Origin of the sequence: Pseudoalteromonas sp. SG43-5 (assembly GCF_014164345.1) — a bacterium.
GTDB lineage: Bacteria > Pseudomonadota > Gammaproteobacteria > Enterobacterales > Alteromonadaceae > Pseudoalteromonas > Pseudoalteromonas distincta.
In genome coordinates this window covers 1-57,671 of sequence record NZ_JACJFA010000015.1, presented here as the reverse complement: position 1 = coordinate 57,671, position 57,671 = coordinate 1, and the positions used below count along the sequence as shown (strand labels likewise).

Annotated in this window: 46 protein-coding genes, 1 other RNA gene and 1 pseudogene (1 of these 48 running past the window's edge); 19 read left to right on the top strand and 29 right to left on the bottom strand. The window is 40.2% G+C overall.

Going from position 1 to position 57,671, the window contains the following annotated elements; translation table 11 throughout:
- Window positions 1–702, bottom strand: partial view of an exonuclease domain-containing protein gene (locus H5161_RS14925; protein WP_182769575.1) — the 5' portion only. The gene continues 1,500 nt to the left of window position 1, outside the view; 702 of the gene's 2,202 nt are visible here — the first part of the coding sequence; it begins with the start codon at window positions 700–702; the stop codon falls past the left edge of the window.
- A gap of 89 nt (window positions 703–791) precedes the next feature.
- Here H5161_RS14925 and H5161_RS14920 point away from each other — a divergent pair, with 89 nt between their 5' ends.
- Window positions 792–1,286, top strand: a complete 495-nt coding sequence (locus H5161_RS14920) for a dual specificity protein phosphatase family protein (protein ID WP_182694312.1) — start codon at window positions 792–794, stop codon at window positions 1,284–1,286.
- Window positions 1,287–1,388: 102 nt separating this feature from the next.
- Here H5161_RS14920 and H5161_RS14915 read toward each other — a convergent pair whose 3' ends face one another.
- Entirely contained in the window at window positions 1,389–2,132 is a 744-nt protein-coding gene (locus tag H5161_RS14915) for a competence protein CoiA (RefSeq protein WP_182769574.1), read from the bottom strand.
- Window positions 2,133–2,194: 62 nt separating this feature from the next.
- Window positions 2,195–2,650: a hypothetical protein gene (locus tag H5161_RS14910; RefSeq protein ID WP_182696031.1), complete on the bottom strand. Its 456-nt coding sequence runs from the start codon at window positions 2,648–2,650 to the stop codon at window positions 2,195–2,197.
- A 372-nt stretch (window positions 2,651–3,022) separates the two neighbouring features.
- On the opposite strand from H5161_RS14910, the gene H5161_RS14905 reads away from it, so the two are divergent.
- The 5 genes and pseudogenes from H5161_RS14905 (at window position 3,023) to H5161_RS20250 (ending at window position 8,100) form a co-directional block, all read left to right on the top strand.
- Complete coding sequence (locus H5161_RS14905; protein ID WP_182769573.1) at window positions 3,023–4,447, top strand: sugar porter family MFS transporter; 1,425 nt, start codon at window positions 3,023–3,025, stop codon at window positions 4,445–4,447.
- A 379-nt stretch (window positions 4,448–4,826) separates the two neighbouring features.
- Window positions 4,827–6,086 (top strand): OmpP1/FadL family transporter, encoded by a 1,260-nt coding sequence (locus tag H5161_RS14900; protein WP_182769572.1) that lies wholly within the window; start codon window positions 4,827–4,829, stop codon window positions 6,084–6,086.
- Between the two features lie 2 nt (window positions 6,087–6,088).
- Entirely contained in the window at window positions 6,089–6,502 is a 414-nt protein-coding gene (locus H5161_RS14895; RefSeq protein WP_021032090.1) for a YeeE/YedE family protein, read from the top strand.
- Window positions 6,503–6,505: 3 nt separating this feature from the next.
- Complete coding sequence (locus H5161_RS14890) at window positions 6,506–6,907, top strand: DUF6691 family protein (protein WP_002958285.1); 402 nt, start codon at window positions 6,506–6,508, stop codon at window positions 6,905–6,907.
- Window positions 6,908–7,004: 97 nt separating this feature from the next.
- A pseudogene (locus tag H5161_RS20250) lies at window positions 7,005–8,100 on the top strand (mechanosensitive ion channel family protein).
- 34 nt (window positions 8,101–8,134) lie between these two features.
- On the opposite strand, the gene H5161_RS14880 reads toward H5161_RS20250, so the two are convergent.
- Entirely contained in the window at window positions 8,135–10,270 is a 2,136-nt protein-coding gene (locus tag H5161_RS14880) for a TonB-dependent siderophore receptor (RefSeq protein WP_182769571.1), read from the bottom strand.
- Between the two features lie 223 nt (window positions 10,271–10,493).
- Here H5161_RS14880 and zigA point away from each other — a divergent pair, with 223 nt between their 5' ends.
- On the top strand, window positions 10,494–11,693 hold the full coding sequence (gene zigA / locus H5161_RS14875; protein WP_182682318.1) for a zinc metallochaperone GTPase ZigA: 1,200 nt from the start codon (window positions 10,494–10,496) through the stop codon (window positions 11,691–11,693).
- Window positions 11,693–12,382 carry a DUF1826 domain-containing protein gene (locus H5161_RS14870; protein ID WP_024594779.1) on the top strand — a complete coding sequence of 230 codons (690 nt, stop codon included), beginning with the start codon at window positions 11,693–11,695 and terminating at the stop codon, window positions 12,380–12,382. Before zigA ends, H5161_RS14870 begins: the two co-directional genes overlap by 1 nt.
- A 26-nt stretch (window positions 12,383–12,408) precedes the next feature.
- Here the strand turns inward: H5161_RS14870 and H5161_RS14865 are convergent, their stop codons facing one another.
- From H5161_RS14865 to H5161_RS14855, 3 genes are all read right to left on the bottom strand, one after another.
- Window positions 12,409–15,168 carry a response regulator gene (locus H5161_RS14865; RefSeq protein WP_182769570.1) on the bottom strand — a complete coding sequence of 920 codons (2,760 nt, stop codon included), beginning with the start codon at window positions 15,166–15,168 and terminating at the stop codon, window positions 12,409–12,411.
- Between the two features lie 733 nt (window positions 15,169–15,901).
- Window positions 15,902–15,998, bottom strand: an RNA gene (ffs, locus tag H5161_RS14860) — signal recognition particle sRNA small type.
- Between the two features lie 139 nt (window positions 15,999–16,137).
- Window positions 16,138–17,013: a DUF3014 domain-containing protein gene (locus H5161_RS14855; protein ID WP_182724546.1), complete on the bottom strand. Its 876-nt coding sequence runs from the start codon at window positions 17,011–17,013 to the stop codon at window positions 16,138–16,140.
- Window positions 17,014–17,252: 239 nt separating this feature from the next.
- On the opposite strand from H5161_RS14855, the gene H5161_RS14850 reads away from it, so the two are divergent.
- Window positions 17,253–18,398 carry a patatin-like phospholipase family protein gene (locus tag H5161_RS14850; protein ID WP_002958292.1) on the top strand — a complete coding sequence of 382 codons (1,146 nt, stop codon included), beginning with the start codon at window positions 17,253–17,255 and terminating at the stop codon, window positions 18,396–18,398.
- 15 nt (window positions 18,399–18,413) lie between these two features.
- Here H5161_RS14850 and H5161_RS14845 read toward each other — a convergent pair whose 3' ends face one another.
- The gene (locus H5161_RS14845) at window positions 18,414–20,387 is read right to left on the bottom strand and encodes a monovalent cation:proton antiporter-2 (CPA2) family protein (protein WP_182769569.1); all 1,974 of its coding nucleotides are present in this window, start codon (window positions 20,385–20,387) and stop codon (window positions 18,414–18,416) included.
- Window positions 20,388–20,520: 133 nt separating this feature from the next.
- On the opposite strand from H5161_RS14845, the gene H5161_RS14840 reads away from it, so the two are divergent.
- Entirely contained in the window at window positions 20,521–21,417 is an 897-nt protein-coding gene (locus tag H5161_RS14840; protein ID WP_182696038.1) for a GGDEF domain-containing protein, read from the top strand.
- A 30-nt stretch (window positions 21,418–21,447) separates the two neighbouring features.
- Here H5161_RS14840 and H5161_RS14835 read toward each other — a convergent pair whose 3' ends face one another.
- The 6 genes from H5161_RS14835 to lpxB all read right to left on the bottom strand — a co-directional run bounded on the left by H5161_RS14835 (window position 21,448) and on the right by lpxB (window position 29,405).
- Complete coding sequence (locus H5161_RS14835; protein WP_024596259.1) at window positions 21,448–21,801, bottom strand: hypothetical protein; 354 nt, start codon at window positions 21,799–21,801, stop codon at window positions 21,448–21,450.
- Complete coding sequence (gene tilS, locus H5161_RS14830; RefSeq protein WP_182769568.1) at window positions 21,802–23,106, bottom strand: tRNA lysidine(34) synthetase TilS; 1,305 nt, start codon at window positions 23,104–23,106, stop codon at window positions 21,802–21,804.
- 82 nt (window positions 23,107–23,188) lie between these two features.
- Window positions 23,189–24,145 carry an acetyl-CoA carboxylase carboxyl transferase subunit alpha gene (accA, locus tag H5161_RS14825; protein ID WP_002958297.1) on the bottom strand — a complete coding sequence of 319 codons (957 nt, stop codon included), beginning with the start codon at window positions 24,143–24,145 and terminating at the stop codon, window positions 23,189–23,191.
- 16 nt (window positions 24,146–24,161) lie between these two features.
- The gene (dnaE, locus tag H5161_RS14820; protein WP_002958298.1) at window positions 24,162–27,653 is read right to left on the bottom strand and encodes a DNA polymerase III subunit alpha; all 3,492 of its coding nucleotides are present in this window, start codon (window positions 27,651–27,653) and stop codon (window positions 24,162–24,164) included.
- A 2-nt stretch (window positions 27,654–27,655) separates the two neighbouring features.
- The gene (gene rnhB / locus H5161_RS14815; protein ID WP_165723758.1) at window positions 27,656–28,258 is read right to left on the bottom strand and encodes a ribonuclease HII; all 603 of its coding nucleotides are present in this window, start codon (window positions 28,256–28,258) and stop codon (window positions 27,656–27,658) included.
- A complete protein-coding gene (lpxB, locus tag H5161_RS14810) occupies window positions 28,248–29,405 on the bottom strand; it encodes a lipid-A-disaccharide synthase (protein ID WP_033039707.1) in 1,158 nt (385 codons plus the stop codon). Before lpxB ends, rnhB begins: the two co-directional genes overlap by 11 nt.
- 301 nt (window positions 29,406–29,706) lie before the next feature.
- On the opposite strand from lpxB, the gene H5161_RS14805 reads away from it, so the two are divergent.
- From H5161_RS14805 to cydC, 5 genes are read left to right on the top strand one after another with little or no spacing between them, the layout of a single operon-like run.
- Window positions 29,707–31,290, top strand: coding sequence for a cytochrome ubiquinol oxidase subunit I (locus H5161_RS14805; protein WP_182696042.1), 1,584 nt, complete (start codon window positions 29,707–29,709; stop codon window positions 31,288–31,290).
- Window positions 31,287–32,426: a cytochrome d ubiquinol oxidase subunit II gene (gene cydB, locus H5161_RS14800; protein ID WP_002958302.1), complete on the top strand. Its 1,140-nt coding sequence runs from the start codon at window positions 31,287–31,289 to the stop codon at window positions 32,424–32,426. The genes H5161_RS14805 and cydB overlap by 4 nt, the downstream gene beginning before the upstream one ends.
- A 12-nt stretch (window positions 32,427–32,438) precedes the next feature.
- The gene (gene cydX, locus H5161_RS14795; RefSeq protein WP_002958303.1) at window positions 32,439–32,603 is read left to right on the top strand and encodes a cytochrome bd-I oxidase subunit CydX; all 165 of its coding nucleotides are present in this window, start codon (window positions 32,439–32,441) and stop codon (window positions 32,601–32,603) included.
- Window positions 32,593–34,386: a thiol reductant ABC exporter subunit CydD gene (gene cydD / locus H5161_RS14790; protein ID WP_182769599.1), complete on the top strand. Its 1,794-nt coding sequence runs from the start codon at window positions 32,593–32,595 to the stop codon at window positions 34,384–34,386. The genes cydX and cydD overlap by 11 nt, the downstream gene beginning before the upstream one ends.
- Window positions 34,379–36,124 (top strand): thiol reductant ABC exporter subunit CydC, encoded by a 1,746-nt coding sequence (gene cydC, locus H5161_RS14785; RefSeq protein WP_182769567.1) that lies wholly within the window; start codon window positions 34,379–34,381, stop codon window positions 36,122–36,124. The genes cydD and cydC overlap by 8 nt, the downstream gene beginning before the upstream one ends.
- Here cydC and H5161_RS14780 read toward each other — a convergent pair.
- The 14 genes from H5161_RS14780 to rpsB all read right to left on the bottom strand — a co-directional run bounded on the left by H5161_RS14780 (window position 36,107) and on the right by rpsB (window position 49,660).
- Window positions 36,107–36,499: a septal ring lytic transglycosylase RlpA family protein gene (locus H5161_RS14780; protein WP_024596251.1), complete on the bottom strand. Its 393-nt coding sequence runs from the start codon at window positions 36,497–36,499 to the stop codon at window positions 36,107–36,109. The two genes, cydC and H5161_RS14780, sit on opposite strands and share 18 nt — an antisense overlap.
- A 148-nt stretch (window positions 36,500–36,647) precedes the next feature.
- Entirely contained in the window at window positions 36,648–37,418 is a 771-nt protein-coding gene (gene lpxA, locus H5161_RS14775; protein ID WP_165742989.1) for an acyl-ACP--UDP-N-acetylglucosamine O-acyltransferase, read from the bottom strand.
- A gap of 2 nt (window positions 37,419–37,420) precedes the next feature.
- Window positions 37,421–37,873: a 3-hydroxyacyl-ACP dehydratase FabZ gene (fabZ, locus tag H5161_RS14770; protein ID WP_002958310.1), complete on the bottom strand. Its 453-nt coding sequence runs from the start codon at window positions 37,871–37,873 to the stop codon at window positions 37,421–37,423.
- Between the two features lie 26 nt (window positions 37,874–37,899).
- The gene (lpxD, locus tag H5161_RS14765) at window positions 37,900–38,922 is read right to left on the bottom strand and encodes a UDP-3-O-(3-hydroxymyristoyl)glucosamine N-acyltransferase (RefSeq protein WP_182769566.1); all 1,023 of its coding nucleotides are present in this window, start codon (window positions 38,920–38,922) and stop codon (window positions 37,900–37,902) included.
- Between the two features lie 7 nt (window positions 38,923–38,929).
- Window positions 38,930–39,448 (bottom strand): OmpH family outer membrane protein, encoded by a 519-nt coding sequence (locus H5161_RS14760; RefSeq protein ID WP_002958312.1) that lies wholly within the window; start codon window positions 39,446–39,448, stop codon window positions 38,930–38,932.
- An 11-nt stretch (window positions 39,449–39,459) separates the two neighbouring features.
- Window positions 39,460–41,931 carry an outer membrane protein assembly factor BamA gene (gene bamA, locus H5161_RS14755; RefSeq protein ID WP_024596248.1) on the bottom strand — a complete coding sequence of 824 codons (2,472 nt, stop codon included), beginning with the start codon at window positions 41,929–41,931 and terminating at the stop codon, window positions 39,460–39,462.
- A gap of 100 nt (window positions 41,932–42,031) precedes the next feature.
- Window positions 42,032–43,384 (bottom strand): sigma E protease regulator RseP, encoded by a 1,353-nt coding sequence (gene rseP / locus H5161_RS14750; protein ID WP_002958314.1) that lies wholly within the window; start codon window positions 43,382–43,384, stop codon window positions 42,032–42,034.
- A 1-nt stretch (window position 43,385) separates the two neighbouring features.
- Window positions 43,386–44,591, bottom strand: coding sequence for a 1-deoxy-D-xylulose-5-phosphate reductoisomerase (ispC, locus tag H5161_RS14745; RefSeq protein ID WP_154903577.1), 1,206 nt, complete (start codon window positions 44,589–44,591; stop codon window positions 43,386–43,388).
- Window positions 44,588–45,454 (bottom strand): phosphatidate cytidylyltransferase, encoded by an 867-nt coding sequence (locus H5161_RS14740; protein ID WP_024596496.1) that lies wholly within the window; start codon window positions 45,452–45,454, stop codon window positions 44,588–44,590. Before H5161_RS14740 ends, ispC begins: the two co-directional genes overlap by 4 nt.
- A gap of 19 nt (window positions 45,455–45,473) precedes the next feature.
- Window positions 45,474–46,253, bottom strand: a complete 780-nt coding sequence (locus H5161_RS14735) for an isoprenyl transferase (protein WP_024596497.1) — start codon at window positions 46,251–46,253, stop codon at window positions 45,474–45,476.
- A 243-nt stretch (window positions 46,254–46,496) separates the two neighbouring features.
- The gene (gene frr, locus H5161_RS14730) at window positions 46,497–47,018 is read right to left on the bottom strand and encodes a ribosome recycling factor (RefSeq protein WP_206013162.1); all 522 of its coding nucleotides are present in this window, start codon (window positions 47,016–47,018) and stop codon (window positions 46,497–46,499) included.
- A 49-nt stretch (window positions 47,019–47,067) separates the two neighbouring features.
- Complete coding sequence (gene pyrH / locus H5161_RS14725) at window positions 47,068–47,817, bottom strand: UMP kinase (protein ID WP_024596498.1); 750 nt, start codon at window positions 47,815–47,817, stop codon at window positions 47,068–47,070.
- Window positions 47,818–47,975: 158 nt separating this feature from the next.
- Window positions 47,976–48,827, bottom strand: coding sequence for a translation elongation factor Ts (gene tsf / locus H5161_RS14720; protein WP_002958320.1), 852 nt, complete (start codon window positions 48,825–48,827; stop codon window positions 47,976–47,978).
- A gap of 104 nt (window positions 48,828–48,931) precedes the next feature.
- The gene (rpsB, locus tag H5161_RS14715; protein WP_024596499.1) at window positions 48,932–49,660 is read right to left on the bottom strand and encodes a 30S ribosomal protein S2; all 729 of its coding nucleotides are present in this window, start codon (window positions 49,658–49,660) and stop codon (window positions 48,932–48,934) included.
- 271 nt (window positions 49,661–49,931) lie between these two features.
- Between rpsB and map the strand changes: the two genes are divergently transcribed.
- The 3 genes from map to dapD are packed head-to-tail and all read left to right on the top strand — an operon-like array spanning window position 49,932 to window position 54,196.
- A complete protein-coding gene (gene map, locus H5161_RS14710) occupies window positions 49,932–50,717 on the top strand; it encodes a type I methionyl aminopeptidase (RefSeq protein ID WP_002958322.1) in 786 nt (261 codons plus the stop codon).
- A 23-nt stretch (window positions 50,718–50,740) separates the two neighbouring features.
- Complete coding sequence (gene glnD / locus H5161_RS14705; RefSeq protein ID WP_002958323.1) at window positions 50,741–53,359, top strand: [protein-PII] uridylyltransferase; 2,619 nt, start codon at window positions 50,741–50,743, stop codon at window positions 53,357–53,359.
- A gap of 9 nt (window positions 53,360–53,368) precedes the next feature.
- Entirely contained in the window at window positions 53,369–54,196 is an 828-nt protein-coding gene (gene dapD / locus H5161_RS14700) for a 2,3,4,5-tetrahydropyridine-2,6-dicarboxylate N-succinyltransferase (protein ID WP_002958324.1), read from the top strand.
- A gap of 110 nt (window positions 54,197–54,306) precedes the next feature.
- Here the strand turns inward: dapD and H5161_RS14695 are convergent, their stop codons facing one another.
- On the bottom strand, window positions 54,307–55,305 hold the full coding sequence (locus H5161_RS14695; protein WP_024596500.1) for a DUF2971 domain-containing protein: 999 nt from the start codon (window positions 55,303–55,305) through the stop codon (window positions 54,307–54,309).
- Between the two features lie 161 nt (window positions 55,306–55,466).
- On the opposite strand from H5161_RS14695, the gene H5161_RS14690 reads away from it, so the two are divergent.
- Window positions 55,467–57,497, top strand: a complete 2,031-nt coding sequence (locus H5161_RS14690; protein ID WP_024606267.1) for a BCCT family transporter — start codon at window positions 55,467–55,469, stop codon at window positions 57,495–57,497.
- Window positions 57,498–57,671 lie beyond the last annotated feature (174 nt).

The window sequence follows — 57,671 nt, the reverse complement described above, 5'->3', positions numbered from 1 at the left end:
TAACCGGTAACGGTTTAATAAATAGTTTGATTGCGCTTCGTCAAGTGTTTCAAAACGTGACAAACTCTCGCTGTGTCCTTCGCGCGTAGCGGTTAAGCCTAAATCTCGCATTACAAAACGGTTTTGATGATTCACATCACCACTGCTTAGTTTGCCTGCAAATAAAAACTCAAAATACTCGTAGTAATCACTGCGGTTATTAATTACATACTGGCTATAAAGTGGCGCAAGCTCTTGTGGGCGTGCTTTAAAAAACTCACGCGCAATATCCACCAGCGCGCCTTTAGCGGCACTCTTTTTAAAACTTATTTGCTCACTGTAATTACTTAGCAACTCAACCAAAGAAGGCTTAGTTAAGTGCGCTAAAAGCTGCGAATAATGCTGCTCGTTTGGCTCAAATAAAATACCGGCTTTTTTTAGCGTATAAATAGCCTGATGCGGCGAGGTTATTTCTTCATAATTAAGCGATTGCGCCTGCACTAAATAAGGCTTTCGCGAGTACACACGCGCCAACATGCATTGGCTTTGCTCATCTAGCTGGTTAATTTTACTAATAAATTCGCTGTGTTTGGGCTCAAGTAAATGCATACATTTACTAGTTACAAACTCAATAAGCTCTCTAAAATGCGCTAAATAGTATTTTGCTGGTAATTCTTTTTTCATAATATCGCCATAACTGTATATAAAAACAGTATCTAGCATTTGTGCTTATTATTCAATCTTAAACTTGTAACTAAAACACGCTATAGTGAGCGTATTAAAGCAAATTTATTAAAAATAAAGGACTTACCATGAGCGCGCACCCATACAATGTTTTATCACTTAATAACGGCGCAAATATTATTTTTACGCCCTGCCCTGGCACAAAAACGCAAAACCTAGCGGATTCAATCACCACATTAAAGGCGGCTGGCACTCACATGCTGCTTTCACTTATGCCGCAAAAAGAACTTGAAAAAAACAACGTACAAACAATTAATAGTGAGTGCAGTAAGCACGATATAACCTGGTTTCATTTACCAATAAATGACGACGAAGCACCCAAACAGCCTTTTACATCAAGCTGGAACACCCACAAAACCGACATATTACAGGCCATACAACACAAACAAACCATTGCCATACATTGTAAAGGCGGCACTGGCCGCACAGGGTTGGTCGCTGCGCTTATTTTAAATTCGGCAGGTTACACAAAAGAAGAAGTATACAGCCTAGTACAAGGCATTCGCCCTAAAGCACTCACTATAGAATTGCAAAAAGAGTACTTTGAGAATTTTGAGGTGTAAGACAGAAATTGGGGAGGATTTAGCACTATAAATAGTGCCAATAATTCTATTTATAGCCTGTAATGAATTAGCACTGATAAGATTGATCACTTGTTATGCAACTCATTTAAACTTTGCCAAGAAATCATTTTTAATACATGCCTTAATACAGAAACTACTATAATTGTTAAAACGCATTAATTGCCAGATGACACCTTGTCCAAAGTCCAAATAAACTGGTTTTGTTGCTTTAAACCAAACATATCTAGGCCTTTTCCACTCAAAGAGGAAGTGTCCTACATGCGTGGATTTAATTATTCCATCTATTTTATCTGAGCTATGTATTTCTACTAACTCATTCGGACCTCGATACTCAGAAATAAAAGAATAAACGAAATGAGTTTTATGATTACTTGAATGAATAGATATATCTTCCATTGATTCATGCAGAGGATCAGGAAGCATCGCACTTAATTTTATGTTTTTCGCTAGATTACGACTATTTATTACCCAAATCATATCTCCGTAGAAATCCTCTCTTGATTTCAACTCAGCTTCAGACATTGGGGAGTTTTGAAATTCAATTACAATATTCTGCTCATTAACAACATCTGCAATATGCTTTTCACCACTTTTATCAAAGTATACTATTTCTTGATTATGATCTTCCCAATGATTTTTCCAATCTCGATGCCATTGGGATTCATTATCCCACCAAGGATCACAACTACATTTTACCTTGTGCGCCCAATGCCATCTAATTTTTGAACCACACTTTGCTACGGTTGGGCTACCACAATATATACAAACTCCTTTCATCTTAGGCAGAGGAGCTTGCTTAAATCCGTCAACTAATGAAAATTTCATAAGTACATAACACTCGGTTGTATAATGCCTCAATCAGCCGCTGCTGGATTGGCTTGTTATATTTATTTAACCAATTCAGGAGCGGGTAAAGTTTTTGTAATACTTTTATTTAGCGAATGATTGTCAAATGCTATAGAAACCATTGAAAGTTTCGCCACCAATTTTTCCCCCTTAAATAGAGCTAAATCCGTTCCTAATTCTGCACCATCAAGATCGGAGAGTGGAAAAGTTTTGTCAATTTTTTTCCAGCCAGATAATCCTTTAAGTAGGATTACTTCACTGTCTATTTTGATTTCATATTGCCGAAAGCTGAGTACCATCCACCAAGCAAAAATAGATGTTGTAACCAAAGCGAGAATTAACGCCAAAAGTTGTTCATTTGGCGATAACGAAGTATTGCTCTCGCTAAGGAATAAAATAGCGCCAGCATATATTGCAAAGAATCCGATACAGTTAAATGATAGTAAAAAAATTGATTTAAAAATGATTTGAAAAACTGAGCTACGAATTACAGACATGGTATCTCTATAAATATGACAATTTAATCGACGACATTTGTCGTTTTATAAATCGACAAATGTCCCTATTTTATAATCTATTAACCTTAACCACCAAATAATCACTTGTAAACAATTACCTAACTTCAGAACAGGCTACGCAATTGCAAAAACACACCCAAATGGGTGAGAACAGTAATATTGGTCCAACAAATACTCCCCATACAAAACATATTATTTTTTTGAAAATCAATCGGTGTTATTCAAAAAAGGCGGTTACTTAATTTTAAAGCCTTTAAAAATGGCTCAATTTACACCCGCACAAGCGTATTCAGCCATAGCGCTTTACGATATCATGCTCTTTTAAATTTAAATTAACTTTCAGGGCATATAATGACAACGCACACACCGCCTTCCCACTCAGCCAACACAGTTGAACACACCTCTCTTTTTTACGTAATATTTATATCGGCTGTGGCTGCTATTGGTGGCTTTTTATTTGGTTTTGACTCGGGCGTTATTAACGGCACAGTGTCGGCACTCGGTAATGCATTTAATTCTAGCAGTGTAGCTACGGGCTTTAATGTAGCGTCTGTGTTATTAGGGTGCGCCCTAGGTGCGCTTGCTGCGGGGCCGCTGGCTGATAAGTTTGGTCGCCGTGCAATTATGATCATCACCGCGATTATTTTTGCCATTAGTGCATTTGGGTCGGGCATTAGCGAAAGCTCTGCGGAGTTTATTTTTTACCGTTTATTTGGTGGTTTAGGTATTGGTGCGGCATCGGTATTAGCGCCAGCTTACATTGCAGAAGTTGCGCCACCAGCACTACGTGGTCGTTTGGCTACATTACAACAACTCGCTATTGTATTGGGTTTATTTGCTGCTTTTTTAAGTAACTACTTAATTGCTGATGCAGCAGGCAGCGCGCAAAATATTTTAATGCTTGATATAGCCGCTTGGCGCTGGATGTTTTGGGCTGAGCTTGTGCCTGCTGTGTTGTTTTTAGTGGGTGTTTTGTTTATTCCGGAGTCGCCTCGTTATTTAGTGGCGCAAGGTAAAGTAGACGATGCTAAAGCAGTATTTAGTAAAATATCGAACGACAATGCAGATAAACAAATAAGCGATGTAAAACGCTCATTGCATAGCGACACAAAGCCAAGTATTCGCGATTTATTTATTGATAACAGTAAAAAAGTACACCCAATTGTTTGGGTGGGTGTTGCGCTGAGTGTATTTCAGCAATTTGTGGGTATTAACGTGGTGTTTTATTACGGCTCTGAGCTTTGGCAGGCCGCTGGGTTTGACGAGTCGCAATCGCTATTTATAAATGTACTCGCAGGTACTACTAATATTGTATCAACCTTTATTGCCATTGCCCTAGTTGACAAAATTGGCCGTAAACCACTGCTCTTAGTAGGCAGTATTGGTATGTTTATTAGCTTAAGCGCGCTTACTTATATATTTGGTAGTGCAGGCCTTGATGAAGCAGGCAAACTTGCCCTTAGCGATAACATGGGTACGTTTGCACTGATTATGGCTAACTTATTTGTGGTATTTTTTGGCTTAAGTTGGGGCCCTGTTGTATGGGTATTATTAGGCGAAATGTTTAATAATCGTATTCGTGGTGCAGCCCTTGCTGTTGCAGCTAGCGCACAATGGATTGCTAACTTTGCCATTACCATGACCTTCCCTATTATGCTGGCTAACATTGGCCTTGCCGGTGCTTATGGCTTTTATGCGTTATCGGCACTTATAAGCATATTTTTTGTTGTTAAATACATAAAAGAAACACGCGGTAAAACGCTCGAATCTATGTGATTTTTAAAAGCGGTGATATTAATCGCCGCTTTGCTTTTACATACAATGGCGTTATTTAAGAGTGATTGTTTGGATGAGCTAAACGTTAATTAATAAATATATTTTAAACTGCTGTTAATACGTAAACGCTCCTTTTACCAGCAAGCTTTTACTACCAAAGTTTATAGCTACCGATTGCATACTTAAATATCACTATAGCTCAATACGTTAGCGAACCTTTTAACTTAAGTTAAGGCTGAATAGCAATCTACGCTCATTTATTTTAACTTTATAGCCATTGCCGTATTACCTTTTATTATAACTAATCTATTTAAATTCCTTTTTAGAATATCAAAAATTAGCTATTGTCCGCCCATTCCAACTTTATGTATTTACTAAAATGAAAAAACAGTTAGTTTCAGGCTTAGCTTTAACGTGTGCGTTAGGTTCGTTCAGTGCATTTGCTACTAATGGTTATTTTACTCACGGCTATGGCATGACCCACAAAGGCATGGCTGGCGCAGGTGTAGCGCTGTCAGAAGAGTTAATGTCTGGCGCTAATAATCCAGCAACCTTTTTACCTAACGGAACAGAGCTATCACTGGGCTTAGAGCTTTTTTCACCTGAACGAAAATATACTGCATCAAAAGTAGATACTTTTTACCCTGGCGCATTTTATCTTGAAGCAAAAACACAAAAAAGCGACAACACCGTATTTGCAATTCCAGAGTTTGCTATTGGCCATCAATTAAATGAAAAAGTAAATATTGGCTTATTAGTTTATGGCAACGGCGGTATGAATACCGAGTACGGCGCAGAATCCTCTCCTGAGGGGACTTTTTACGCTGGTACGGCAGGCGTTGATTTAAAACAACTCTTTATTAGCCCAACAGTAAGCTATGAGTTGAATGAACAAACACGCCTTGGTGTATCCCCTATTTACGTGGTGCAACAGTTTGAAGCGCAAGGGCTTGGAAACTTTGCTCCTTTTTCGCAATCACCCCAAGCGCTTACAAATAATGGCACCGATACAAGCACAGGCTTAGGCATTCAACTAGGTATTAGCCAAGATATAAATTCGTCATTAAGCTGGGGGGCAAGTTACCGCTCATCTGTGTCTATGCAAGAGTTTGATAGCTATAAAGGTTTGTTTGCAGAGCAAGGCGGATTTGATCTACCAAGTTCGTTTCAACTTGGCGCAGCCTACAAGCTTACCCCAAGTAATCAGGTTGTATTTGATTGGCAAAAAATAAATTACAGCGAAGTAAAAAGTATTGCAAATCCAATCAGTAACTTGGTGTCAGCACCTTTAGGGGCTAACGCCGGCGCTGGGTTTGGCTGGAACGATATGACTATTTATAAGCTTGGCTATCAGTGGCAACGTACATCGCAACAAAAAATTCGTTTTGGGGTATCTTATACCGAGCAACCTATTCCTTCATCAAACGTTTTGCTTAATATTTTAGCCCCGGGCGTTCAAGAGTGGCATTTTACTACTGGCTTTAGCCATTCTTTTACCAACAAGGTACAATTAAACGCTATGGCTTTTTATTCGCCAGCAAAAAAAGTAACGGGTGCTAACTACTTAGCGCCTAATCAACAATTATCAATCGAAATGAAACAAACCGGTTTAGGCGTTTCTATTGTTTGGGAAATTTAAAAATGATAACAGAATTCACCCCAGTATCGGCTGCAATAGGCGGGGCATTAATAGGTATAGCGTGTACGTTATTACTGGTTTTATACGGAAAAATTGCGGGCATATCAGGCATTGTTAAGTCTGTATTCGCTAAAGCAAATTCAGACTCTCGTTGGCAGTTATACTTTATTTTAGGGTTGTTGTTGGCAGGAGTGGCTGTAAGGGTATTTGCGCCTTCTTTATTAGAAGGCGAATTGCAATTACCGCCTTGGCTTATTGTTGTTGCAGGGCTTTTAGTTGGCGCTGGTACAACGTTAGCTAATGGGTGCACAAGTGGCCATGGTGTGTGCGGCATGTCGCGCTTTTCTACTCGCTCTTGGGTTGCAACATGCACATTTATGCTTGTCGCCTTCATTACAGCAAACCTTGTAGGATAAATAATGAAAGCAATTATGATGGTTGTTATAGGCTTTATATTTGGCTTAGGACTTATTATTAGCGGGATGACAAACCCTGCTAAAGTGATTAACTTTCTCACGTATGGAAACCAATGGGACGCAAGCTTAATTATAGTGATGGCTGTTGCCATGCTAATAATGATGCTTACATGGTTATGGGTTGCAAAAAAAGAGAAGCCACTTCTTTCAGGAACGTTTAATTTAAGTGATTTAAAAAAAATTGATGCGCGCTTAATTATCGGCTCGGTACTTTTTGGTTTAGGCTGGGGTTTAAGTGGTATATGCCCAGGCCCGGGTTTGGTTCAATTGGTGTCTCTTAAAATGGAGTTTTTATTATTTTTTGCAGCCGTGCTAGGCGGTATGTGGTTAGCCAAAAAAGTATAATATTTGCTGCCGACTAAACTCGGCAGCTACTTTTACCCAAACAAAGGTACATAACTTGCTGCAATATATATAAAACTATATTGAACAGGTTTAAGTTATGCTAAATAAAGCGCTGGAATTTTCTAACAGCACACCTTGGTTAGGCGCAGCGTCCTCCCTTTTACTTATAGCTATACTACTGTTTTTAGTTCGTTTTTTTGTGATGTACTGGCTAAAAAAATGGACTTCAAAAACCAAATTTATATTCGATACTTTACTAATAGAGTCAATATCTAAGCCGCTAACACTGTGCACAATTATTGTGCTACTCACCATTTTAGAGCACGACACCTTCATTATTAGTACTTCTATTTCTCAACAAATTCCTTTTAATAGCATTAATATTGTACTAGCTCTACTGGCACTTATTATGTTTTTAGACCGCTTTATTATTGGCACTATTAATTACTATGGCAAACAATCTGCCGTTGTTTTTTAATTCAAAAAGCATAATTAAAGGCGTGATACGCGTTACATTATCATCCGTAGGAATACTAGTATTAATGGGCACGTTAGGTATTTCTATTACACCCATTATTGCCTCGTTAGGTATTACATCACTGGCTGTTGCCCTTGCTTTACAACCTACCCTCGAAAACTTTTTTTCTGGCGTGCAGCTAGTGATAGATAAACCCATAAGAGTGGGCGATTTTATTGAGCTTGAATCAAAAGAACAAGGCTTTGTAGATCACATAGGCTGGCGATCTACATGGGTTAAAATGCTACCTAATAATATGATTATTATACCTAATAGCCAATTATCTAAATCGCGTATTATTAATTACTTTTATCCTGAAAGAGAGCTAAGCGTCCCTGTAGATATAAGCGTGCATTACGATTCAGATTTAGAATTTGTTGAGCAAGTAACACTTGAAGTGGCTCGTGAAATACTTATTTCACACGAATGGGGCGTTGATGATTACAATACCTTTGTGGTTTTTCATACCTTTGACAGATCAAGTATTAACTTTACGGTTATGCTGCGCGCAAAAGAATACTTTAATCGCTTTTGGGTTAAATCTGCTTTTATAAAAGCCCTGCATAAACGCTATAAAAAAGAAGGCATTGTAATTCCCTTCCCTATTACGGCTATTAACACTACACAAGAATCCGCTAAATTTAATAGTGATAAAAAGGTGCAAGGCGATACTTAAAACAAAGCGCGAGAGACACTCGCGCTAATAAGTATTAAAACTTGTAGGTTATTTGCCCAACAATTTCACGCGGGCTACCCGGAAAGTGACCGTTACGCTGGCTAAATCCGCTTACAGCATATTCCTTATCAAACAGGTTGTTAATATTTACACTTAGTAATACGTCATCAAAGCGACTCGTCCAGCTCATATCAAATACGGTAAACGGTTTTACTTTTTGACCACTGGTACTCAGTTGCTCACTTACGTAATTTGCACCAAATGCAATTGATGAGTCAATTGAATCAATAGCGTAGCGAGTCCATAAACCTGCCTGGTGGCGTGGTGCATTAGCAAAGCGCGAACCATCTCCAAATGTATTTGAAAGCGTATCACCCGTTACGCCGTCTACCACTTGCGTATCGTTGTATGCGTAGTTAGCCGTTACGGTCCAGTGCGCTGATAAATCGCCGACTAAAGTTGTTTCAAATCCTCGGCTTTCTACTTCACCTATATTTAAAAGTGCAGCAATGCCATCCCCCGCTCCCGTATCGTCAGGGTTGCTCATTACCACGTTTTCTTTATTAATTTGGTAAATTGCAAAGGTGCTCATTATTTTGCCGTCGAGCCATTGGTTTTTCATACCCAGCTCGGTTTGCTTACCGGTTTCTGGTTCTAAATTACCTTCGTCTTCTACATCTTCTTGGTCCGCTGATGATGTAGGGTTAAAGCTCTCTGAGTAGTTAATATATACCGATGTGTTTTCTACTGGCTGATAAGTAACAGCAACGCGCGGCGTTATGTCGTTATCTGAGTAACTAAAACCAGTTTCTTGATTAAACTCTTTAAAATGGTCATAGCGCAAACCTGCAATTATTGTCCACTGCTCGCCTATGCTAATTACGTCTTGCGCGTATACACCAAATCGGTCGGTATCTACGCCATCGCGGTTCATGTCGGTAAGGTTATAAGTACTTGGATCGGTTTCACCGTAGTTTAAATTAAAAATATTTAAATTAGCGACGCCATCGGCCTCATATCGAGCACGAAAGTAGTCATATTCGGTATCAACGGTGTGGTAATCACCACCAAATAAAAACTGATGGGTTAATTGTCCTTGTCCAAAGTTATAAACAAAGTCGGTGGTTACACTTGCCTCTTTATTGGCACGAAATTGCTTACGGTATTCACGCTTAATCGTTTCATCGTCAATATTGGCAACGCCATCACCGTTTACATCTACCCAGCTTTGCGACTCATGGTAGGCTTGGTCTCGCTCGTTATCCATGTAACGAAACGTAGTACTTAACGAAAAATCATCATTAAAATAATGGCTAAGTTCTGCTTGAAGCACCAAAGCTTCCATATTTTGATAATCAAACGACTCATTGGCGTTATAACTTGGGTCAACTAAAAAGTTGCCGTTGTCATCTACCGGTACGCCACGTAAGCGGTTTCCGCCTAGGTCTTGTTTAATGTAGTCAACACTTGTGGTTAGGGTTGTTGAATCTGTTAAATCAAATAACAATCCACCTGTCAGCTCGGTATTTTTTGAGTCTGCATTGTTACGAAAGCTGTCTTGCTCTTCATAGTAACCACCCAATCTATAAGCCATTGTATCGCTTAAACCACCTGTCATATCAAGTGATGCACCACGGGTGTTGTAGTTACCTAAAGTAAGCTTTAGTTCGCGTTTTTGTGTGTAGCTTGGCTTTTTGGTTACGTAATTAATCATCCCACCAGGTTCGCCACCGCCATACAAAGCAGAGGCAGGCCCTTTTAATACTTCAACACGTTCAACATTAAATAACTGCGGTACACCAAAGCCCGAATATGGGTCGCCACGCACACCATCATAAAATACATTGGCGTCATCTCTAAAACCACGAAAAGTTACACCTGAGTAGCTGTATTCACTCACACCCGCAATTGAGCGGTATAAATCGGTAATGTCGCGCGCTGCTTGGTCAATAATAAGTTGCTCGGTTAATACCTGCGCAGATTGCGGAAGCTTAATAAGATCTAAATTAGTTTTGGTACCAATTTTACTTTCGGTTTCTAGGTAAAATTGCTGGGCACGGCCAGTTACTTCTATTTTTTCAATATCGTTATTTTGCTCGGCAAATGCCACATTAGAAAAAGCAGAAAAAGACGCAGCAATACTGAGCGCCAAATATTTTTGGTTAAACATATTGATCCAAAGAAGAGGTTTATAAAACACTGCGAATGATAACGACTATCATTAACATGTGCAATGTAAATAATTTCATATTCATCCTTATTTTTCGAATGAAGAGTTTTTGAGTAACACACTAAATTTGCAGCTCAGCATTAAAAAAATTAATTAGCATTACTGGAATACAAAATTGATATAATATAACATACCTTTAATTGTAATTTAGTAAGATTATTAAATGATAAATAAACTGCCCGTCACAGTGTTATCAGGTTTTTTGGGGGCTGGTAAAACCACTGTACTTAGCCATATTCTTAATAACAGGCAAGGTAAAAAAGTGGCTGTTATAGTTAACGATATGAGCGATATAAATATCGATGCAGCCACTATTAAAAACGATGTATCGCTCAATCACAGTAACGAAAAGCTCGTTGAAATGAGCAACGGTTGTATTTGCTGCACCCTACGAGAAGACTTACTTGTTGAAGTGGGCAAACTTGCCAAAGATGGGCGTTTTGATTACCTCGTTATTGAATCAACCGGTATTTCTGAGCCATTACCTGTAGCCGAAACCTTCACATTTGCCGATGAAAATGGCGTATCACTGGGTGATATTGCCACCCTTGATACTATGGTAACGGTGGTTGATGCCGTTAACTTTTTAAACGACTACGAACAAGCAAATGATTTACAAGATACTGGCGAATCGTTAGGAGAAGACGACGAGCGAAGCGTAGCCGACCTACTTGTTGACCAAGTTGAATTTGCCGATGTAATCTTAATTAGTAAAACTGATTTAATTACAAACGATGAATTAAATAAACTCACTGCCATTTTAAATACGCTTAATACTCAAGCTAACATTATTCCTATTTCAAACGGCCATATTAATATTAACGAAGTGCTAAACACGGGTTTATTTAATTTTGAACGTGCCCAACAAGCACCGGGGTGGCTTAAGGAAATGCGTGGTGAACATATTCCCGAGACTGAAGAGTATGGTATTAGCAGCTTTAATTACACTGCGCGCCGCCCATTTGACCCAGAAAAGTTTTATAACTTTCTTCATAGCACCGAACAATTTGGCAAACTTATTCGATCAAAAGGGTATTTTTGGTTAGCAACACGCCCTTTATTTTGCGCGCAGTGGAGCCAAGCAGGCGGTATAGCTCATTACGGATTTGCTGGTATGTTTTTTAAAGCCATCCCCCAAAAAGACTGGCCTACAGAGCCTGAATTGCTTGCTGACATAAATAATAAATGGGTAGAACCCTTTGGTGATATGCGCCAAGAGCTTGTGTTTATTGGTCAATCATTAAATAAACAAGCGATGATTAAAGCGCTTGATGACTGCCTACTACCAGAAGATGCGGTACTTAAGGGTAAGGACTTTTGGAGAACCTATAACGACCCGTTTCCTATTTGGGAGGAAGAGTAATGAATGCCCTAGCCCCAATAACTGCGCAAATAAAGCCTGCGGAACCGCTGTACCGAAAAGCAGCTAAAGAGTGTGACGCCGATGTATTGCCACAAATTTATAACCAAGACACTAACATTGTTATTTGGCAAAGAGACCTTGAGCAAACATTAACAAATGCAGTTAATACTCTTATTAGCGCAAATGCTTTAAAGCCACTAGAACTTGCGGTATCGCCCGATGATGCGTTTGATCAATTAATAAAAACGCTTAAGCCAGAAGATAATAACCGCGATGAAGTTAAAGCGCTGTGTGAAGATATCGCACTGTTGGTTGAAATGTTTTGCTGCCTGTTTGATTTAAAACGCGCCGGTTTAAGGCTAAAAATATTAGATAAACCCATGTGCCCGCGTTTTCATGTAGACAAAATTCCGTGCCGGCTAGTTACTACCTATCAAGGTGTTGCTACGCAGTGGTTAAATCACAGCGATGTAAACCGCTCAAAGCTAGGTACTGGTAATTTAGGTAAACCCGATGAAGAGTCTGGCTTATTTAAAAGCCTAAATAATATTAATCAACTCAAGCAAGGTGATGTTGCCCTGCTTAAAGGCGAGTACTGGGATGAAAACGAAGGTGCAGGGCTTGTACATCGCTCACCAGCGGTGGCTGCAAACGAGCAACGCTTATTACTTACGCTCGATTTTATCTAAAATTTGTTGTGGTGATAAACGCTAAGCTAGTGCGCGTTTATCACCCTAGCGATTACTTCGTACAAACCTTGTGTATTTACAGGTTTAGATACAAAATCGTCCATGCCCACACTTAAACAGCGCTGTTTATCGTCTTCGTAGGCATTAGCGGTAATTGCAATAATGGGCACATGTGCCTTAGTGTTTGCTTCGTTAGCACGTATTGTTTGTGTACATTCGTAACCATCCATATTTGGCATTTGGCAATCCATTAAAATTAAGTCAAAGGTGTTACCCTTAAGCACTTTTAACGCTTCAATTCCATCGTTAGCCATTGTAAGTTGTATATGAGTTGGCTCTAACATTTTTGCAATTACTTGGCGGTTTATGGGGTTGTCTTCTACCAATAGTAATTTTTTGCTACCAAGATCAGGTACTGATTGCGACTGTACTGCGGCTATGGGCTCTATAAACTCAGCTTTAGGCGCATTAATGTAAAACTTAAGCATGCTGCCTTTACCGGGCTGACTATTTAAAGATATTCCACCCTGCATTTTTTTAATTAACCCTTGGCTAATGGCCAAACCAAGCCCGGTACCACCGTATTTACGTGCAACACCTACATCAGCTTGTGTAAACTCGCTAAACAATAACGATTGCTGATCTTTTGCTATGCCTATACCGCTATCAGACACACTTACAAATAACTGCTGGCCACTGTAATCAAACGATAAACGTACAAACCCGCGCTCAGTAAACTTATACGCGTTAGATAATAAATTAATAATAACTTGGTTTAAGCGTAAATCATCTACGTTAATACAATCTGGCAAGGTGTTGCTGCACTGAACTATAAACTGCACGTCGTCAGAGCTTACAATGGGTGAAAACAACGATTTAATATTTTCGATAAACGGCGCTAAATTTGTAGGTCGCGGGCTAATTTGCATTGCATTAGCCTCAATTTTAGAAAAATCTAAAATATCGTTTAAGATTTTTAATAAGTTTTGAGCACTTTTTTGTTGCGTATCTAAAAGATCTCTTTGCTCGTCGGTTAACGAACTATCACGCAGCAATACCTCACCCATGCCCAAAATACCGTTCATTGGGGTGCGTAGTTCATGACTCATATTTGCTAAAAACTGCGATTTAGCCACATTAGCTAAATTAGCACGCTCTACTGCTTGCTTAAGCTTGTTAGTTTGCTCAGCAACTTGTTTTTCTAGCTGCTGGTTAAACTCACTGAGTTGTTTGTTTAGGTCTTGGTTTTTTATATTTGACGCTTGCAGGTTTTCTATTGAATGCTGCAGCGCAGTGGCTAGCATTTCAAACTGCTGTTGTAGTTGCAATACTTCTTGCCAACTTGAATCTGTATTAAAAGTATGTTTTTTTGATTTATTAAAGCTTTGCATTAAATTAGTTAAACCACTAATTGGCTGCACTAATAAGTTTGCAAGTTGGCGTACAAACAGCACCACCATAATAATTAGCATAGCGCCTAGCAAGATACTTGGCAGCCATGCTTTGGCTACAGCCATACTCAAATGTTTACGATTATAAAAAGTGATTACTTGCCATTTGCTCTGCGGATTAACATATCTAGAACTATGGTAAACCTCATTATTATTGGAGCGAAATAAATTTTTATCGCCCATATTAGGCGTATTAAAACCATCTTCGTTAAAGTCGGTTAATATTTTAAACTGCTCAAGCGAGCTAAAAACCACTTTTTGTTTATCATCCAGTACAACTAACTCGCCAGTATTTTCAAATAAATTAGGAATAAACTGCTCTAATCGTCCAAGCTTTAACGACCCCTCTACTACGCCGAAAAACTCACCATCACGATAAATAGGTGCCGACAGCGCAACAATGGCTTCATTGCCAAGCCCTCGCCCTTGAAACACACCACCGCTATAACCGAGAGGATATTGCTTAGCCTGATTAAAGTACTCGCGATCAGTGACATTACGCTGCGCCTTAGTTAGCCCCGCTATAAGGTTATTAGGCGACGTTATTTCGACGTAGCCGCTAGGGTTTGCATACAAGCTTGTAGCAAACCCTGGAAATAGATTCATTAGCCTTTTTAACTGCTGCTCACTATCTGTGCCCGCGCTTATGGCGTCGCTACTCATTACAATGGCATTTTTATGAAACGTTAAATAATCACTTAATTGAGTGCTTATATATTTGGCTTTTTCTTCAAGTTGGGCGTCTACCTCATACTCTAACCGAGAGTGGTGATCGTTCACTAAAATTACACTGGTAAGCAGTATAACCAATATAATAATAACGCTTACAACATAGCTAAGAATGCGAGCAAGAGGCCTGCCCTGATAGGCACGGCTGGCGTGGGGTACAAATACACTAAATAAATCAACTAAAGCTAAGCTAATTAACGCATTTATGAGGTACTTTGATATTGCAACAACTAGCGTTAACCATGGCAGACCAATAAGAAACTGCCCTATTCCCCAAATTATAGGTAAACCAACTAACAGCCAAAAAACAGTACCAAGAGGGAGTATGGGTTTAGAGCGGCGTAAACAAAAAGTGTAAAGCCAAAAAAGCTCGAGTAAATAAACAATACTCGGCCAGCAATGCCCCCACCTATAAAGTAAAAAGCCAGATACAATCGCAAGGCTTAAGCACGCATAACGCAGCCCAATAAACACTAAGCTACATAATACAAATACTTGCCCAAATAAAAACTCAGAACTGTCGAAAAAATATAACGGCGAGAGGTTAACTAAACCCCCTAGCAACCCTAATAAAACAGCGAGTGTCCACTTACTTCTTTGAGGCATTACTTCAACCCTAGAGTACTTTGTTAACACGCAGTGTTAAATTAATATAATTGCTACATTATTGCGTACAAGTTAAAAGTTGTCTAGCGAGAAAAGGAGCTGGAAACTATTAGGTATTATGGATTAATTTAGTGAAAAAATATATATATTAAGGAGTTAGCGATATACACCCAATGTTGCTTGAAGTATAAGTTGGCATAACCAAACTCGGTTTTATTGCTCCACAGCGACAAAAGTGGAAGCGTAAGTTGACATAAAGTTGAATCATAAAATGGCATAAAGTGACTGGTTTTCTTAAATTAAAAGCTCCTGATACCAAAGCCAGTTTTTTAATGCTAAAAAATTCCGATTAATTTAGTAGAAATAGATATTTCTCATTAAGACTTAAACACCGTTAAGTTTCAATTTTTGATGGTGAAGAAAATGATTGGATAAATTTTATGGGATATCTATGTCGATGACATGACGTACCGATTCGCAACAAACGATTATATTAGCACATCAAGAATAGTGGAAATATCACCTCAGAACCAGCTAATCAAAACTGTCAGTGGTAGCCTTTATCAAGTTATTGGAAAAGGCAAAAAGCCGAAGTGCAAATATGAGTGAGCCATTTAACAATTTGGTTAATGCTAAATTATGTCATCTTATGCTTCTGGTTTATGCAATCTTTTAGTACAAATATGTCAACTTATACTTCAAACAACACCCAAATGAGGAATTTGGGTGGCAGTCTTACCAGCCACATCTCGGCACACACGTCACAAACTGTGGCTGCTCCCTTCCGGGCCTGACCAGGTTCGCCTGCTAGTGTTGCGAGAGGACCAATAAGACTACCATTGAGGGCCTTGGTTGGCGCGGGAAGGATTATCTCTACTTTTGCTCTGTTATTCAAGGGATAATCTAAAAAGAAAGTGCGATTGCATACTTCATATACAATCGCGACGTATTTAGCTGTTTTAGTGCGTATTAATTGTTCTCTAACTGCGCTTTTATATTACGAAGTGCTGCTTTTACTTTTTTCATGTTTTCTGGACCCATACGTAAAAGCTGTTTTTGCGCAGCAGGTAATTGCTCCCACTCCGAAAACGCATACTGATACGTCACTGAATCGCGAAGTAACGGCAAGTCACCTTCAGGCTCTGGCGTATCAAGTAATAAATCGATTGCATCGGTTAGCGTTTGATTAAACTCATCATCTCCATAACCAATTTCACTGTATGCATTATTTATAAGTGGCTTGTACTCTTCGTACATGCGAACGGCTTGCGCTGCACTCATACTGGTAAATATTTTCACATACGGGGTATAACGCTCGTAGCTGTTAGGGTTAATTGTGAGGATATCCCCTTCATTAACGCTAAATTTCTCTTCTGGCTGTACAACAGGCGTGTGCTTTTTAGCTACCTTACCTTTAGCTAGGTTATCTACAAATACAACACCACGGCGAATTACATCGTCGGTCACCATTAGGCTCATTACTGAGTCGCTTAGGTACTCATCCATTTTAGCAACCACAACTGCATCACTTTCGTTAAGTGTTGGTAGTGGCTCTACTTCAGGCTCCGGCTCGCTCGGGCTTTGTACTGGTACTTCAAGCTCGGCTGGTTTTTCTGGCATTACAGATGGCGCGTCTACCACTGGGTCGTTCTCGGGTTTAAGCTCCATCATAGGTTGCTCTTTAACTGCGGGCTCTACCTCAGTGCGTGTTTCTTGCTCGTCACTTGGTGTGAGCAATACGAAGGCGGCCGCACATGCTACGACTATTAAAATAATAACGGCGAAAAGAATATTGTTATTAGGTGGACGTTTTTGAACATCTGATGCTTCTGGTTTATCTGACATACGAACTCCATAAAAATTAAAATGCGATATCACTTAGAGTACGCTAAGTGGATTAAATTCATTCTTACACAAATACTATGACATTTTATAATACGGCAATTATAGCAAAGTAAGTTACCTACTAAATTGGGTGATTAAATAATGTAATAAGCATTAGGGCAGTTATCCTTTGATTCTTCTAGCTTAAAGACTTACAGTTAATAAATAAAGTAAAGACGTAGAACAGTTTAACCACCAATATGAAAATCAAGCAAGTTGATCCACAAAAACCTAAAACTGCCTTATTACTTACAGGTGGTGGCGCACGAGCTGCTTATCAAGTGGGTGTGCTAAAAGCGCTAGCTCATAGTATGCCTCGTACTGCTCCATTGCCATTTAGAGTAATAAATGGCACCTCCGCTGGCGCTATTAACTCTGCTGCATTGGCATGTTACGCTTCTTGTGCGCATTTGGCTGTACGAAAGCTCGAATCAGTTTGGAAAAACTTTTCAACCTCTATGGTCTATAAAAGTGACTTTTTAAGCGTGTTTGGTCATATTGCTCGCAATATCTTAACGAGCTTTCAGTCAGAGCATATTAACCACCCACCAGCGAGCTTACTAAATAACCGCCCTCTGCGTAGTTTATTAAACGAGATTTTAGATTTACACCGCATTGAGCGCAATTTACACCGTAATTATTTAGATGCGCTGTCTATTACAGCCTCAAGTTATACAACGGGTGACTCGGTTGCATTTTTTCAATCTAATACGCAAACATCGTGGCAACGTGCTAAACGCGAAGGCCGCGCAACTCGTATTAATGTTGAGCACTTAATGGCATCAAGTGCCATTCCTATGGTGTTTCCAAGTGTAAATATTTATAACCATTACTTTGGTGATGGCTCTATACATCAACTTTCTCCGCTGAGTCCGTCGATTCATTTAGGCGCTGAAAAAATATTTATTATTGGGGTAGACCAACCTAAAGAATTACACCCGCCGGGTTATTCGCCACATTATCCTGGACTCTCTGCTGTTGCGGGGCATTTACTAGACAGTGTATTTACCGACACTATGCAATCGGATTTAGAGCGTTTGGCTCGTGTTAACCGAACATTAGGGCTATTACCCGCGCGTGACAAACATCAAGAACTTAAACAAATAGATACCTTTGTAATTAACCCATCGCAAAACTTTAATGCTATTGCAGCACAGTATTACGACGATATGCCTTGGGCTATTAAAGTATTGCTACGTACCATAGGTGTTAAAAAACATTCGCAATCGAGCTTAACCAGTTATCTATTGTTTGAAAAACGCTACACCCAGCATTTAATGCAAATTGGTTATGAAGACGGTATGAAAAAATTACCGGAGATACGCAAGTTTTTAGAACTAGATTAAGCTCAAACAGAAACGTTATTCTATTCCGTCGAGAAGGTAGTGCTCTACCCGCTCAACACGCCTTGGTTTACCTTGTAACACTAAAACGTCATTAGCCAATAAGGTTGTTTGTGCTGATGGCGTGTCTATTTCGGCTCCTTCTCTGCGCAGCGCTTTTACCAGTACCCGACGCTTTTCTAAATTTAGATTTTCGATTGTTTTATTAACTGCATAAGCTTTATCAGGCAGAGCAACCACATGTAAGTACTCTAACCGGTCACTTGATGTATCTTCGTTATCTTTAAAATAGCCTGCATAAAAGCTTTGCATTAACGGATAACGATTACGACGCTCTTTACTTACTCTTCGCACAATACGCGTCATCGGTACGCCCGACATAGACAACACATGCGACACGAGCATTAAGCTTGCCTCTAACGACTCAGGTACTACTTCGGTTACACCTAGCTCTTTTAAATAATCTAGCTGGCTATCGTCACGGGTACGAATGAGTATTTTAACATTGGGTGCTATTTGCTTTATGGCATCAATAACAACTTGTGCATGATCAAACTCTGTAAAAGTAATAATAACCAAGCGAGCTCGCTCTACTCCTGCGCACTTTAAAATATCTTTTTGTTTAACATAGCCAAATATGACAGGCTCACCCGCCGCTTTGCCTTCTTGTACTAAAATTGGGTTACTTTCAATCGCAACATAGTCAATTGCTTCGGGCTTTAAAAAACGCGCTATAGTTTGCCCTACTCGTGAAAAACCACAAATAACAACATGGTCGCTATAAAGCGCACTACTTTGTGGCTCACTCTCGAGCGCCAAACTTGGCCGATCGAGTATGCCTAAACGCTTTAAAATAAATGGCGTTTTATCAATCAAAAATGGGGTAAATGCCATTGAAAGCACACCAAGGGCAATTAAAAATGAAGCTTGCTCTGAGTTTAATAATTGATGCTGGCCAGCAAGTGCAATAAGTACAAAGCCAAACTCCCCCATTTGCCACAGCATAATGCCACAGGCGAGTGAATCTTGGTTTCGCTCATGCATTAGCCGCGCGCTAAAGGCTACCACTGCAATTTTTAATACCAGTAAACCCAGCAAGGCACCAATAATTATTACGATATGCCCCAGTACAAATAAAATATCTAGCTGCATACCCACAGTAACAAAAAATAGCCCCATTAAAATATCGCGAAATGGGCGTATATCGGCCTCTAACTGATGCCTGTAATGGCTCTCACCTAACATCATTCCGGCTAAAAAAGCACCTAGCGCCATAGACAAGCCAAACATATACGTTAAAAAGCCTGCAAACAACGCGACTAATATGGTGGTAAGTACAAATAACTCATCGGTTCGTACTTGCGCTATTTCTTTAAACACAATGGGCAATACCCATTTACCAATTGCCCAAAGAAGCACACATACAAATGCGCCTTTACTTAGTGCAAACGCTAAAGCCCAGCCAATACTTTGAGAGTCACTTGATGCAAATAAAGGAAGTATTATTAACAGAGGAACAACAGCAATATCTTGAAAAAGTAGAACACCAACGGCTAATTGCCCACGGCGCTGATTAAGCTCACCCGTTTCTTTTAATAGCTTAACTACTACAGCGGTTGAAGAAAGCGCCATAATTGTGCCGATGGTAAAACTGGTGAGTAATGAAAAGTTTAAGCAATATAGAATAATAATGAAGAGTAAACTGGTTATACCTACTTGTAATGAGCCCAAACCAAATACTAGGTTTCGCATTGCCATTAGTCGAGAAATAGAAAATTCTAGCCCTAAACTAAATAACAAAAACACAATACCCAATTCAGCTACAAACTCTATTTCGTGAGATTGTGCAAGCCAGCCAATACCATGACTACCGGCTAAAACCCCCGTTGCTAGGTACGCTAAAATAGGCGGCAAGCCAATGCGCTTAAAAAACCACACAAAAAGAACTGCCGCGACTAATAAGCCAAAAATTTGAGCATTAATACTTTGCAAATGCAGCCTCGCGTTTAAATTAAACTAGTAGCTTGTAAGTAAATATAACAACCATATGTTTTTCATGCAATTTTAAAATATGGCACAAAAATAGCTTAGTTATTGCAAAGTAACACCCTCGGGGGAGAATTTAATGGAAAACGTCCATATTTTGACGCAGCGTGTGTCTGGTCGCGGTGATTTTTTGCCGTTTTCGGCTGAACACTCACCTACAAATGAAATAACTGAAACGCATGAACTCGTCGCAGAGCTACAAACAAGCTTAGTGATCGAGGATGTTCTGGCTATTTACGCTAAATTTGCAAAACAATTGCTCAATTTTTCTGGATTGCAGTTTCAATCAACTTTAGGTACTGCTCAAACATCACAAAGTGATACAAATAGTACACCCTATATTTTTGATTTAGCGATTAATAAAGACCACTTAGGGCAGCTAATTTATTTTAGTAAATTCCCACTTGGTCACGCAATTGAGAAAAAATTACATACATTACATAGTGCGCTGGTTTATCCACTTCGTAATGCGATGATGTATAGCCGCGTACTAAAGCTTGCCACAAAGGATGCGTTAACCGGTTTAAATAATCGTAGTCAATTTAATGACTTTTTACTTCAAAAGCTTGAAAACTGTCGCCGTTATCAACGCCCATTTAGTTTAATGTTGCTTGATTTAGATAACTTTAAACAAGTTAACGACAACTTCGGCCATAAAATTGGTGACGATACACTTAAAGAATTTTCAAAAGTACTGTGTAGCAGTATACGCGGCACTGATTCGGTATTTAGATTTGGTGGTGATGAGTTTGCTTTACTTATTGAAGACCCTGAGTTTACAACTAATAAAGTGATTGCTGAGCGTATAATGTGCTTAGTAAGAAAATCGCCATTAATGTCTAAGTATAAAGTAACAACCAGTATTGGTTTTACTTTAGCTAACAGCCAAGATTGCGAAACTGAGATATTTGCTCGAGCCGATAAAGGTTTATACAAAGCAAAGGCATCAGGTAGAAACTGCGCAAAAGCATATTAGCCTTTACTTAACTGCATTAAATAAAAAAGCCTAGCTTCCCCCGCTAGGCTTTGCACATACCAATTTATAAATAAACAACGCAGCACAAAAACCAAAAAAGAACCCGCTAATTAAATTAAGTAATGCAGTAATAGTCGCAAGCGGTGTAAATAATACTAAAAGCAGTGGCAGACTCACGCCTAAAATAAAAAACAATCCACCTTTACCTAACCAATAAGCTAATAAAAGTACTGCAGATGCAATCCCACCAGCGACTGCATAACCTAACGTAACTATATTTAACTCAAGTAAAACATTAGCGATAACAGCAATAAGCGCTGTTATTAGCATACCCATTGGCGCTTTTTTTACTAACGATAAGCCAACATGCGGCTGTTTACTCATTTATTTACACTCCCAAAAAATACCATTTTCATCAACATGCTTAGCGCTTATAAAACAACCAACCACTTGAACTAATTCATCATTATAAAAAATAAGTGGCACACTGGCGCGTAGCCACGGCGCTATTTTTGCATCTTTAAACCAATGCTTAACTGTATTACTACCAGGCTTTTTAAGTGGTTTAATACGTGCGCTATTGCAATTAAAGCGCACTATTACTTGCTCATTTGAGTGTGGAGGTCTTACTCCAAAACCAATGCTTTTAATTAATAAGCGCCCGTCTGCAAGTTTTAGCTGCGAATGATTTAGCTCAATATCTGTTAATACTTCACTTGGTGTTACAAAATACAAATAACCTTGATGACGACGTATTTGCCCATAGAGCAAATCAATACGCATTTGCGCGTCGTTTTTTGCGCACATTGCTTGATTAATAATTTGCTCAAGCTGCTTTTGCGATGGCATGACCTGTGTAAATAATGTAAGCCACGCACGTACTATATTTGCAATACGCGCTGAGCTGTATTCGCTTATTTGGCTAATGCACAGTGCTTGGTACTCGTTAATACACTTATTTAAATCAAGCTGAGTGTACTCATCAAGTAGTGTTTGCTGTTGTTGTAGTAGCTCAATACTTCGTGCTGTACATTGTTCAAACCCAGTAAAACGCTCGGCTAACACAGGTACTATTTTTGAGCGTAAAAAGTTACGGTCAAAACTTTCATCTGTATTTGAGTCATCAGTTATGTGGTTAATACTAAAGCGCGCCGCAAACGCTTCTATATCGCTTCGCTTTACGTTTAACAATGGCCTAAAACATACACGGCCACTTTGCAGCAAACGCACTTGGTGCATGGCGCCAAGCCCTTTTAAACCCGAGCCACGCTTTAAGCGCAGTAAAAACGTTTCTACTTGGTCGTTTAAATGTTGGCCCAATAAAACAATGCTGCCTTGTGGGCTTAGCTCATCAAGTGCTTTGTAACGTGCATCGCGAGCTTGGGCTTCAAGGCTCGTACGCGACTGCTGCTCAATTACAACTTTTGCGACTTTAAAAGGCACATCAAGCTCAATACATACATTTTTGCAAAAGCGTTGCCAGTCATCGGCATACTGGCTCAAGCCATGGTGCACATAAATAGCCGATACATCAATTGCAGGGTTATCGGCTCTTAAAGCACGCATTAAATGCAGCAACACCACAGAATCAACACCACCAGAAAGCGCCACAGTAAAAACAGTGTTACCTTGCTCAATATAGCTATTTAGTGATTTTTTTAATTGCTGATAAATTGCTGTTGTATGCATATGGCCGCACTTTTATATAAAAACTCTGAACATTTTAAAGCAAAAAAGCCGCATAAGCGGCTTTTTTTAACAATTAATGTGTTTAGCAATAACCAAACGACATTAAACGTTTGTAACGTTGATCAAGCATTTCTTCAAGCGTAAGCGCTTGTAAGTCTGCTAGGTCACGCTTAAGGCGTACTTTTAAGTTACGTGCCATAGCATCGTAATTACGATGTGCACCACCTAGTGGCTCATCAACTAAGTTGTTGATTAAGTCTAGTTCTTTAACGCGCTCTGCGGTTACACCCATTGCTTCTGCTGCAAGCGGTGCTTTGTCAGCGCTTTTCCAAAGAATAGACGCACAACCTTCAGGCGAAATTACAGAATAAGTGCTGTACTGCAACATGTTAACTCTGTCGCCAACACCAATCGCTAATGCACCACCTGAACCGCCTTCACCAATAACCGTACATATTGTCGGCACTTTAAGTGACGCCATTACTTTTAAGTTACGTGCGATTGCTTCAGATTGACCACGTTCTTCAGCGCCAACACCTGGGTATGCACCTGGTGTGTCAATAAAGGTCATGATTGGCATTTTAAAACGCTCAGCCATTTCCATTAAGCGTAATGCTTTACGGTAACCTTCTGGCTTTGGCATACCAAAGTTACGTTTAATTTTTTCAGCAGTATCACGACCTTTTTGTTGGCCAATAACCATTACCGGTTCGCCATCTAAACGCGCAATGCCACCTAAAATAGCTGGATCGTTAGCAAAAGTACGATCGCCAGCAAACTCGTCAAATTCCGTGAAAATGCGCTCGATATAATCTCGAGTGTAAGGACGCAACGGATGACGTGCTAACTGTGATACTTGCCAAGCGCCTAAATTAGAAAAAATCTCCTGTTTTTGTTTGGCACTTTTTTCTTTTAATTTGCTGACTTCCTCTTCTAACTCAAGGTCTAATTCGCCAGCGCGGCTGATACTTTGTAATTCTTCAATTTTTGCTTCTAATTCTGCAATTGGAAGCTCAAAATCAAGATAATTGAGGCTCATGCTCTAAACTACCTAATTAGTTAAATTCTAGTTCTACATCTTGCGCAGCCATTAGTGATAACTTATGGATTAAGTCGTCACTTGGCGTAACACACCATTCGATCCCAAGAGTTAATTGCGCCAACGCATCTGGACGTTGGTAATAAACCTTGATCGGACACGTTCCCATTTTATAGGGTTCGAGTACTTTTTGTAATTTATCGAAGAAACCTGCCTCGATTTGCACCATGTTCAGCGTCATTTTAATCGCTTTAATACGCTTTTCACGCGCTTGAGCAATGGTGTTTATTTCTCTGGCGGTCATTGTAATACCACCGGAGAAGTTATCAAAGCTGACCTGTCCAGATATTACCAAGATATTGTTAACTTGGAGCATATCTTGGTACTTTTCAAACTCGTCTGAATACAAGCGTACATCAATCCGTGCACTCTTGTCATCTAAAGTTACTAAGGCCCAACGATTTCCTTTTTTATTAATTAATACTCTAGAAGCAATAACTAAACCAGCTGCCGTTGCAAACACATCACGATTAGTTGGCTGTAAATCAACTATTTTTCCGCTAGTGTAATGCCTAAGCTCACGGCGGTACTGATTTATTGGATGCCCAGTTAAATAAAGGCCTAGCGTCTCTTTTTCGCCATCTAACCACTCGTTATCAGTAAGCCCTGTGGCTTTAATAAAAGCTTGTTCAACTTCATCAGGCTCAGTGGCTAATAAACCAAATAAGTCACTTTGTCCTAATTGCTCAGCTTTGTTGTGTTGATCGGCCGCACGCATAGCATCTTTTAAACTGGCTAGTAATGTAGCACGCCCAGATTGGGTTTTCTCTGGTCCTAATTGATCCAAAGCACCTGCGTAAATTAATTTTTCAGTAACACGTTTATTTAAGCGTTTTAAATCAACACGGGCACAAAAATCAAATAAATCTTTAAATGGGCCGCCTTTTGCACGCGCTTCTAGGATTGCATCAACCGGTGCTTCACCCACGCCTTTTATCGCGCCAATGCCGTAAACAATTTCACCTTCAAGGTTTACTGTAAACTTAAACTCACCTGCATTTACGTCTGGTGGTAATAAGGTGAGCTTCATGTTTTCACATTCATCCACCAAAATAACTATTTTGTCGGTGTTATCCATATCGGCCGACATTACCGCAGCCATAAACTCTGCAGGATGGTGCGTTTTCATCCACAATGTTTGATAGGATACGAGTGCGTAAGCTGCTGAGTGAGATTTGTTAAAACCGTAACCTGCGAACTTTTCTACCAAGTCGAAGATTTTTATCGCAAGCTCGCCGTCAATGCCGTTATTTCTTGCGCCATCTTCAAATGTTGAACGCTGCTTTGCCATTTCTTCGGGTTTTTTCTTACCCATTGCACGACGCAGCATGTCGGCGCCACCTAGCGTGTAACCTGCCAGTACTTGCGCAATTTGCATTACTTGTTCTTGATACAAAATAATGCCGTACGTTGGATCAAGTATTGGTTTTAAGCTTTCGTGCTGATACTGCGCATCTGGGTATGAGATTTCTTCGCGGCCCAGTTTTCGGTCGATAAAGTTATCTACCATGCCTGATTGCAGTGGACCTGGTCGGAACAAAGCCACAAGTGCAATCATATCTTCAAAGCAGTCGGGCTTAAGGCGGCGTACTAAGTCTTTCATACCACGCGACTCTAGCTGGAATACAGCGGTCGTTTCGGCTCTAAGTAGCAACTCAATACTTTTTTTATCATCCAGTGGAATGGTGTTTATATCAACGGGGTCTTTACCTTGGCGCTTCATGCGCACATTGGTCATATCGACCGCCCACTGCAATATAGTCAGTGTACGTAAACCCAAGAAATCGAACTTAACTAAGCCGGCTGTTTCTACATCGTTTTTATCAAACTGTGTTACTGGAAACTTACCTTCGTCATCGCAATAAAGCGCAGCGAAGTCGGTAATAGTGGTTGGCGATATTACTACGCCACCCGCATGTTTACCGGCATTACGTGTACACCCTTCAAGGATGCGACACATGTCAATTAAGTCTTTTACCTCATTGTCGCCATCGTAGGCTTCTTGCAAGCGCGGTTCTACATCAAACGCTTTGGCAAGTGTCATACCGGGGTCACCCGGAATCAATTTTGAAATTCGATCAACAAACCCGTAAGGATGGCCAAGCACTCGCCCTACATCGCGTATTACCGCTTTTGCAGCCATGGTACCAAAGGTAATAATTTGCGAAACCGCATCCCGACCATACAAAGCCGACACGTGATCAATTACTTCGTCTCGTCTATCCATACAAAAATCGACGTCGAAATCGGGCATTGATACACGTTCAGGGTTTAAGAATCGCTCAAAGAGTAAGTCAAACTCAAGTGGATCAAGGTCGGTAATTTTAAGCGCGTACGCAACTAACGAACCTGCACCTGAACCACGACCAGGTCCAACTGGAATATTATTATCTTTACTCCACTGAATAAACTCCATTACGATTAAGAAGTAACCTGGGAATCCCATTTGGTTGATTACACCGAGCTCAATTGCAAGACGCTCATCGTATTCAACACGTTTTACTTTTCTATCTTCTTCGTCGGGGAATAAAAACTGTAGTCGTTCTTCAAGGCCGTCTTGTGACACTTTAACTAAAAAGTCTTCAATTTTAAGCGAGCCGGTTGGGTAATCAGGTAAAAAGTAAGTACCTAATTGCACAGTTACATTACAACGCTTAGCGATTTCTACGGTATTTTGTAGGGCTTCTGGAATATCGCTAAACAACTCAGCCATTTGCTCAGGTGTTTTTAGATATTGTTCTTCAGAGAACCGTTTAGGGCGGCGCTTATCATCGAGCGTGTAACCGTCAAAAATAGCAACACGAATTTCGTGCGCTTCAAAGTTTTCTGGCTTTAAAAACACCACTTCGTTGGTGGCTACAACCGGTAGTTGCTCTTTAGCAGCAAGCTCTACCGCCATGTGCAAGTAATCTTCTTCAAGCGGTCGATTGGTGCGAACAAGCTCTAGGTAGTAGTTATCGCTAAAATGCTGCTTATAAAAACTAACAACCGATTCAATTACAGTCGGATTATTTTTTAATAACGCTTTACCTAAGTCACCGTCTTTAGCGCCTGAGAGAATAATTAAGCCTGCTTTTAGCTCAACTAACCATTCGCGGTCAATCACAGGGCGATGAAATACATGCCCACGCTGATACGCTTTAGATATCAGCAAGGTAATATTTTTATAGCCGTCATTGTCTTTGGCTAATATGGTTAAGCGGCTTGGCTCATCAGGAAACTCTGGGCTACGAACCCAAAAGTCAGCACCCACTATAGGTTTAATACCTGCATTATGCGTGGCGCCATAAAAACGCACTAAACCACAAAAGTTCATTTGATCAGTAATTGCAATGGCTGGCATTTGCAGCTCTTGCGCTTTTGCGACGATTGGCTTTGTTTTAGCAAGGCCATCAACCATCGAAAAGTCTGAATGAACTCTTAAATGAACAAAATCAGGAGCAGCCATGCTTAGCCCTCACCATTGGCTTGCGCCAAAACGCGCTGCACAGGTTTAAAGCTTTTACGATGCTCGTCAATTGCACCGTACTGTTCAAGCGCTGCAAAGTGCGCTTTAGTGGGATACCCTTTGTGCCCTGCAAAACCATATTCTGGGTGGCGTGCATCAAGTTCAAGCATTTCGTCATCGCGCGCTACTTTAGCTAAAATAGACGCTGCTGAAATTTCGGCCACTAAGCTATCACCTTTAACAACAGCTTGTGCTGGCATAGTGAGTTTTGGCAATCGATTACCATCTATAAATACAAATTCAGGTTGTGTGCTTAATGCCTCCACTGCGCGAGTCATGGCAAGCATCGTTGCGTGCAAAATATTTAACTCGTCAATTTCTGTTGGACTGCAGCGTCCATACGCGTAGCACAATGCTTTTTCTTTTATTTCAACTGCAAGTGCTTGGCGTTTTTTATCCGTTAACTTTTTAGAATCTGCTAAGCCTGCAATTGGTTTAGTGGGATCTAAAATAACGGCGGCAGTGACTACATCACCAACAAGTGGGCCGCGCCCTACTTCATCTACACCAGCAATTAAGGATACATTGGGTCTATCAATCTGCATTTATTAACTCCGCCACAGCATTGGCTGCTTGTTCACTGGCATTTAATCTGATTTTTTCGTGAATAGCTAAAAAGCGTGCTTTTAGCTCTTTGTTATCTGTGTTGAGCATAGGGGTAAGTGCGTTTGTTAAGTTAGTCACATTACACTCGGTTTGTAAAAACTCAGGCACTAGCTCTTCGTCGGCTAATAAATTAGGCAGCGAAAAGTACTTAATATTAAACGTAAATAAAGTTTTAAAAATCCAATAGCTCAAAGGCTTTATTTTATAGCCCACAACCATTGGTTTTTTATAAAGCATACCTTCAAGTGTTGCTGTGCCCGAGGCTAATAAAATAGCATCAGCAGCTTGCATCGCTAATTTTGATTGCCCATCAAGCAGGTTAACATTAAGGTTTGGTGCGGTAGCGTTTAATATATCACTAAACTGCGCTTTGCGTTTTTCGTTAACCAACGGCACCACAATTTTAAGATTGGGGTTTTTAGCTTGCAGCTCAGCAGCTGTTTTAATGTAAGTCTCGCTTAGCAAACCAACTTCAGAGCCTCGACTACCAGGTAGCAGCGCCAGTACTTTGTCATCAAGGCTTAAGCCGAGTTCTTCTCGTGCTTTAGTATCGTCGTGCTCAAGTGCTATGTCGTCTGCCAAGGTATGCCCCACAAATGTACATGGCACTTGGTGCTTATCGTAGAACTCTTTTTCAAATGGTAATAATGCTAACACCAAGTTAGTGGCTGCACTTATTGTATGAATGCGCTTTTCGCGCCACGCCCAAACAGACGGACTTACATACTGTACGGTTTTAATACCCGCATCTTTAAGTGGCTTTTCTACACGTAAGTTAAAATCCGGTGCATCAATACCTATAAATACATCAGGTGGGTTATCTACAAAATGCTGCACGAGTTGTTTACGTATTTTAAGCAAACGTGGTAAACGCCCTAGCACCTCAACAAGCCCCATAACCGAAAGCTCATCCATGTCGTAAAGTGTTTTACAGCCCTGCGCTTGCATTTTAGGTCCTGCTATTCCTTCAAAAATAGCGTCCGGAAAGTGTTTTTTAAGGGCTTTAATTAAGCCTTCACCTAAAATATCGCCCGACAGTTCACCTGCCACAATACCAATTCGTAGTTGTTTTTTATCTTTATTCATTTGATTTTATTTCACAAGTAAACCAGGCGTTCATGCTTGTTAGTTTACCGTGTTTTACTGTTTGGTTAAACGCTTTAAATAACTGGTTTTTTATCACGTAAGTTAAGGCTTTATGTTGTTTGTTTTTAATACTGATGTAGCATAGGAAATATATATTAAGTTTTACTAATATGTATGTTGACAAAAATTGCACAAACGTAAATACTATTACAAACTTTCAGTAGTTACTGAAAGTTCATTAAATTTTAACTTTGCCAATAAAATGTTGCCCTGTTAATCCGTCACTCTCAAGGAGCCAATAATGATAGATGAAACCTTTGTGGATCTATCGCGATTACAGTTTGCTGTTACCGCTCTCTTTCATTTCTTATTCGTACCGTTAACTATAGGTATGACCTGGATTTTAGTTATTATGGAATCGGTTTATGTTATGACCGGTCGCGAAATTTATCGTGATATGACTAAGTTTTGGGGAAAATTGTTTGGTATTAACTTTGCAATTGGTGTGGCAACAGGCCTTACCATGGAATTTGAGTTTGGTACTAACTGGTCTTATTACTCCCATTACGTAGGTGATGTTTTTGGGGCTCCCCTGGCTATTGAAGGTTTAATGGCATTCTTTTTAGAATCGACCTTTGTGGGTATGTTCTTTTTAGGCTGGGACAGGCTTTCTAAACGCCAACATTTAGGCGCGACCTTTTTAATGGCCATTGGTACTAACATGTCGGCGCTGTGGATTTTAATTGCCAACGGTTGGATGCAAAACCCAGTAGGCGCTGAATTTAACTATCAAACCATGCGCATGGAAATGACCAGTTTTGCAGAGCTTGTGTTTAACCCTGTAGCCCAAGTTAAGTTTATTCATACTGTATCGGCAGGTTATGTAGCAGCGTCTATGTTTGTTCTTGGTATTAGTAGCTGGTACATATTGAAGGGTCGTGATTTAGCATTTGCTAAACGCTCTTTTTCAGTCGCATCAGGCTTTGGTTTAGCGTCAATTTTGTGTGTAATTTTACTCGGTGACGAATCAGGCTACGAAGTAGGCGAAGTCCAAAAAGTAAAACTTGCCACAATTGAAGCTGAATGGCACACAGAAGAAGCTCCGGCTGCGTTTACCGCATTTGGTTTTCCTGATTCAGAAGAGCAAGTAACACATGCGGCGGTTAAAATACCTTACGCACTTGGGTTAATTGCTACGCGCTCACTAGATGAGCAAGTAACGGGTATTAACGACCTAGAAAAACAACATGAAGTACGTATTCGCAACGGTATGATTGCTTATGAATACCTTACAAAACTTAGAAACGGTGAAGATACGCCAGATAATATCGCCAAATTTAATACTCTAAAAGATGATTTAGGCTATGGCTTGCTACTTAAGCGCTACACACCAGATGTTGTAGATGCTACTGAAGAACAAATTCAAAAAGCTGTTAAAGACTCTTTTCCTAAAGTAGGCCCTATGTTTTGGTCATTTAGGATTATGGTTGCCTGTGGTGTGGCCATGCTAGGTGTATTTATATTGGCATTTTACTACAACGCACACCGCGTTATTGAGCAAAAACGCTGGTTGTTATGGGCTGCCGTATTGAGTATTCCACTACCTTGGATAGCGATTGAGTTTGGCTGGATTGTTGCCGAGTATGGTCGTCAACCTTGGGCTATATCTGAAATACTGCCGACCTTTTTAGCCACGTCGTCACTAACAGTAAACGATATTTTAATTAGCTTAACTGGGTTTATTGTTTTCTATACTGGTTTAGCCATTGTGGAAGGCTGGCTGATGATCCGCTTTGTTAAGCAAGGGCCAAGCTCGCTACATACTGGTAAGTATCATTTTGAATTACCAAGCAAAGCTGATAAAACTGAAGGAGAGCAATCATGATTTTTGATTATGAAACATTAAAAATGCTTTGGTGGTTGATCATTGGTGTGCTGCTTATTGGTTTTGCTATTACCGATGGTATGGATATGGGCGTTGCTATGTTGCTCCGCCTCGTTGGTAAAACAGATTCAGAGCGCCGCACAGTAATAAACACAATTGGCCCGCATTGGGATGGTAACCAAGTATGGTTTATAACTGCAGGCGGCGCGTTATTTGCGGCGTGGCCTATGGTTTATGCAGCTGCATTTTCGGGCTTTTACTTTGCCATGATGCTAGTACTCTTTGCTTTGTTTTTTAGACCACTTGGATTTGATTACCGCAGTAAAGTAGACTCAAAACGCTGGCGTAATAACTGGGATTGGGGCTTGCTTGCAGGCAGCGCAATTCCAGCATTAGTTTTTGGTGTGGCGTTTGGTAATTTATTTTTAGGCGTACCGTTTAATATTGATAACCTTATGCGTGTTAGCTACCAAGGATCATTTTTTGGCTTGCTTAACCCATTTGGATTACTTGCAGGTTTAGTGAGTATTACCATGTTAGTTGCGCATGCGGGTATGTGGTTACAACTTAGAACAGCAAGTGTGGTCGCAGAGCGTTCGGGTCAATATGGTCGCTATTCTCTTATTGTGTTTATCGTGTTATTTGCTGCAGCTGGTTTTTGGGTGGCTAACTTAACGGGTTACCAAGTTGTATCTATGGCTGATACACAAAGTCATGCAGACCCTCTAGCTAAAGTAGTCACTACAGCGCAAGGTGCTTGGTTAAGTAATTACAGCACCCGTCCGTGGACAATGACCTTCCCTATTTTAGCCTTTGCAATGGCATTAAGTGCACTTGTGTTTTCAAAATTAAATAAACCTGCACTTGGACTTATTTCAACAAGCTTAATGTTAATTGGCGTAATTATGACGGCCGGTGTTTCTCTGTTCCCATTTATTATGCCATCGAGTAACAACCCTAATATTAGCTTAACAATTTGGGATGCGGTATCGAGCCATAAAACGCTCAATATAATGTTTGTTGCAGTGTGTATTTTTGTACCACTAATTTTGTCCTACACCACTTGGTGTTACGTAAAAATGTGGCGCAGAGTAACGGTAGAAGAAATTGAAAACAACACTCATGGTAGCTACTAAGGAGACTAAACAATGTGGTATTTCGCTTGGATTTTAGGTGTACTTTTGGCCTGTACCTTAGGTGTAATAAATGTAATGTGGTACGAATTTCATCAAAATAAAAACAGCATTGCTGATGATGAACAAGCCATGCACGATTTATTAAATGATGCTAACAACACAAAAGATGACGACTAACCCCCGACCAGATCGCGCGCAGCAGCAATCACTGCGCGCTTTTTTAAAGCGTCAAAGTAAACCCGCTGCAGTGTGGTTAAAGTTAAGCATTGCACTGGGTACTTTTAACGCATTACTGATGATTGCAGGTGCTTATTTACTGGCTCAAGCTATTCATAATGTAATGTTTGAAGGTAATAATTTAGCCCAAGTCACTCATTTATTATGGCCCTTAGCAGGCATTATTTTATTGCGCGCGGTGTTTTTAGCGTTAAGTGAGCGCTTAAGTGCATTTGCTGCGCTTAAAATAAAATCGGCTATGCGCCAAACACTTCTCCATAAGCTCAGCTTACTTGGGCCTAGTTATATAGAACAACACGGCCAAGGCGCTACATTAAATACCCTGCATAATGGCGTTGAAGCACTTCACGACTATTATGCTAAATACTTGCCAGGTGTTGCTTACAGCGCGCTTATTCCGCTGGCAATATTGGTAGTTATTTTTCCGACAGATTATAAAGCTGGGCTGATATTTTTATTAACCGCCCCACTTATTCCTTTTTTCATGATTTTAGTAGGCTCTAAAGCCGAAGCTTTAAACCAAAAACGCTGGAAGCAACTTGCTGTACTGGGCAATTACTTCTTTGACCGCGTGCAAGGTTTAACTCAGCTAAAACTATTTAATGCAACATGTACCGAGCTTAAACAAATAGCTAAAATTTCAGATGATTTTAGACACGCGACACTCGATGTTTTAAAAATCGCGTTTTTATCATCATTTGCACTTGAGTTTTTAGCCACTATTAGCGTGGCACTCGTTGCCGTAATTATTGGTTTTAGACTATTTTTTGGCACTCTTGATTTTGCCACTGGCTTTGTGGTGCTACTTTTAGCGCCTGAATTTTATTTACCACTGCGCCAACTAGGTAGTCATTACCATGCACGTTTACAAGGTATTAGTGCGGCGGCCGATATGGTTGCGATTTTAAATGCCCCACTGCCAAGTGACGAAAATGCGTCAGTAACTACAAGCGCACCTGAAAACAATTTAACTTTAAATACAATTAATTCAATAAGTATTACCGACCTTAATTTTATATACTCTGGTAGTAACGAAGGGATTAAAAATATAAATTTAACATTGCCAAATAAAGGCTTAATTGCAGTTGTGGGCAGTAGTGGCTCAGGTAAAAGTACGTTGTTTGATTGTCTATTAGGGTTTCACCCTGAGGTGATTAACAACCTATCTATTAATGATCAGAGTTTAAGTACAACCGATATTACTTACTTGCAAAATAATATTGCATGGATACCACAACAAGCGACGCTATTTTACGACACCATTGCTGCCAACATTAAATTGGCCAAACCCACTGCCACACAGCAAGAGCTTGAACACGCGGCAAAACAAGCTGGTGTGCTTGAATTTATTAATACCCTACCCGATGGTTTTAACACCCAGATAGGTGAGCAAGGTGAAGGGCTTTCTGGCGGTCAAAAACAACGTATTGCACTGGCTCGCGCATTTATAAAACAAGCACCAGTCTTAGTGCTTGATGAGCCCACTGCGCACCTTGATAGTCAAACAGAGCTGCTTATTCAAGATGCTATTAATGAATATGCTAAAAACAACTTAGTATTAGTTATTGCCCATAGATTAAATACCGTTAAACATGCCAGCAATATCATTGTGATGCACGATGGAAAAATAGCTGAGCAAGGTCACTTTGAAACACTTGCAGCGCAAAATGGTGCATTTGCTGACTTACTAAAAACGGCTGAACAAGGGGTGGTGCATGCGTAATTTTATTCGTTTATTAAAACTTTGTGCTCCTCATTACAAAGCTATGCTATTGGGTACATTTTTAGCGACGATTACGGTATTAGCTAATGTAGGCCTGTTGGCTATATCTGGCTGGTTTTTAGCATCAATGGCCGCTGCTGGTATTGCGGGCGTACAAATGAATTATTTTACTCCTGCCGGCACGATTCGTTTTTTAGCTATTGTGCGAACAGCATCGCGCTATGGCGAACGCCTAGTTACTCATAACGCCACGTTTTTATTACTAAGTGAAATACGTACCAATGTATTTGCAACGTTAAGCAAGCTTAACAATGTTGATTTAGCAATGAGCCGCAGCGCTGATCTAGTTAACCGATTACAAAACGATGTAGACGCACTCGACAAATTTTATTTAAACGTTTTACTTCCTATGCTGGTCGCTCTTTTAAGTGTGCCAATCATCATGCTGTTTATGTCGGCCTATAATGGCAACGTCGCCCTTATTTGCTTTACTGGCATTATACTTATTGGTGTGGTTATACCTGCCCTACTCAGCATAAAGCTCACTAAAAACAGCCATAAAGAAACACAACTTAGTGCACAACTTCGCTCTGAGCTTTCAGATACACTTACAGGCCTTAGAGAGCTTAGTATTTATCAAGCCCGTTCGCAGCAACTTAATAAGTGCGACGAATTAAGCGAGCAGTACAATCAGCAATTATTTATTCGCCACAAAGCACTGGCAAACTCAGATGGATTAAGCTTGTTGGTTGTTCAATTAGCCATGCTTGCTAGCATAGTAACCATTGTGCCGCTGGTTTACGCAAGCAGTATGGTAAATGTAGAACTTGCTATGTTAAGTTTATTTGTACTGGCAAGCTTTGAAAGCGTATTACTACTACCCAACGCGTTTATAGAGCTTCCAAATGTTTTAAAAGCAGCAGAGCGATTGTTTACACTTGAAGATAAAGCAGCTAGTACGCAAATTAAAAGTAAACATGTAGACATTGATGAAAACTTTAGCGCGCAAAATCACACGTTAGTACTTAACAATATTAGCTACAAATATGGTGAACAAACAGCGCTAACTAATATCAGTTTTGAACTAATGCCTCAGCAAAAAGTAGCGATTGTAGGTAGAAGCGGCAGCGGTAAAACGACGCTTGTAAATTTACTTACTGGTTTATGGCCTTTGCAACAAGGCAGCATAACGCTAAACAATCAAAATAGCGTTGTTGACTTACATTCGTTAAATAATGATATACGCGCACATGTTATAAATATACTCGCCCAGCAGCACCATATTTTTGATGGCACATTAAGTGAAAACTTACGTTATGCCGCGCCAAATGCAACTAAAGAGCAAATGATTGAAGCGCTCGCATTAGCTCAATTGAGCCCATGGTTTAATGAGCTAAAAGAAGGTTTAAAAACAAGATTAGGCACTGGCGGGCGTAACGTGTCGCAAGGTCAATCTAGGCGTATAGCCATTGCCCAAGCATTACTTAAAAACCCTACTATTTTAGTTCTTGATGAACCAACAGAAGGTCTTGATAATCAATCTAAGCAAGGGGTAATGCAAGCAATAATGCATGTTATGAATAACGCCAGCGTGCTTACAATTACGCACGATCCCGCTCTACTTGCTCAAATGGATAATGTTGTATGGTTAGAAGGCGGTAAAGTAGTCGCACAAGGCTCTCATAAAGAGCTCAGTAGCACTTATCCCGACTATATTGCGCTAACTACCCGGTTTTAAAACCGTTACTGATACATCAATAACGCCGACTTTAGGGTCGGCTATCTTTTCAAACATACTCTTTGATAAATCAATAATACGACCTCGCACATACGGGCCTCTATCGTTAATTCTTACCGTGACTGATTTATTATTAGCGAGGTTGGTAACAACGACCTTAGTGCCAAAGTCGAACTCTAAATGGGCTGCTGTGGCGGCTTGTTGGCTAAAGCGCTCTCCGTTGGCAGTTGTTCTCCCGTGATATTTGTCAGCATAAAAAGATGCTTTACCAACTTGAGTAACCTCTCCAGTAGATGATTTAACAATAGGTTGGCTACTACAAGCGGCTAACGCTGAAGTAATAAAAAGAGTGACAACTAACTTAGGTAAACGCATAGGATGACTTTTATTATACAAATTAGATGCATACTAACTTGAGCTCGCTGAGTATTAACTGAATTAGGTCTAAACCGTGGGCAATAAAAAACCACCTTCGATTTATCATCTAGGGTGGTTTTTTTATGCTTAGAGCAAAACGCGCGAATTATCTTACAATGCCGCGCTCTGAGCTTTTAACAAAGTCGACCATCAATTTCACAGCAGGGTACTTTTCAGCATCTTCACTAAGCGATTCAATCGCTTCGTCTGCACCTAAGCTTTTACGGTAAAACGCTTTGTATGCACGTCGTACAGCCATAATTTCATCACTTTCGAAACCACGACGTTTCATGCCTTCTTTATTGATAGCGGCAGGGCCTGCTGGCATACCAATGGTAGTAACAAAAGGTGGTACATCTTTGTTAACACCTGAATACATACCAATAAAGGCATGTGCACCAATTTTACAAAACTGATGAACTCCCGAATTACCACCTAAGATAACCCAGTCGCCTACATGTACATGGCCGGCCACACTTGCATTGTTAGCAAAAATTACGTTATCGCCAATTACTGCGTCATGTGCAACGTGTGTATAAGCCATAAATAAGTTATTACTACCAATTTTAGTAACGCCTTGGTCTTGAATTGTACCACGGTGAATAGTGGCACATTCACGGATAACATTGTTATCACCCATGATTAATGTGGTTGGCTCGTTGTTGTATTTTTTGTCTTGGCAGGCTTCGCCCACAGACGCAAACTGAAAAATATGATTGCCAGAGCCAATAGTTGATGGCCCTTTAACAACAACATGAGACTCAATAATACAGTTATCACCGATAACAACATCATTGCCAATATAACTATACGGACCAACTGAGACATTGTTACCTAGTTTAGCGCCAGGTTCGATTATTGCTGTAGAATGGATCACTATTAAAACTCTCTTCTCGCACACATAATTTCGGCACTACACACTACTTTGCCGTCGACTCTAGCTTCTGCTGCAAACTTCCAAATGTTGCGACGTTCTTTTAAAAACTCAACGTGAAGATGCATTGTATCACCTGGGATCACTGGCTGTTTAAAACGTGCGTTATCAACAGCAGCAAATAAATATAGTTCGTTTTCACTACGATTTTCTACTGTTTTAAAACCTAATAAACCCGTGGCTTGCGCCATTGATTCTAATATTAGCACACCAGGAAAAATTGGCTGATTTGGGAAATGGCCAGTAAATATAGGTTCGTTTATAGAAACATTTTTAATAGCATGTAAAGATTTGCCAGGTGTAAAATCAATAACACGATCAATTAATAGCATCGGGTAACGGTGCGGTAATAAACTTAAAATTTCTTGAATATCAAGGCTATTTAATTCGTTTGCCAAAATAGCATCCTTATTAGTGTTCAACGTTATGACTTAGCCAATGCTTCCAGCGCTTTAAGACGAGATTTCATGTCTGAAAGGTTACGCAAGTGAGCTATTGATTTACGCCATTCTTTGTTTGTTGTATGGGGCATACCAGATGAGTAAATACCTGGTTCGGTGATTGATTTTGTCACCATACTCATGCCGGTAATTATAACACCATCACATACAGACATGTGACCATTAATTGCAACCATGCCACCAATTTGACAGTTTTTGCCAATGGTAACGCTTCCTGCAAGTACGGTGCAGCCCGCGATTGCGGAGCCTGAATTAACTTCAACGTTGTGCGCTATTTGACACTGATTATCGATAATAACATTGCTATGGATAATGGTATTGTCCAGTGCGCCACGATCAATTGTCGTGCTTGCACCAATTTCAACTTTGTTACCTATGATCACTGAACCAAGCTGAGGTATTTTTACCCATTGCCCGCGTTCGTTCGCATAGCCAAACCCATCACTACCTACAACACTATTTGCTTGAAACAAACAATCTGAACCAATTTCAACATCGTGATAAATAGTCACACTAGACCAAAGCTTAGTGCCAGAGCCTATTTTAACACGTTCTCCGATAAAACTGTTCGGACCAATTTGCGCATTGTCACCTATCACCGCATCAGCTTCAATGACTGCATTAGCCCCTATAGCGGCGCTGTCACTAACAATCGCTGCTGAATGAACAGTGGCACTTGGATGTATACCCGTCGAGGCTGAGCGTGGTGTTGTATCCATAAATTGCGCTAATTTTGCGTAACTTACGTACGGATTCGCAACAATAACTTTGCTACCACTAAAGTACTGAGCATCGGCTTGGCTTACTATTACAGCGCTAGCTTGAGTAGTTTCAAGTTGCGAGCGATATTTTGAGTTCGCTAAAAATGCAATATGCCCAGAATGGGCATTTGCAAGTGTCGCTATTTTTTTTATTTCTAAAGCGCCATCACCCTGAAGTTCGGCGCCTAGAAGTTCCGCAATTTGCGAAAGCGTATAATTTTGCATAGAGTGATTATTTCTTACTAACTGCAGCTACAACTTTAGACGAAAGATCAGTTACTTCTTTAGGGTTAAAGTAAATTGTTGTGTCTTTTACTTTAACTTCGTCGAAGTCGCCGTCTTTAGCAATTTCTTCAATTGTTTTGATTATCACACCTTGAACTTTAGCAAGCTCTTGGTTTTGGCGCGCTTTGATTTCTTGCTCTAAAGGACGACCTTGTTCAGCAAGATTTTTTTGCATGCCTTGAATTTTATCACGTAGTGCATCTTTTTGAGCTTGGCTCATAGTTGTACTTTCACGTTTAAATTTTTCAGCTTCAAAACGAATATCGCCTTGTAACTTTTCAAGCTCTTGACGACGTTCAGCAAACTCAGTTTGTAAAGACTGTTCAATTTTAGCCATTTGAGGAATTTGCTTGTAGATTTCCTGCATATCAACAATACCTACTTTGTGTGCAAATGCATTCACAGAAGTACCCATCATTAAAGTTGCTAAAACTGCTACAGCTGTTGATTTAAATAATTTTTTCACAAAAAACTCCTTTAGAAAGTGTTACTAATGTTAAAGCTGATGGTTTTCGTATCGTCATCTTCTTCTTTTTGCAATGGATACGCAAAACTGATCAGCATTGGACCCATTGGAGAGATCCATTGTAATGAAAGACCGGTTGAAACCCTAAAGCGCATTGGGTCTGAATAGTCATCTAATTTAGCACGTTCATCAACGCCTAAGTTTTGATAGCGGTCTACGTTAAACTCAGTATCCCATACGTTTGCAGCATCAACAAAGAAGCTAGTACGTACAGAGCTGGTATTTTCTTCATCTAAGAATGGCGTAGGAACAATTAGCTCCATACCTGCCACTGCTTTAGCATTACCACCAATACGGCCTTGCGGCACTAGAATATCAAATTCTGATGCGCCACCAATGCTACCGGTTGTAGTACCGTCTGCACCTGGCGTACCTGGAATAGACTGCGGTATACGCGATACAGCACGTGGTAATATTGTATTACGGTCAAAGCCACGAAGTTCCATTTCCGTTATACGGAAGTACTCTTGGAATGGAAGTGTTTGCTCATACCCGTTTGTAGAACCATAACCATTACCATAACCAAGCGCTGCACGCGTTGAGAATACCCAACGGTGGTCATTTGATATAGGCCAGTAAAAACGCGAATCGTAATTCAGTTTAAAGTACTGAAGATCTGAGTTAGGCGTTGTTGCTGTTAAGTTTAGAGTTTGACGCGAACCCGCTGTTGGGAATAAACCACGGTTAACTGTAATACGCGACCAACCAACACTCAGCTCATACTTAGTAAAGTCAAAGCCTGCATCTGGGTTGTCTGGATCTAAGAATGTTTCACGAAGTACACGCGTTTGCTCGTACTCTGCAATATCCGAAAGCTCTTCTTTAATCCAACGGGCGCCAAAGTTAACACGATTTACAGCATCAATTGGAAAACCAATATTTGTGCCTAAACCATAACTTTTTGATTTGTACTCAACAAGGCTAAATTTACTTGCATCGTAGTTTCTGTAAAAAATGCTACTGCCTTGCGATACACCATCTGGCGTAAAGTATGGGTCTGTGTACGATAAGCTTAAGCTTTCAGAACCTGTAGACGTGTTAAGGTTTAAACCAATTTGGTTACCTGTGCCTAAAAAGTTAGATTCTGTTACACCAATATTAAACTGCAGACCTAAGTAAGAACCATAAGCAAGACCAGCATTAAAGCTACCCGCTGATTGCTCTTTTACAGTAAAGTCTACATCTACTTGGTCATCCACACCTGGTACAGGCACTACGTTAAAATCAACAGTTTCCATATAAGGCAAACGTTGAATTTGTAGTTTTGAACGCTCAAGGTTTTGATTAGATAACCAGGCGCCTTCAAGTTGTGTCATTTCACGGCGAAGTACTTCATCAGCTGTATTTTGGTTACCACCAACAATAATACGACGAACGTATACACGCTTACCTGGATTAACCGATAGTGTTAGTTGTACTTCTTGCTTTTCGTCGTCAATTTCTGGAATTGTACGCACTTCAGCATTAGCGTAACCAAAACGTGCTAAGTAGCTTTTAATAAATTCTTCTGACGAAGTAACGACTGAGCCATTGTAAAGCTCACCCGCTCTAAGTGGGATAACACTTTTAATTAAGTCTTCACGGCCAAGCAAGTCACCAATAAAGTCAAAGCCTTTAACGGTATATTTTACGCCTTCGGTTAAGTTAGCTGTAACGTAAACTGATTCACGTTCAGGGCTCACTGATACTTGCGTTGAATCGATATTAAAACGTAGGTAACCACGGTCTAAATAATAACTACGAATTTTTTCTAAATCGCCTTCAATGGTTTGCTTTTGGTAGCGATCGCTACCCATAAACTGCCACCAAGGTAAATCTTGCTGCGATTCAGCAAGTTTAAGAAGCTCTTCATTAGAAAAAAGTTCATTACCTACTAAGTTAATTTGTCGGATAGAAGCTGCATCACCTTCATCAAACTCTAATTTAAGTTTAACGCGGTTACGAGGCAACTTAGTAATACTGATATCTACTTTAGCGTTGTATTTACCAATACTGTGGAAAAACTCAACTAAGCCCTTTTCGATACTATCGATAACGGTTTTATCAAGTGGTTCACCTTGGCGAATATCTTGCTGATCAAGAGACTCATTAAGCTGCTCGTCTTTAATGTCTTTATTGCCTTCAAACTCAATGAAGCTGATGGTAGGACGTTCCGTTACTTTAAAAATAACGTTGTTGCCATCACGAAGGGCTTTTATGTTATCAAAGTGCCCAGAACGATAAAGTGACTTTATTGTTTTTGAAATCGTATAGTCATCAACATTATCGCCTACGTTAATAGGAATATGTGTTAGCGCTGCACCAAGTGCTACACGCTGTAAACCTTCAACTTTCAGGTCTTCAACAATAAAGGAGTTTTGGCCTAGGGCTGCAAAACTTGCACCCAATAAACTTGTTACTGCCAAATGTTTTTTTATAGCCATTTTATTATCTTTATCCTTTACAACTGTATTACCGCATAACACCCTACTAAAGTGGTGCTTTACAATCGTGTTCTAATTAGTAATTTGCCACGCTGTAAAACTACAAACGCGATACATCATTGAACAAAGCGAAACATGTTAGAAAAATGAGCAACAAGGCGCCCACTTTAAAACCAAACTCTTGTGTCTTTTCAGAGACCGGCTTTTTACGAAAAAGTTCAATTATGTAATACATTAAGTGTCCACCATCAAGTACTGGTAAGGGTAATAAATTAAATACACCCAAGTTAACGCTTATTAAGGCTAAAAAGCTTAAAAAGGCCACTAACCCATAGCTTACGCTAGTTCCAGCGCCTACTGCAATGCCCACAGGGCCACTTAAATTCTTAACCGAAACCTGGCCTGTAATTAAATTACCAATCATGTCAAAACTGAGTGTAATTAAGCGCCACGTTTCTTTTGTGCCTCGCACGATACTATCGAGCGGGCCGTAATGTCTAGTCTCTACATAACCATCAGGCCATTGCTGTACAACAGGAGCAACACCTAAAAAGCCTTGCTCAATACCGTTATTATCAATGCGCCCTTTAGGGGTTACTGTAATGGCTTTTATAGTATCTTGTCTTTTTACACTAAATTGTAAAGATTTGTTAGCTGATTGCGTAATAAGATTAACTAATTGCTGCCAATTGCTTATTGTTTCACCGTTTACAGCCAAAATTGTGTCATTAACTTGTAAATTAGCGTGTTCTGCAGCTGAGTCTTTAGTTACGGCGGCAATTGTTAAAGTTGCTTGAGGTCTAAACGGTACAATACCTAACGAGCTTAATGGTGGCACGTCTTGCTGATCTAGTTTCCACCCCTCTAAATTAAGCGTTTTAACACGTGGTTGAAGGTTTTTATCGCGCACTATCACTTCAACGCTTTCTTCACCTAAATTAGACATAAGTGCAAACGTGGCATCTTGCCAGGTCGTTATATCATCATCACCAATTTTTATAATATGTTGAGAAGGCATAATGCCCGCTTGCTCTGCTCGGCTACCCTCGGTAATACTACCTACCACAGGCTTTACCGACTGCACACCCACCATATACATTACAGCAAGAGCAAAAATGGCAAACAAAAAGTTGGCCATTGGACCCGCTGCAACTATGGCAATACGTGCTTGTACAGATTTAGCGTTAAACGATAAATGACGTTGGTTTGCCGGCACGTCATCAACACGCTCATCAAGCATTTTTACATAACCGCCTAATGGAATAGCCGCAATCACATATTCGGTATTATATTTATCGTGCCATTTTAATAGTGGCTTACCAAAGCCAATTGAAAAACGCAGCACTTTAACGCCCATTTTTCGTGCAACCCAAAAATGGCCATATTCATGTATGGCCACTAAAATACCAAGCGCTAAAATAAATGAGCCAAGATTCCAAAAAAAATCAAACATATTAATGCGCCACTTTTGTTATAAATTCTGAAGCGCTAATACGCGCTAATTTATCGCACTCTAAAATTTCATCTAAGCTTTGTACATTGGTATACGTTGCAGATTCAAGCGTTTGTGCATTTATTTTGTATATATCAGTAAAACCAATTTTACCGTTTAAGAATGCACTTACTGCTATCTCATTTGCAGCATTAACCGTTGTAGTCGCGCCCTGCCCTGCACTACACGCATCAATCGCTAATTGTAAATTTGGATAGCGAGAAAAGTCAGGCTTGGTGAATGAGAAATCACATATATCAGAGAAGTTTAACGGTTTAACGCCTGCATTAATTCGCTCAGGGTATGCAAGTGCATGGGCAATTGGCGTGCGCATATCAGGGTTACCCATTTGCGCTAAAATAGAACCGTCATGATATTGCACCATTGAGTGAATAATACTTTGTGGATGAATCACTACGTCTATATCACTGGTGTCGCAATTGAATAACCACTTAGCTTCAATAAACTCTAAGCCTTTATTCATCATAGTGGCCGAGTCTACTGATATTTTTTGACCCATCGACCAGTTAGGATGCGCCACGGCTTCACTTACAGTTACATCTTTTAGTGTGTTTATATCGCGCGTTAAAAACGGGCCACCAGAACCGGTAAGCAAAATTTTACTTACGCCATGTTGCTGTAAATTTTGATCGCCTTTGGCACTTTGTAACGAAGAAGGTAGACATTGAAAAATAGCATTATGTTCGCTATCAATTGGCAGCAAGGTCGCTTTATGTTGTTTAACTTTATCAATAAACAACTGACCTGACATAACTAACGATTCTTTATTAGCAAGGAGTACTTTTTTACCTGCTTCTACTGCACTTAATGTTGGCAGTAAACCAGCGGCACCTACAATTGCCGACATCACGACATCAACATCTGGGTGAGCACATAAGTCGCACATTGCTTGCTCGCCGTGCATAACAAGCGTTTGGCATGGTGTATTAGCTAAATAAGCAGATAACTGCTCAGCGGCTTGCTGGGTAGCCATAATCGCATAAAGTGGTTCGTGTTCAATACACAGCTCAGCCATTTTTTTTGCGTTTTGCCCTGCAGCTAAAACAAAAACATCAAATAACTCTTTATTGCGCGATACAACATCTAGTGTACTTAAACCAATTGAACCTGTTGCGCCTAAAATAACCAGCAATTGCTTTTGGCTCATAAACTAAGAGTCCACGCATAGCACATTACAAACATTGGAGCTGCAGCCGTTAAGCTGTCAATGCGATCTAAAATACCGCCGTGCCCAGGTAAACAACGGCCGCTATCTTTTAAACCAGCTTCACGTTTAAACATGCTTTCAAGTAAATCACCTACCGCAGAGAACAATGCAATAAATGCAGTCATTATCGCGTAGATAGGCCAAACACCTAAATCAACATCGGTAAAGTGACAAAATGCTAAAACAAAAATGATAGAAGCGACTACACCGCCTGCTAACCCTTCAATTGTTTTATTAGGGCTCACTTTTGGCATAAGTTTATGCTTACCAAAGCTCTTACCTGAAAAATAAGCACCAACGTCTGCACTCCACACAATACCCAATACGACTAAAATAAGTACAGAGCCAAAATGTGTTGATTCAGCATATTGCGCACTGCGCAGCGTATTTAGTGCAAGCCATAACGGCACAAGTGTTAATAAACCTGCAATGCCGCGCATTACTAGACCTTCATTCCACGCTTTAGCCATCTCTGGATAGCGCCAAATTAAATAACTAGCAACAATCCACCAAGCAAACGAAAGCGTAAATAAGTAATTCGCATCACCTACTAGCTTGCCACTTTCCCATAGTGATTCAATAGGCCAATGTAAATTAAGCAGGCCAAGTAAGGCTGCAATCAATACAACAAAAGCACCACGTTTGAGCTTATCGCATAAACCCATAAACGCAGACCATTCCCATGCGCCTAATAATACTATTGCACCGGCAAAGTAACTAAATAACGTAAGCGGTGTATAAAAAACCAAAGCTAATGCCGATGGTGCAAGCACAAGTGAGGTTAAAATTCGTTGTTTTAACAAAATGTGACCCTTATTCTATTTAGGTTTGAGCGAGTAATTGTTTTATTTGTTCGCCCGTACAACCAAAACGTCGCTCTCTGGCAACGTAACACGCTATAGCCTCAGCAAATGCTGCTTCATTAAAATCAGGCCAAAGTGTTTCGGTAAAGTAAAGTTCTGCATAAGCAACTTGCCATAGTAAAAAATTACTAATACGAACATCGCCACCAGTGCGAATAAGTAAATCAGGTTCGGCCTGATCTGCCATGCTCATATGCTGTGCTAAGCGCTCTTCTGTAATATCTTCTGCGTTGAGTGTGCCTTGCGCAACTTGCAAAGCAAGTTGTTTAGCCGCGTTAGCCATATCCCAACGACCACCGTAATTAGCTGCAACATTTAAGCGCAATCCGGTATTATTTTCAGTCAGCTTATGCGCAGCGTCTACCTTGCTACGTAATCCTTCAGAAAATCGTGATAAGTCTCCAATAATGGTCAGTTTTACATTGTTTTTATGAAGCTTTTTAACTTCCTTTGTTAAAACAAATAAGAAAAGCTCCATTAAAGTGTTTACTTCGTCTTCAGGGCGGCGCCAGTTTTCACTACTAAAAGCAAATAAGGTTAGCGATTGTATCCCTAATTTAGTACAAAACTGAACAGATTGACGAACTGCGTCTACGCCTTTTTTATGCCCGTACACACGAGGTCTATTTCTAGCTTGTGCCCAACGTCCGTTCCCATCCATGATGATAGCAACATGTTTGGGTAAACATTGCTGTGAAATTGTGTCAGCATCTAGAACCATAAATATCGAGTATTCCATAAAAAAACGCCGCCTAGTATACCCTAGACGGCGTTTCAAAACTAATAATTTTAATAGGTCCTGTCGACCTTTCAGGATTGTAATTTATTCAATCTAGGCAGAACCCTTTGGGCAGCGCGTTTTTAGATTTTATGCATTGCTATCGCCTAATAATGGGAAATAACCACACTACGTAGGCTCTGCCTTGCCTTAAAACCAAACACACTACTACAAATTCAACCTCAAAAGATAAACAGGCCCTACTTAGATTTCCATTAACTCTGCTTCTTTAGCAGCTAATAGAGTATCCATTTCTTTGATAAACTTATCTGTAAGTTTTTGAATCGCATCATCTGATTGACGCGCTTCATCTTCAGATATTTCTTTATCTTTTAATAAACCTTTTACATCGCCATTAGCATCACGACGAATGTTACGAATAGCAACACGACCGCCTTCAACTTCGCCACGTACAATTTTGATTAGGTCTTTACGACGTTCTTCTGTAAGTGGAGGAAGTGGTACACGAATAACAGTACCTGCCGACATAGGGTTTAAACCTAAGTCAGACGCCATAATTGCTTTTTCAACAGCTTGCGCTAAAGACTTATCAAATACACCAATAGCAAGTGTACGAGAATCTTCAATTGTTACGTTAGCAACTTGGTTTAAAGGCGTTGGTGCACCGTAGTACGACACCATAATGCCATCTAGGATTGCAGGATGTGCACGGCCAGTACGAATTTTAGATAATTGGCTACCTAGTGCAGTTACACTTTTTTGCATGCGCGCTTGCGCGTCTTTTTGAATATCGTTAATCACGGTTTAATCCTAATTATTTGATTATTTCATCTGAGGCTTGTGAAGAAATAAGTGTTCCTTCTTCTTCACCCATAATTACGCGTTTTAGCGCGCCTGATTTATTCATATTAAATACGCTCAATGGCATATTGTGATCGCGGGCTAGAGTAAATGCCGCTAAATCCATAACTTTTAATTCTTTTTCAATGATTTCATTGTAGCTTAAGTGGCTGTAAAGCGTCGCTTCTGGGTTTTTAACAGGATCATCACTGTACACACCATCCACTTTAGTCGCTTTAATTACTGTATCCGCTTCAATTTCGATACCGCGTAAACACGCTGCAGAATCGGTAGTAAAAAATGGGTTACCGGTGCCCGCTGCAAAAATAACAACGCGGCCAGTTTTCAATAAACTAATTGCTTCAGCCCAGTTATAAGCGTCACATACACCATTTAGCGGAATAGCCGACATTAAACGACAGTTTACAAATGCACGGTGTAGCGCATCACGCATTGCAAGGCCATTCATAACCGTTGCAAGCATACCCATGTGGTCGCCTACTACGCGGTTCATACCTGCTTCTGCAAGTGAACCACCGCGTAAAAAGTTACCTCCACCAATAACTAAACCCACTTCTACGTCAAGCTCTACTAGCTCTTTAATTTCTTGTGCCATACGGTCTAAAACTTTAGGGTCGATGCCGAAGCCTTCGTCTCCCATTAAAGCTTCACCACTTAATTTGAGAAGAACACGTCTAAAAATAGGTTTGCGATTGATAGTCATAGTATAGGGGCCAACTTTTATTGAATTATGGATAAAAAATAACCGCGCTTATGTTAAACATAAAAGCGCGGTTATTTTAAAGAATTTCTAGCTGTGAAGCAAAACCAAATAGTACTTTAATTGCATCTAATTTCCTTTTGCATCACAAATAGTTAATCTTACTGACCTTTAGCAGCTGCAATTTGAGCAGCAACTTCAGCAGCAAAATCTTCTTCTTTCTTCTCGATACCTTCACCAACTTCTACACGTACAAAGCCAGTAACTGTTGCGTTTTTCTCTTTAAGAATATCGCCAACAGATTTTTTAGGTTCCATGATGAAAGCTTGACCAGTAAGAGAAACCTCACCAGTGAATTTTTTCATGCGGCCAACAACCATCTTCTCAGCGATTTCAGCAGGCTTGCCTTCATTCATCGCGATTTCGATTTGTACTTGCTTTTCTTTTTCTACAACGTCAGCTGGTACGTCAGAAGGAGTTAAGTACTCTGGACGTGAAGCAGCAACGTGCATTGCAACGTGCTTAAGTGTTTCTTCATCAGCAACACCTGCAACAACAACACCGATACGGTCGCCATGACGGTACTCAACTAGGTTTTCACCAGCGATGTACTGCAGACGACGTACGTTGATGTTTTCGCCAATTTTAGTTACTAGCTCAACACGGTCTTCTTCAAACTTAGCTTGTAAGTCTTCGATAGTAAGAGTGTCAGCAATTGCAGCTTCAGCAACTTTATCAGCAAATGCTAAAAAGCTTACGTCTTTTGCAACGAAGTCTGTTTGACAGTTAACTTCTACTAGTACTGCAACACCAGCGTTTTGCTTGATGATGATAGTACCTTCAGCAGCAATGTTACCTGCTTTTTTAGCAGCTTTAGCAGCGCCACTTTTACGCATGTTTTCAATCGCTAACTCGATGTCGCCATCAGTCTCAGTTAACGCTTTTTTACAATCCATCATGCCAGCGCCTGTGCGCTCGCGTAATTCTTTAACTAGGGCAGTAGTTACAGCCATTAGTAAATCCTCAAATCTGAAATCTGGTTTAGATAAGCGGGTTACCCGCTCTACAAGAATAACAAGTCTTCACCTTAAAAAGATGAAGACTTGATGATAGCTAATTACTCAGCTTCAACGAAATCGTCTTTCTCAGCTTGAGCAACGATGTTATTCTCGCGACCTTCAGTGATAGCAGCTGCAACAGCGCTAGTGTAAAGGCTTACAGCACGGATAGCATCATCGTTACCAGGAACGATGTAATCAACGCCGTCTGGGTTAGAGTTAGTATCAACGATTGCAACAACAGGGATACCTAGGTTGTTTGCTTCACGGATAGCAATGTGCTCGTGGTCAGCATCGATAACGAAAAGCGCGTCTGGAAGACCGCCCATGTTTTTGATACCACCAAGGCTCTTTTCAAGCTTTTCCATTTCGCGGTTAAGCATTAACGTTTCTTTCTTAGTTAATTTCTCGAAAGTACCGTCTTGGCTTTGTACTTCAAGGTCTTTAAGACGCTTGATTGATTGACGTACAGTTTTCCAGTTAGTCAACATACCACCTAACCAACGGTGATTTACGAAGAACTGATCGCTTTCTAAAGCAGCTGCTTTAACTGCGTCGCTTGCTGCGCGCTTAGTACCAACGAAAAGAACTTTACCTTTGTTAGCTGCAGCACTTGATAAGAACTTAAGTGCGTCGTTGAACATTGGTACAGTTTGCTCAAGGTTGATGATATGTACACGGTTACGTGTGCCGAAGATGAAAGGCTTCATCTTAGGGTTCCAGTAACGTGCTTGGTGACCAAAGTGAACACCAGCTTGAAGCATATCGCGCATTGAAACGTTTGCCATTTTATAGATCCTCTATAGTTGTTTAGGGTTAGGCCTCCACATATCCCATAGCACCAACACCGAAGTAATTAAACTTCAAATGCACCCAAGTGTATGTGACGATACGTGTGTGTGTTAAAATAAAATTGTGTTTGCCTTAAATACAAAAAATCATTTAAGAATTTATTTGTAAAAAGACGGCGCGCTTTATACCATATTAAAATTAAATACTCAACGTCGCGTGCAAAATTTGTTCGGCGATAAATGTTAGAAACTCAACTTTGGAGCCTCAATGAGCGCTATTATCAAGACCCCTGAAGAAATAGAGAAAATGCGCGTAGCTGGGCGCTTAGCGGCCGATGTACTTGAAATGATCGGCCCTCATGTAGTGCCGGGTGTTACCACCGATGAGCTAAATACACTTTGTCATGATTATATTGTTAATGTGCAACAAGCAATCCCTGCTCCGTTAAATTATCATGGCTTTCCAAAATCAGTTTGTACGTCAGTTAATCATGTTATTTGTCACGGAATTCCAAATGACAAAGCATTAAAAGAAGGCGACAGCGTAAATATTGACGTCACTGTCATTAAAGATGGCTACCACGGCGATACTTCTAAAATGTTCCACGTTGGTACACCAAACATCCAAGCTAAGCGTCTTGCAGAAGTAACACAAGAAAGCTTATACCTTGCTATTAAAATGGTAAAACCAGGTGTGCGCTTAGGTGATATTGGCTCTGCTATTCAAAAATATGCAGAAAGTTTTAATTACTCTATTGTTCGTGAATATTGCGGCCACGGTATTGGCGCAGGATTTCACGAAGAACCACAAGTAATGCACTACGGTAAAGCGGGTACTGGCGAAACTTTAAAAGCGGGCATGTGCTTAACAATTGAACCAATGGTTAATGCGGGTAAACGCCAATGTAAGCTACTTAAAGATGATTGGACTGTAGTAACTCGCGACCGCAGCTTGTCTGCACAGTGGGAACATACTTTATTAGTGACTGAAAATGGTGTTGAAATTTTAACGCTACGATCAGATGATACTATCGACAGGATCATAGAACACTAATAATAAATAAGGAGCCAGCCCACGTGGCATTACCCAACAAAGTAAAAAAGTTGCTCAGCGATGCAGAGCAACTTAGTGATTATCGCGATTGTTCTAGCTATTTTTATAAATGGTTACATAACGAATTTTCTAAACAACCGGTTGGGAATTTAATTAATGCCCGGGCTGAGTTTATTGACCGCCTACTAATTAAGCTTTTTCATGTTTACGACTTAGCCCGCGAACCTGATTTAGCACTAATAGCAGTAGGCGGATACGGACGTGGCGAGCTACATCCCTACTCCGACATCGATTTTTTATTGCTTGTAACTAAACCACCAAGCGAAGAAATATGCGAAAAAATAGGCCAGTTTGTCACCATGCTATGGGATCTCAACTTAGAGATTGGCCACAGCGTGCGCACGATAGAACAAGCCATTGAGCAAAAACGTGAAGACGTTACTTTTGCCACCAGTTTACTCGAAAGCCGCCTTATTTTTGGTAATCATATTGAGTTTGAAAAACTCAAAACGCATATTCTAGAAACCCCCGTATGGCGCTCCGGTGAGTTTTTTACTGCCAAAGTTCAAGAACAAAACTTACGTCACAAAAAGTGCCATGGCACCGCGTATAATCTTGAGCCAAACATTAAAGAAAACCCCGGTGGCCTGCGCGACTTGCAAACCATTATTTGGGTCGCAAAAAAGCACTTTAGAACCGAAACCCTGCAAGAGTTAATAAGTCACGGCTACTTAACCCATGAAGAGTTTCAAGAGCTATCAGAGTGCCTAGAGAACCTATGGAATATTCGCTTTGCACTGCATCTAGCCGCAGGTCGGGCTGAAAACCGCTTATTGTTTGATCATCAACCACAAGCCGCCGAAATTTTAGGTTTTGGTAGCGACGGTAAAGCCTCTGTTGAGCGTATGATGAAGCGCTTATTTAGAATAATGAGCCGCGTTCGCGAACTTAACCAAATGCTACTTTCATACTTTGAGCAAAGTATCATGCCCGAAAGTAGTGAAAAAACGGTGATAGTACTCGACAGAAACTTTGAGCAAGTGGGTCATCAAATACGCGTAAAAGATCCATCTGTATTTTTTAGACGTGACCAACTTTTTGTATTGTTTGAGCACATAGCAGACAACCCTGCAATAACGCATATTTACCCAAGCACTATTCGTACAATCCGCCAAGTACGCCGCCGTTTATTGGGGGATTTACAAGATTATGCAGCCTGTCGTGAAGCTTTTTTACGCTTAGTTAAACACCCTAATGGTATGGGCCGCGCATTTACGTTAATGCACAAACACGGCATGCTTGCCGCCTACTTACCGCAGTGGCGTAATATATTTGGACAAATGCAGTTCGATTTGTTTCACGCCTACACCGTAGATGAGCATACTCACAAATTAATCAAAAATATTTACGAATACTTTGATAAAACTGGCATTAGCGAGTTTCCTATTTGTAGTGAAATAGTCACTCGAATGGACAAACCAGAGCTACTTTATTTAGCCGGTATATTTCACGACATTGCTAAGGGACGAGGGGGAGATCACTCTGAACTTGGCGCTGTTGATGCTATAGCCTTTGCTAAACTACATGGTTTTTCATCCTCTGATGCAAAATTAGTAGCATGGCTTGTAAGTAACCATTTACTTATGTCGGTTACCGCGCAGCGTAAAGATATTAACGACCCTGCTGTAATAAAAGACTTTGCAACACGTATTAAAACAGAGCGCCAACTCGACTATTTATATTGTTTAACCGTTGCCGACATCCGTGCAACCAACGACAACTTATGGAACGATTGGAAAAACACCCTACTGCGTGAATTGTACTTGCACACGCAGCGCGCATTACGCTTAGGGCTTGAAAACCCAATGGATCAGCGCGACCAAATTCGCGATAAAAAGCACCAAGCTAAACAACGTCTACTCAACTTAGGTTACCCTGAGAATAAAATTGATTTAATTTGGAGTCGCTTTAAAGCCAACTACTTTACCGCCTTTAGCGAACAGCAAATATCGTGGCAAAGTGAGCATTTATTAACTAGCACCGATTTAAGCCAACCCAGTGTTATTGTATCTAACAAAGCAATGCATGGGGGTACACAAGTATTTGTATACAGCCCCTACTCTGGTGCGCTTTTTGCGAGATTAGTGAGTGTAATTGGCTCTAAAAAAGCACAAATACAGCACGCGCAAGTACTGACCACAAAAGATGGTTACGTCCTGTTTAGCTTTGTAATACTTGAAGTAAGTGGCGACCCTATTGCAAGTGGTCGAGCGCAATCAATTAAACGCGGGCTTGAGCAAGCACTTAGCGATCCGCGTAAAAAAATTCGCTTTAAAAAGAGCCGCTCTCAACGCTTTAAAGATTTTAATATTAAACCTAAAATTGTGTTGCGCCCACATGCACGCAAAGACCGTAGCTTAATAGAAATTCAAGCCGTCGATATACAAGGTTTACTAACCAAAATAGCCGAAGTTTTCCAAGCGCATTTACTACACATTCACGCTGCCCGTATTACCACGGTGGGTGAACGTGCAGAGGATTTCTTTGTCGTATCTAATAACGAATACCAAGCGCTGACTGATGAAGAACAAGCAAAAATTCATCAGGCATTACGTAAAAAATTCAACGCCGAAACAGAATAGAGGACACACATGTCAGATTTAAAAACGATGATCGAAAACGCATGGGACAACCGCGATAGCATTAGCCCAAGCACAGTATCAAGCGACGTAAAACAAGCCATTATTGATGCACTTGATTTACTTGATAGCGGCGCAGCACGCGTTGCTGAAAAAATCTCAGGTGAATGGGTTGTACACCAGTGGCTTAAAAAAGCGGTTTTACTATCGTTTCGTATTCGCGACAACCAACCAATGAACGACGGCGTAAACCAGTTTTACGACAAAGTACCACTTAAATTTAGCGACTACACGCCAGAGCAATTTCAGCAAGGCGGTATGCGCGTAGTACCAAACGCGGTAGCACGTAAAGGCAGCTTTGTAGGTAAAAACGTCGTACTTATGCCATCTTATGTAAATATTGGCGCATACGTTGACGACGGCACCATGGTTGATACATGGGCAACTGTAGGCTCGTGTGCACAAATAGGTAAGAACGTACATTTATCAGGTGGCGTAGGCATAGGCGGCGTTTTAGAGCCTCTACAAGCTAATCCAACTATCATTGAAGACAACTGTTTTATTGGCGCACGTTCTGAAATTGTTGAAGGCGTAATTGTTGAAGAAGGCGCGGTAATTTCAATGGGCGTTTATATCAGCCAAAGCACCCGTATTTACGACCGTGAAACCGGCGAAATTCACTACGGCCGCGTACCAGCAGGCGCAGTAGTTGTACCAGGCGCACTACCGTCAAAAGATGGTACTCACAGCCTATACGCTGCAATCATCGTAAAAAAAGTAGATAAGCAAACACGTGAAAAAGTAGGTATAAACGCCCTACTACGCTCAATTGATGAGTAATAGTCGATTGGGTTGAGTGAAACGAAACCCAACGATACGTTGAAGTTAAGTGTTTTAGCTAAACTTTAATTATATATAGAAAGCTCTAAGCCCTTTGGTTTGGAGCTTTTTTAAATTCTTCTAAATGAAGTTTTAGTACTAGACACTTCTACATCAAAATTTAATGAACTCAAAAAAGACTTTAAGCCTTTAACAGCTAACTCATTATTTTCTGATGGTCCTATTATAATTTCATCAATTGAATTTTTAGGAAAAGGTATCGCTCTATATGGGGCTATAATGCCAGACTTTAGGGTTCTGTAGCATAAAGGAAAAAACTCTTTCACTCCATTTTCAAGCTCTATAAAATCAATATTAGAGGAGTCTATAAAATCAAAATAACCCTTTTCAGTATTTTCATTTAATGAGACTAAACCAGGGTAAAAAAGAGTAAAACGATACTCTTCTTCATATTCGAACGCTTGATCTTTTATGCTAGCAATCTTAAAAATCGCTTCATTAAAAATTTCAATTGCAGCAATAGCACATTTTTCATTTAGGTCATTTCCATTTAAATTTGGATCTAACACATAACTTAAAACCTCAGGCAGATAGTGTTCTTCAATTAAAGAATGAAGCATTTCCTCAGTTGGTTGGTAATCAACATCATCATAGCCACTCAAAAGTTTTCTTTGCCTAAAGTACTCATCATCAAATAGCTTTTCTTTATTAAACTTTATGCAATATGAAGTTTGCTCTGACCCGTAAGTTAGCCAGTGGTTTAGGCTATCACGCTTAGTTGTAAATGAAGTGGTATAAATTTCATCAATGGTATTATTATCAATTATATTCCATAGAAAATTTAAAAAATGATTTGCGAGATGCACGTCCTTACTTCGCATTTCTTTTTGGGTAACATCTAAAGGTATATTTTTGTGTTTGGCATAAATTTCTTCGAGTTTGATTTGTGAAAACTCAGACAAACTCCCTCTGAGTGATTTTATTCTATCAATACCTTGCTTTATTTCTCTAAAATCATTTAGATACTCTGCGTTAGTAGCCCATAAACTTTTGCTCTCTAAAATTCCCTTTAAACCATCTGCAGAAGTGTAATGATAAACATATTCCATATTTAAAATCCCAAGTAATGTTAATCTTTAGTTTAACCTTGATAAGTGGCAACAATAAAATTTGATAATCTTAAACAAGAGACTGAATTAGCCAACACACCCAAGATATAATAAGGTAGTAAAGCATAATTGAAAGTTAGCAATTAATATTAAGGATTAATATGACAAAAACTGCTTTACGCTCAACTATTTTGCTACCGGTATTTTTACCTGCAGTGGTTATTATTCTGCTCTTGGTAATTGGTACAATTAGCAACCCTGAACTCGCAGGGCAAGTATTCAGCGTTACCCTCAAGTGGATAACAGAAACCTTTGGTTGGTTTTATATGTTATCAGTCGCTATTTTCTTAGTTTTCATTGTTTGTGTAGCAGCCTCCAGCTGGGGAAATATCAAGCTGGGTCCTGATCATGCGCAGCCGCAATACAGTTTCGCTGAATGGTTTGCTATGCTATTTTCGGCCGGTTACGGAGTCGCATTACTTTATTTTGGTGTAGCAGAGCCCGTGCTCCATTATGCATCTCCGCCCGCAGGCGCAGCAGAAACCGTCGACGCTGCCAAGCAAGCTATGCAAATTGCATTTTTTCATTGGGGTTTTCACATATGGGCAATCTATGGGATTGTCGGTTTAGTCCTTGCGTATTTTGCATTTCGTCATGGCCTCCCACTGTCGATTCGCTCAGCGTTGTATCCACTTATTGGTGATAAAATATATGGTCCTATTGGTCACACTGTTGATGTGTTTGCCATATTAGGCACGTTATTTGGCATTGCCACAACGTTAGGACTTTCCGTTACCCAAATTAATGCTGGGCTGCATTATTTGTGGCCAAGTATCCCTATTAATACCACAGTACAAATTACTGCTATTGCCATTATTACCGCAGCAGCTACTCTCTCAGTAGTGGCTGGGATGGATAAAGGTGTAAAGCGCTTATCTATTGTAAACATGACTCTTGCAGTGTCGTTAATGGCCTTTGTATTTTTTATTGGCCCTACTATTCATATTCTTGAATCGTTTTTACAAAATACCGGCAGCTACCTTAGCGGTATTGTTGAGCGTACTTTTAATTTACAGGCGTACAGCCGTAGTGATTGGATTGGTAACTGGACCCTATTTATATTTGGCTGGACTATTGCTTGGGCACCCTTTGTTGGCATGTTTATCGCTAAAATTAGCCGCGGCAGAACCATCAGGCAATTTGTTGTTGGCGTGATGCTAGTCCCGACTATTTTTACCTTTTTATGGTTTTCTGTGTTTGGTGATACCGCGTTAAATCTAATAATGAATGAAGGGTTCAATACTTTAATTACTGATGTTCAAGCAAACCAAGCTGTTGCATTGTTTCAGTTATTTGAGGTGTTACCGTTATCATTTATTATTTCGCTACTTACCGTTATTCTAATCATTACCTTTTTTGTTACTTCGTCTGACTCAGGATCATTAGTTATTGATTCTCTCGCCTCTGGAGGTAATATTAATACACCCGCATGGCAACGCGTGTTTTGGGCTGTGCTAGAGGGCGCGGTGGCTGCTGTTTTATTAGTGGCAGGTGGGTTAAGTGCGCTACAAACTATGACTATAGCCAGTGCCTTACCCTTTGCGATTATTATGCTTATTGCAACCGCTGGGCTTTGGCGAGCACTCACCATTGAAGGCCATCGCGATACTAGTTTACAAGCACATGCGCTTAATGGCCGTAATATTAACTTATCTCATTGGAAGCGCCGTTTAGCCGCCATGGTTAATTACCCCAATAAAGAAAAAGTACACACCTTCATTAGTAGTGTGGTAGTACAAGCAATGCAAGCCGTTCAGGCTGAATTAAAAGCGCGACAATGGCATGCAGAGGTTGATTTTGATACCGACTTAGGCCGTGCTCATTTAACTGTGCTACGCCATGAGCATGTTGATTTTGTGTATGACATTCGTCTAACCGAACACCCTATGCCAAGCTTTGCCTATTCTGAGCTGAAACCTGAGATTGATAACATCGAAATGTATTACAAGGCTGATGTTTTCTTACGCCGTGGTGGGCAATCTTACGATGTGTATGGTTACAGTGAAGATGATATTGTGAAGGATATTCTTGATCAATTTGAGAATTACTTACACTTTTTAGGTAACAGCCCAGGTGAACTACCTTGGGATATGGCCGAACACGATGACATGTTAAATAGCGATAAACCTTAAATAAGCATCGTATTTAATACACAATTATTGCAATAAAAAAGGCACTGAAAAGCTGTCTCTTGATCACAAGTCTGACTCAAGAGATTTTGCTAAATCGTAGCCTTCCAGGATGGCTTGTAACTTAAGCCATCCTTGCCATAACACTTTCACAGATGCACGCCCTGTGCGCTTGGT

What these genes read in the sequence shown, in the direction of transcription:
- H5161_RS14920 (WP_182694312.1), top strand. Translation starts at nt 792, where the DNA reads ATGAGCGCGCACCCATACAATGTTTTATCACTTAATAACGGCGCAAAT.
- H5161_RS14915 (WP_182769574.1), bottom strand. Translation starts at nt 2,132, where the DNA reads ATGAAATTTTCATTAGTTGACGGATTTAAGCAAGCTCCTCTGCCTAAG.
- H5161_RS14910 (WP_182696031.1), bottom strand. Translation starts at nt 2,650, where the DNA reads ATGTCTGTAATTCGTAGCTCAGTTTTTCAAATCATTTTTAAATCAATT.
- H5161_RS14905 (WP_182769573.1), top strand. Translation starts at nt 3,023, where the DNA reads ATGACAACGCACACACCGCCTTCCCACTCAGCCAACACAGTTGAACAC.
- H5161_RS14900 (WP_182769572.1), top strand. Translation starts at nt 4,827, where the DNA reads ATGAAAAAACAGTTAGTTTCAGGCTTAGCTTTAACGTGTGCGTTAGGT.
- H5161_RS14895 (WP_021032090.1), top strand. Translation starts at nt 6,089, where the DNA reads ATGATAACAGAATTCACCCCAGTATCGGCTGCAATAGGCGGGGCATTA.
- H5161_RS14890 (WP_002958285.1), top strand. Translation starts at nt 6,506, where the DNA reads ATGAAAGCAATTATGATGGTTGTTATAGGCTTTATATTTGGCTTAGGA.
- H5161_RS14880 (WP_182769571.1), bottom strand. Translation starts at nt 10,270, where the DNA reads ATGTTTAACCAAAAATATTTGGCGCTCAGTATTGCTGCGTCTTTTTCT.
- zigA (WP_182682318.1), top strand. Translation starts at nt 10,494, where the DNA reads ATGATAAATAAACTGCCCGTCACAGTGTTATCAGGTTTTTTGGGGGCT.
- H5161_RS14870 (WP_024594779.1), top strand. Translation starts at nt 11,693, where the DNA reads ATGAATGCCCTAGCCCCAATAACTGCGCAAATAAAGCCTGCGGAACCG.
- H5161_RS14865 (WP_182769570.1), bottom strand. Translation starts at nt 15,168, where the DNA reads ATGCCTCAAAGAAGTAAGTGGACACTCGCTGTTTTATTAGGGTTGCTA.
- H5161_RS14855 (WP_182724546.1), bottom strand. Translation starts at nt 17,013, where the DNA reads ATGTCAGATAAACCAGAAGCATCAGATGTTCAAAAACGTCCACCTAAT.
- H5161_RS14850 (WP_002958292.1), top strand. Translation starts at nt 17,253, where the DNA reads ATGAAAATCAAGCAAGTTGATCCACAAAAACCTAAAACTGCCTTATTA.
- H5161_RS14840 (WP_182696038.1), top strand. Translation starts at nt 20,521, where the DNA reads ATGGAAAACGTCCATATTTTGACGCAGCGTGTGTCTGGTCGCGGTGAT.
- H5161_RS14835 (WP_024596259.1), bottom strand. Translation starts at nt 21,801, where the DNA reads ATGAGTAAACAGCCGCATGTTGGCTTATCGTTAGTAAAAAAAGCGCCA.
- tilS (WP_182769568.1), bottom strand. Translation starts at nt 23,106, where the DNA reads ATGCATACAACAGCAATTTATCAGCAATTAAAAAAATCACTAAATAGC.
- accA (WP_002958297.1), bottom strand. Translation starts at nt 24,145, where the DNA reads ATGAGCCTCAATTATCTTGATTTTGAGCTTCCAATTGCAGAATTAGAA.
- dnaE (WP_002958298.1), bottom strand. Translation starts at nt 27,653, where the DNA reads ATGGCTGCTCCTGATTTTGTTCATTTAAGAGTTCATTCAGACTTTTCG.
- rnhB (WP_165723758.1), bottom strand. Translation starts at nt 28,258, where the DNA reads ATGCAGATTGATAGACCCAATGTATCCTTAATTGCTGGTGTAGATGAA.
- lpxB (WP_033039707.1), bottom strand. Translation starts at nt 29,405, where the DNA reads ATGAATAAAGATAAAAAACAACTACGAATTGGTATTGTGGCAGGTGAA.
- H5161_RS14805 (WP_182696042.1), top strand. Translation starts at nt 29,707, where the DNA reads ATGATAGATGAAACCTTTGTGGATCTATCGCGATTACAGTTTGCTGTT.
- cydB (WP_002958302.1), top strand. Translation starts at nt 31,287, where the DNA reads ATGATTTTTGATTATGAAACATTAAAAATGCTTTGGTGGTTGATCATT.
- cydX (WP_002958303.1), top strand. Translation starts at nt 32,439, where the DNA reads ATGTGGTATTTCGCTTGGATTTTAGGTGTACTTTTGGCCTGTACCTTA.
- cydD (WP_182769599.1), top strand. Translation starts at nt 32,593, where the DNA reads ATGACGACTAACCCCCGACCAGATCGCGCGCAGCAGCAATCACTGCGC.
- cydC (WP_182769567.1), top strand. Translation starts at nt 34,379, where the DNA reads ATGCGTAATTTTATTCGTTTATTAAAACTTTGTGCTCCTCATTACAAA.
- H5161_RS14780 (WP_024596251.1), bottom strand. Translation starts at nt 36,499, where the DNA reads ATGCGTTTACCTAAGTTAGTTGTCACTCTTTTTATTACTTCAGCGTTA.
- lpxD (WP_182769566.1), bottom strand. Translation starts at nt 38,922, where the DNA reads ATGCAAAATTATACGCTTTCGCAAATTGCGGAACTTCTAGGCGCCGAA.
- bamA (WP_024596248.1), bottom strand. Translation starts at nt 41,931, where the DNA reads ATGGCTATAAAAAAACATTTGGCAGTAACAAGTTTATTGGGTGCAAGT.
- rseP (WP_002958314.1), bottom strand. Translation starts at nt 43,384, where the DNA reads ATGTTTGATTTTTTTTGGAATCTTGGCTCATTTATTTTAGCGCTTGGT.
- ispC (WP_154903577.1), bottom strand. Translation starts at nt 44,591, where the DNA reads ATGAGCCAAAAGCAATTGCTGGTTATTTTAGGCGCAACAGGTTCAATT.
- H5161_RS14735 (WP_024596497.1), bottom strand. Translation starts at nt 46,253, where the DNA reads ATGGAATACTCGATATTTATGGTTCTAGATGCTGACACAATTTCACAG.
- frr (WP_206013162.1), bottom strand. Translation starts at nt 47,018, where the DNA reads ATGCAAAAAAGTGTAACTGCACTAGGTAGCCAATTATCTAAAATTCGT.
- pyrH (WP_024596498.1), bottom strand. Translation starts at nt 47,817, where the DNA reads ATGACTATCAATCGCAAACCTATTTTTAGACGTGTTCTTCTCAAATTA.
- tsf (WP_002958320.1), bottom strand. Translation starts at nt 48,827, where the DNA reads ATGGCTGTAACTACTGCCCTAGTTAAAGAATTACGCGAGCGCACAGGC.
- rpsB (WP_024596499.1), bottom strand. Translation starts at nt 49,660, where the DNA reads ATGGCAAACGTTTCAATGCGCGATATGCTTCAAGCTGGTGTTCACTTT.
- map (WP_002958322.1), top strand. Translation starts at nt 49,932, where the DNA reads ATGAGCGCTATTATCAAGACCCCTGAAGAAATAGAGAAAATGCGCGTA.
- dapD (WP_002958324.1), top strand. Translation starts at nt 53,369, where the DNA reads ATGTCAGATTTAAAAACGATGATCGAAAACGCATGGGACAACCGCGAT.
- H5161_RS14695 (WP_024596500.1), bottom strand. Translation starts at nt 55,305, where the DNA reads ATGGAATATGTTTATCATTACACTTCTGCAGATGGTTTAAAGGGAATT.
- H5161_RS14690 (WP_024606267.1), top strand. Translation starts at nt 55,467, where the DNA reads ATGACAAAAACTGCTTTACGCTCAACTATTTTGCTACCGGTATTTTTA.